The 57671-nt window shown below is 69.6% G+C and carries 50 protein-coding genes and 1 pseudogene (2 of these 51 only partly in view); 20 read left to right on the top strand and 31 right to left on the bottom strand.

The window, feature by feature from the left end:
• The 3 genes from AB0F17_RS41130 to AB0F17_RS41140 form a co-directional block, all read right to left on the bottom strand.
• Positions 1 to 1951, bottom strand: partial view of an amino acid adenylation domain-containing protein gene (locus tag AB0F17_RS41130; protein WP_358034636.1) — the 5' end (the start) only. 3410 nt of this gene lie to the left of the window's left edge; only the first 1951 of its 5361 coding nucleotides appear in the window; it begins with the start codon at positions 1949 to 1951; its stop codon lies off the left edge, out of view.
• Complete coding sequence (locus AB0F17_RS41135) at positions 1948 to 6831, bottom strand: amino acid adenylation domain-containing protein (protein WP_358034639.1); 4884 nt, start codon at positions 6829 to 6831, stop codon at positions 1948 to 1950. Before AB0F17_RS41135 ends, AB0F17_RS41130 begins: the two co-directional genes overlap by 4 nt.
• Positions 6832 to 6902: 71 nt before the next feature.
• Positions 6903 to 7298: a hypothetical protein gene (locus tag AB0F17_RS41140; protein ID WP_358034642.1), complete on the bottom strand. Its 396-nt coding sequence runs from the start codon at positions 7296 to 7298 to the stop codon at positions 6903 to 6905.
• A 748-nt stretch (positions 7299 to 8046) separates the two neighbouring features.
• On the opposite strand from AB0F17_RS41140, the gene AB0F17_RS41145 reads away from it, so the two are divergent.
• From AB0F17_RS41145 to holA, 3 genes are all read left to right on the top strand, one after another.
• The gene (locus tag AB0F17_RS41145) at positions 8047 to 9246 is read left to right on the top strand and encodes a cytochrome P450 (RefSeq protein WP_358034645.1); all 1200 of its coding nucleotides are present in this window, start codon (positions 8047 to 8049) and stop codon (positions 9244 to 9246) included.
• Positions 9247 to 9436: 190 nt separating this feature from the next.
• Positions 9437 to 10216 (top strand): class I SAM-dependent methyltransferase, encoded by a 780-nt coding sequence (locus AB0F17_RS41150; protein ID WP_358034647.1) that lies wholly within the window; start codon positions 9437 to 9439, stop codon positions 10214 to 10216.
• Between the two features lie 79 nt (positions 10217 to 10295).
• Positions 10296 to 11279: a DNA polymerase III subunit delta gene (gene holA, locus AB0F17_RS41155; RefSeq protein WP_358034843.1), complete on the top strand. Its 984-nt coding sequence runs from the start codon at positions 10296 to 10298 to the stop codon at positions 11277 to 11279.
• A 44-nt stretch (positions 11280 to 11323) separates the two neighbouring features.
• Here holA and AB0F17_RS41160 read toward each other — a convergent pair.
• Positions 11324 to 11524 (bottom strand): annotated as a pseudogene (locus AB0F17_RS41160) (TetR-like C-terminal domain-containing protein); the annotation flags it as partial.
• Between the two features lie 42 nt (positions 11525 to 11566).
• Positions 11567 to 12076: a MarR family transcriptional regulator gene (locus AB0F17_RS41165; RefSeq protein WP_358034650.1), complete on the bottom strand. Its 510-nt coding sequence runs from the start codon at positions 12074 to 12076 to the stop codon at positions 11567 to 11569.
• Between the two features lie 67 nt (positions 12077 to 12143).
• Here AB0F17_RS41165 and AB0F17_RS41170 point away from each other — a divergent pair, with 67 nt between their 5' ends.
• The gene (locus AB0F17_RS41170) at positions 12144 to 13349 is read left to right on the top strand and encodes an MFS transporter (protein ID WP_358034652.1); all 1206 of its coding nucleotides are present in this window, start codon (positions 12144 to 12146) and stop codon (positions 13347 to 13349) included.
• Here AB0F17_RS41170 and AB0F17_RS41175 read toward each other — a convergent pair.
• From AB0F17_RS41175 to AB0F17_RS41200, 6 genes are all read right to left on the bottom strand, one after another.
• The gene (locus AB0F17_RS41175; protein ID WP_358034654.1) at positions 13270 to 14004 is read right to left on the bottom strand and encodes an ABC transporter ATP-binding protein; all 735 of its coding nucleotides are present in this window, start codon (positions 14002 to 14004) and stop codon (positions 13270 to 13272) included. The two genes, AB0F17_RS41170 and AB0F17_RS41175, sit on opposite strands and share 80 nt — an antisense overlap.
• Entirely contained in the window at positions 13994 to 14902 is a 909-nt protein-coding gene (locus AB0F17_RS41180; RefSeq protein WP_358034656.1) for an ABC transporter ATP-binding protein, read from the bottom strand. The genes AB0F17_RS41175 and AB0F17_RS41180 overlap by 11 nt, the downstream gene beginning before the upstream one ends.
• A complete protein-coding gene (locus AB0F17_RS41185; protein ID WP_358034659.1) occupies positions 14899 to 17499 on the bottom strand; it encodes an FtsX-like permease family protein in 2601 nt (866 codons plus the stop codon). Before AB0F17_RS41185 ends, AB0F17_RS41180 begins: the two co-directional genes overlap by 4 nt.
• Entirely contained in the window at positions 17496 to 20570 is a 3075-nt protein-coding gene (locus AB0F17_RS41190) for an ABC transporter permease (protein ID WP_358034661.1), read from the bottom strand. Before AB0F17_RS41190 ends, AB0F17_RS41185 begins: the two co-directional genes overlap by 4 nt.
• A 171-nt stretch (positions 20571 to 20741) precedes the next feature.
• Positions 20742 to 21011, bottom strand: a complete 270-nt coding sequence (gene rpsT, locus AB0F17_RS41195) for a 30S ribosomal protein S20 (protein ID WP_358034663.1) — start codon at positions 21009 to 21011, stop codon at positions 20742 to 20744.
• A 149-nt stretch (positions 21012 to 21160) separates the two neighbouring features.
• Positions 21161 to 22150 (bottom strand): glycoside hydrolase family 18 protein, encoded by a 990-nt coding sequence (locus AB0F17_RS41200; RefSeq protein WP_358034666.1) that lies wholly within the window; start codon positions 22148 to 22150, stop codon positions 21161 to 21163.
• Between the two features lie 55 nt (positions 22151 to 22205).
• On the opposite strand from AB0F17_RS41200, the gene lepA reads away from it, so the two are divergent.
• The 3 genes from lepA to AB0F17_RS41215 all read left to right on the top strand — a co-directional run bounded on the left by lepA (position 22206) and on the right by AB0F17_RS41215 (position 25776).
• Complete coding sequence (gene lepA, locus AB0F17_RS41205) at positions 22206 to 24035, top strand: translation elongation factor 4 (RefSeq protein WP_358034669.1); 1830 nt, start codon at positions 22206 to 22208, stop codon at positions 24033 to 24035.
• A gap of 743 nt (positions 24036 to 24778) precedes the next feature.
• Positions 24779 to 25453 (top strand): DUF6461 domain-containing protein, encoded by a 675-nt coding sequence (locus tag AB0F17_RS41210; protein ID WP_358034671.1) that lies wholly within the window; start codon positions 24779 to 24781, stop codon positions 25451 to 25453.
• A gap of 44 nt (positions 25454 to 25497) precedes the next feature.
• Positions 25498 to 25776: a hypothetical protein gene (locus AB0F17_RS41215; RefSeq protein WP_358034674.1), complete on the top strand. Its 279-nt coding sequence runs from the start codon at positions 25498 to 25500 to the stop codon at positions 25774 to 25776.
• A 304-nt stretch (positions 25777 to 26080) separates the two neighbouring features.
• Here the strand turns inward: AB0F17_RS41215 and AB0F17_RS41220 are convergent, their stop codons facing one another.
• On the bottom strand, positions 26081 to 26875 hold the full coding sequence (locus AB0F17_RS41220; protein ID WP_358034677.1) for a methyltransferase domain-containing protein: 795 nt from the start codon (positions 26873 to 26875) through the stop codon (positions 26081 to 26083).
• A 471-nt stretch (positions 26876 to 27346) separates the two neighbouring features.
• On the opposite strand from AB0F17_RS41220, the gene AB0F17_RS41225 reads away from it, so the two are divergent.
• Positions 27347 to 27691, top strand: coding sequence for a hypothetical protein (locus AB0F17_RS41225; RefSeq protein ID WP_358034680.1), 345 nt, complete (start codon positions 27347 to 27349; stop codon positions 27689 to 27691).
• 53 nt (positions 27692 to 27744) lie between these two features.
• On the opposite strand, the gene AB0F17_RS41230 is transcribed toward AB0F17_RS41225, so the two are convergent.
• On the bottom strand, positions 27745 to 28482 hold the full coding sequence (locus tag AB0F17_RS41230; RefSeq protein ID WP_358034683.1) for an ATP-binding protein: 738 nt from the start codon (positions 28480 to 28482) through the stop codon (positions 27745 to 27747).
• A gap of 306 nt (positions 28483 to 28788) precedes the next feature.
• On the opposite strand from AB0F17_RS41230, the gene AB0F17_RS41235 reads away from it, so the two are divergent.
• Positions 28789 to 29601, top strand: a complete 813-nt coding sequence (locus AB0F17_RS41235; RefSeq protein ID WP_358034686.1) for a helix-turn-helix transcriptional regulator — start codon at positions 28789 to 28791, stop codon at positions 29599 to 29601.
• The gene (locus tag AB0F17_RS41240) at positions 29601 to 29831 is read left to right on the top strand and encodes a DUF397 domain-containing protein (protein WP_358034689.1); all 231 of its coding nucleotides are present in this window, start codon (positions 29601 to 29603) and stop codon (positions 29829 to 29831) included. The genes AB0F17_RS41235 and AB0F17_RS41240 overlap by 1 nt, the downstream gene beginning before the upstream one ends.
• Before the next feature lie 208 nt (positions 29832 to 30039).
• Here AB0F17_RS41240 and AB0F17_RS41245 read toward each other — a convergent pair whose 3' ends face one another.
• The 8 genes from AB0F17_RS41245 to ccmA form a co-directional block, all read right to left on the bottom strand.
• Positions 30040 to 30456 (bottom strand): acyl-CoA thioesterase, encoded by a 417-nt coding sequence (locus AB0F17_RS41245; protein WP_358034692.1) that lies wholly within the window; start codon positions 30454 to 30456, stop codon positions 30040 to 30042.
• Positions 30453 to 30746: a hypothetical protein gene (locus tag AB0F17_RS41250; protein ID WP_358034694.1), complete on the bottom strand. Its 294-nt coding sequence runs from the start codon at positions 30744 to 30746 to the stop codon at positions 30453 to 30455. The genes AB0F17_RS41245 and AB0F17_RS41250 overlap by 4 nt, the downstream gene beginning before the upstream one ends.
• Before the next feature lie 653 nt (positions 30747 to 31399).
• Positions 31400 to 31747: a hypothetical protein gene (locus tag AB0F17_RS41255; protein WP_358034696.1), complete on the bottom strand. Its 348-nt coding sequence runs from the start codon at positions 31745 to 31747 to the stop codon at positions 31400 to 31402.
• Positions 31748 to 32022: 275 nt separating this feature from the next.
• A complete protein-coding gene (locus tag AB0F17_RS41260) occupies positions 32023 to 33591 on the bottom strand; it encodes an SMI1/KNR4 family protein (protein ID WP_358034699.1) in 1569 nt (522 codons plus the stop codon).
• A 301-nt stretch (positions 33592 to 33892) separates the two neighbouring features.
• Positions 33893 to 34306, bottom strand: a complete 414-nt coding sequence (locus tag AB0F17_RS41265) for a DUF4259 domain-containing protein (protein ID WP_358034701.1) — start codon at positions 34304 to 34306, stop codon at positions 33893 to 33895.
• A 546-nt stretch (positions 34307 to 34852) separates the two neighbouring features.
• On the bottom strand, positions 34853 to 36577 hold the full coding sequence (locus tag AB0F17_RS41270) for a hypothetical protein (protein ID WP_358034703.1): 1725 nt from the start codon (positions 36575 to 36577) through the stop codon (positions 34853 to 34855).
• A 351-nt stretch (positions 36578 to 36928) separates the two neighbouring features.
• Positions 36929 to 38482, bottom strand: coding sequence for a DUF6297 family protein (locus tag AB0F17_RS41275; RefSeq protein ID WP_358034705.1), 1554 nt, complete (start codon positions 38480 to 38482; stop codon positions 36929 to 36931).
• A gap of 37 nt (positions 38483 to 38519) precedes the next feature.
• Positions 38520 to 39149, bottom strand: a complete 630-nt coding sequence (gene ccmA, locus AB0F17_RS41280) for a heme ABC exporter ATP-binding protein CcmA (RefSeq protein WP_358034708.1) — start codon at positions 39147 to 39149, stop codon at positions 38520 to 38522.
• A 134-nt stretch (positions 39150 to 39283) separates the two neighbouring features.
• Here ccmA and AB0F17_RS41285 point away from each other — a divergent pair, with 134 nt between their 5' ends.
• Complete coding sequence (locus tag AB0F17_RS41285; RefSeq protein ID WP_358034710.1) at positions 39284 to 39619, top strand: hypothetical protein; 336 nt, start codon at positions 39284 to 39286, stop codon at positions 39617 to 39619.
• Here AB0F17_RS41285 and AB0F17_RS41290 read toward each other — a convergent pair.
• The 4 genes from AB0F17_RS41290 to AB0F17_RS41305 all read right to left on the bottom strand — a co-directional run bounded on the left by AB0F17_RS41290 (position 39576) and on the right by AB0F17_RS41305 (position 43796).
• Positions 39576 to 40442: a response regulator transcription factor gene (locus AB0F17_RS41290; protein WP_358034713.1), complete on the bottom strand. Its 867-nt coding sequence runs from the start codon at positions 40440 to 40442 to the stop codon at positions 39576 to 39578. The two genes, AB0F17_RS41285 and AB0F17_RS41290, sit on opposite strands and share 44 nt — an antisense overlap.
• Before the next feature lie 100 nt (positions 40443 to 40542).
• Positions 40543 to 41793 carry a histidine kinase gene (locus AB0F17_RS41295; protein ID WP_358034715.1) on the bottom strand — a complete coding sequence of 417 codons (1251 nt, stop codon included), beginning with the start codon at positions 41791 to 41793 and terminating at the stop codon, positions 40543 to 40545.
• On the bottom strand, positions 41793 to 42281 hold the full coding sequence (locus AB0F17_RS41300) for a hypothetical protein (protein ID WP_358034717.1): 489 nt from the start codon (positions 42279 to 42281) through the stop codon (positions 41793 to 41795). Before AB0F17_RS41300 ends, AB0F17_RS41295 begins: the two co-directional genes overlap by 1 nt.
• A gap of 267 nt (positions 42282 to 42548) precedes the next feature.
• Positions 42549 to 43796: a glycoside hydrolase family 18 protein gene (locus AB0F17_RS41305; RefSeq protein WP_358034721.1), complete on the bottom strand. Its 1248-nt coding sequence runs from the start codon at positions 43794 to 43796 to the stop codon at positions 42549 to 42551.
• 92 nt (positions 43797 to 43888) lie between these two features.
• Between AB0F17_RS41305 and hemW the strand changes: the two genes are divergently transcribed.
• Positions 43889 to 45109, top strand: coding sequence for a radical SAM family heme chaperone HemW (gene hemW, locus AB0F17_RS41310; RefSeq protein ID WP_358034724.1), 1221 nt, complete (start codon positions 43889 to 43891; stop codon positions 45107 to 45109).
• A 9-nt stretch (positions 45110 to 45118) separates the two neighbouring features.
• Here the strand turns inward: hemW and AB0F17_RS41315 are convergent, their stop codons facing one another.
• The 3 genes from AB0F17_RS41315 to AB0F17_RS41325 are packed head-to-tail and all read right to left on the bottom strand — an operon-like array spanning position 45119 to position 47498.
• Positions 45119 to 45859, bottom strand: coding sequence for a DUF4870 domain-containing protein (locus tag AB0F17_RS41315; protein ID WP_358034726.1), 741 nt, complete (start codon positions 45857 to 45859; stop codon positions 45119 to 45121).
• A complete protein-coding gene (locus tag AB0F17_RS41320) occupies positions 45856 to 46665 on the bottom strand; it encodes a DUF3097 domain-containing protein (protein ID WP_358034729.1) in 810 nt (269 codons plus the stop codon). Before AB0F17_RS41320 ends, AB0F17_RS41315 begins: the two co-directional genes overlap by 4 nt.
• Before the next feature lie 17 nt (positions 46666 to 46682).
• Complete coding sequence (locus AB0F17_RS41325; protein WP_358034732.1) at positions 46683 to 47498, bottom strand: hypothetical protein; 816 nt, start codon at positions 47496 to 47498, stop codon at positions 46683 to 46685.
• 144 nt (positions 47499 to 47642) lie between these two features.
• On the opposite strand from AB0F17_RS41325, the gene hrcA reads away from it, so the two are divergent.
• Both hrcA and dnaJ read left to right on the top strand, forming a co-directional pair.
• Positions 47643 to 48656: a heat-inducible transcriptional repressor HrcA gene (hrcA, locus tag AB0F17_RS41330; RefSeq protein WP_214638424.1), complete on the top strand. Its 1014-nt coding sequence runs from the start codon at positions 47643 to 47645 to the stop codon at positions 48654 to 48656.
• 11 nt (positions 48657 to 48667) lie between these two features.
• The gene (gene dnaJ, locus AB0F17_RS41335; protein ID WP_358034735.1) at positions 48668 to 49807 is read left to right on the top strand and encodes a molecular chaperone DnaJ; all 1140 of its coding nucleotides are present in this window, start codon (positions 48668 to 48670) and stop codon (positions 49805 to 49807) included.
• Here dnaJ and AB0F17_RS41340 read toward each other — a convergent pair.
• Positions 49794 to 50447 (bottom strand): ATP-binding protein, encoded by a 654-nt coding sequence (locus tag AB0F17_RS41340; protein ID WP_358034737.1) that lies wholly within the window; start codon positions 50445 to 50447, stop codon positions 49794 to 49796. The two genes, dnaJ and AB0F17_RS41340, sit on opposite strands and share 14 nt — an antisense overlap.
• Positions 50448 to 50556: 109 nt before the next feature.
• On the opposite strand from AB0F17_RS41340, the gene AB0F17_RS41345 reads away from it, so the two are divergent.
• Complete coding sequence (locus AB0F17_RS41345; RefSeq protein ID WP_358034739.1) at positions 50557 to 51291, top strand: 16S rRNA (uracil(1498)-N(3))-methyltransferase; 735 nt, start codon at positions 50557 to 50559, stop codon at positions 51289 to 51291.
• 91 nt (positions 51292 to 51382) lie between these two features.
• Here AB0F17_RS41345 and AB0F17_RS41350 read toward each other — a convergent pair whose 3' ends face one another.
• Positions 51383 to 52033, bottom strand: a complete 651-nt coding sequence (locus AB0F17_RS41350; RefSeq protein ID WP_358034742.1) for a hypothetical protein — start codon at positions 52031 to 52033, stop codon at positions 51383 to 51385.
• Positions 52030 to 52509, bottom strand: coding sequence for a SigE family RNA polymerase sigma factor (locus AB0F17_RS41355; protein ID WP_214638568.1), 480 nt, complete (start codon positions 52507 to 52509; stop codon positions 52030 to 52032). Before AB0F17_RS41355 ends, AB0F17_RS41350 begins: the two co-directional genes overlap by 4 nt.
• Positions 52510 to 52803: 294 nt before the next feature.
• On the opposite strand from AB0F17_RS41355, the gene AB0F17_RS41360 reads away from it, so the two are divergent.
• From AB0F17_RS41360 to ybeY, 5 genes are all read left to right on the top strand, one after another.
• Positions 52804 to 54876, top strand: coding sequence for a vWA domain-containing protein (locus tag AB0F17_RS41360; RefSeq protein ID WP_358034744.1), 2073 nt, complete (start codon positions 52804 to 52806; stop codon positions 54874 to 54876).
• Positions 54858 to 56177: an extracellular solute-binding protein gene (locus AB0F17_RS41365; RefSeq protein WP_358034747.1), complete on the top strand. Its 1320-nt coding sequence runs from the start codon at positions 54858 to 54860 to the stop codon at positions 56175 to 56177. Before AB0F17_RS41360 ends, AB0F17_RS41365 begins: the two co-directional genes overlap by 19 nt.
• A 4-nt stretch (positions 56178 to 56181) precedes the next feature.
• The gene (locus AB0F17_RS41370) at positions 56182 to 56532 is read left to right on the top strand and encodes a histidine triad nucleotide-binding protein (RefSeq protein ID WP_358034846.1); all 351 of its coding nucleotides are present in this window, start codon (positions 56182 to 56184) and stop codon (positions 56530 to 56532) included.
• Between the two features lie 104 nt (positions 56533 to 56636).
• Positions 56637 to 57665, top strand: a complete 1029-nt coding sequence (locus AB0F17_RS41375; RefSeq protein ID WP_358034750.1) for a PhoH family protein — start codon at positions 56637 to 56639, stop codon at positions 57663 to 57665.
• On the top strand, positions 57662 to 57671 hold the 5' end (the start) of the coding sequence (gene ybeY, locus AB0F17_RS41380; RefSeq protein ID WP_214638416.1) for an rRNA maturation RNase YbeY. Its footprint extends 467 nt past the window's final position; the window shows 10 of its 477 coding nt (coding positions 1-10); it begins with the start codon at positions 57662 to 57664; its stop codon lies beyond the right edge, outside the window. Before AB0F17_RS41375 ends, ybeY begins: the two co-directional genes overlap by 4 nt.

The raw sequence follows: 57671 nt of genomic DNA on the forward strand, positions 1-57671 counted from the left end.
CGATCCGCTCAGCCACCGCCCTCAGGTAGTGCAGGACCGCCCGGTGCTCCACCGCCGCGCCCTTTGGCCGCCCGGTCGAGCCCGACGTGAACAGTACGTGGGCCAGGTACTCCGGCAGGACCGGCACGTCAGGAGAGGTCTCCGGCAGGTCCCCGGCCAGCACGTCCTCCAGGACCAGAGCGCCGGGCAACCGCGCGGCCAGCGCCCGCTCGGCCAGCACCAGCCGGGCTCCACAGGACACCATGTAGGCCAACCGGTCGTCCGGGTAGGCCGGTTCGAGCGGCATGTAGGCGGCGCCCGCCTTGAGCACGCCCAGAATCGCCGGGACGAGCGGTCCGTGCCTCTCGGCGAGGACGCCGACCACGTCGTCGGCCCCGACGCCGGCCGCGAGCAGCCGGTGCGCGATCCGGTTGGCCCGGCGGTCGACCTCGGCGTAGGTCAGCGTGCCCGCCGGGTCGGTGACGGCGACGGCCTCAGGCGTACGCGCCGCCCAGTCCTCGAACCACGCGTGCAGCGGTCTGGACAGGTCGTAGTCCCGGCGCGGTCCCGCGATCAGAGGCCCGGTCACCGGCTCCAGGGGCACTGCGGCGGTAGGGGAGTCGAGATCATCGAGCATCCCCTCCAGCAGCGTCTCGTACCAGCTGGCGACCCGTTGTGCCGTGCCCGCGTCGAAGAGGTCGGCGCGGTAGGCCAGCGAGCCCTCGTAGCCGTCGCCGGCGTTGGCCAGCGCCAGGTTGAGGTCGTACTTGGCGATCCGCAGCGGCGGCTCGAAGACCTTGGCCTCCAGCCCGGCGAAGCGCGGCGGCTCCGGCGAGGTGTCCACGACGTTCAGCACCGCCTGGAAGATCGGCGTGGTGGCCAGGTTCCGATCCGGGTGCAGTACCTCCACCACACGCTCGAACTGCGTCTCCCGGTGCCCGAACGCGTCCAGTGCCGTGTCGCGGACCCGAGCGAGCAGCTCGCGGCCCGTCGGCTCGCCTGACCGGTCACCCCGCATGACCAGCGTATTGACGAAGCAGCCCAGCATCCTCTCGGTGTCGGGGTGCAGGCGGCCCGCTTCCAGGACGCCTACCGGCACGTCGTCCGTGGCCGACACCCGGCCGAGCAGTTCCTGCCAGGCCGCCAGCAGCACCATGAACGGCGTGCCCCCGATCTCGGCGGCCGCCGCCCGCACCCTCGCGGCCAGCTCCGGGCCGAGCCGGACGGGCACCTCGTCGCCCGCCCAGTCCGCGATCGACGGGCGCGGGCGGTCAGTGGGCAGGTCGAGCACTGGTTCGAGGCCCACTAGCCGGTCGGTCCACCAGCTCACGTCGCTCTCTGGCTGCCCGGCGAGCCACTGCGCGTAGTCGCCGTATTGCACCCGCGGCTGCGCCGGGCGCTCGCCCAGGCCGAGCCCGGCGGTGTAGAGCGCCGCCAGTTCGGCCATCGCCACGTCCCTCGACCAGGCGTCGAAGGCGATGTGGTGCACGGTCAGCAGGAGCACGTGCTCGTCGCCGTCCATGCGGTACAGCACCGCCCTGGTCGGGGGCTCGGCACCCAGCGCGAACGGCCGGTACGCCTCCCGCTCCAGCCGTCCCGCCAGCAGTTCCCGGTCGGCCACGTCCTCGACCGTGATCGGCACCAGGTCGGCGCCGACCACGGTGGTGTGGTCCTGGTCGACCAGCGTGCGCAGCACCTCGTGACGCTCGGCCAGCTCGCGCACGGCGGTCAGCATCGCGGCGGTGTCCAGCGGGCCGCGCAGCCGGACGGCCGTCGGGACGTTGTAGGCGCCCCCGTTGCCGGGCTCGGCGAGCTGATCCAGGAACCACAGCCGGGCCTGCGCGGGTGACGGCGGAGTGGGCGATTCCCCGGTTCTGGTGGGGATGCCGGGCACGGTACGGGCCGCGGCACGGCGGGCGGCGGCCAGCCGTACCGCCAGCCGGTCTTGCAGGCTCTGCTGCGCCTCGGTCATCTGCCTGCCTCCAGCTCCGCCAACAGCAGCGTCTCGACGGCCGAGGCGAGCGCGGCGAGCACCGGCCGCTCGAACAGCAGCCGCACCGGCACCTCTATGGCCAGCGCCTCCGTGAGACGTCCGGTGACCAGCAGGGCTGCCAGCGAATGGCCGCCGAGCCGGAAGAAGTCGTCGTCCACGCCGACCGTCTCCAGCTTGAGCACCGCCTGCCAGACCTCGGCGACCAGCAGTTCGGCGTCGCTGCTCGGCGGGATCAGGGTCCGGGTGGTGGCGTGGTCCGGCTTGGGCAGCGCGCTCCTGTCGACCTTGCCCGACGAGGTGGTGGGCAGAGTGTCGAGCGCCATCCACCGGCGCGGGATCATGTAGTCGGGCAGCCGCTCGCCCAGCGCGGCCTCCAGCGCCCCGGTGTCCGCCACCGTGTCGTCTGTCACGCCGACCAGGTAGCCGACGAGGTGCTCCTCGTGCACGGTGACCACCGCGTCGGGCACGCTCTCGCGCAGCGCGGCCTCTATCTCGCCCAGCTCGATCCGGTGACCGCGGACCTTCACCTGATGGTCGCGGCGGCCGAGGAAGTGCAGTGTGCCGTCAGGGCGCCAGCACGCCAGGTCACCGGTGCGGTAACGGCGCTCACCCGGCGCGAGCGGATCGTCGGCGAACGCGGTCGCCGAGACGCCGCGGTAGCCCCTGGCCACGCCCGCGCCGCCGATCCACAGCTCACCGGGCACGCCCGGCGGGACGAGCCGGCCCACCTGGTCGAGCACGCAGGCCCGCTCGCCGGGCAGCGGCCCGCCGATGGGCACGCTGTCGCCGACGGGGGCGGTGATCCTGGTCATGGTGGAGTAGATGGTCGTCTCGGTCGGGCCGTAGGAGTTCCACAGCTCACCCACGCGGGCCAGCAGGTCGCCGGCCAGCGCCGGGTCGAGGACCTCGCCGATGCTGACCACGCGGACCCGGTCGCCGCCCGGCCAGCCGGCGGCGACCAGCATGCGCAATGTGGTGGGAGTGGCGGTGAGCAGCGTGACGCCGGAGCCGTCGATGCGCCGGGCCACGGCGCGGCCGTCGACGGCCGAATCGCGGTCGAGCAGTTCCAGGCGGAGCCCGTTGCACAGGCTGACCCACAGGTCGAAGCCGAAGACGTCGAAGGAGAACGGGGTCAGGCCGAGCATGACGTCGTCGTCGCGGATGCCGGGCGTGACCCGCATGGCCGCCACGAACGCCGCCAGGTTGGCGTGGGTGACCTCGACGCCCTTGGGCCGACCGGTCGAGCCGGACGTGTAGAGCACGTAGGCCAGCCCGTCAGACGTGGTGGCGGGGGCCGCGTCGCCGTCCGGCAGGGTAGCGAGGTCGGTCAGGTCCAGCAGGGTCGCCCCGGTGGACTCCGCCAGCCCGCGCGCGACCGGGACGGTGTCCCCGGCCGCGAGCACGACGCGGGCGCCCGAGTCGGCGAGCTGGTGTCGCAGCCGCTCGGCCGGGTGGCCCGGTTCGAGCGGCACGTAGGCCGCGCCCGCTCTGCCCACGCCGACCAGCGCCGCGGGCAGATGCCGGTCACGCGGCAGGCACACGGCCACGACGTGGCCGCCTTCGGGGACGGGAGCGACGGCGAGTGGCTCGCGCAGGGCGGCGGCGACGCGGGCCGACGCCTCCGCCAGCTCGGCGTACGTCAGCTCGCCCGCCGCGTCCGCCACCGCGACCCGCCCGGGGTGGCGGGCGGCCTGCTCCAACACCTCGTGCACGACGGTGGCCGAGCCGGCCGCAGCCAGGGGCGCGCCGGTGCCCCAGGCCAGCAACGTGGCCCGCTCTTCGGGGGTGACCAGCTCGAACGCCGACAGCGGCAGTTCAGGACCGGTTACCGCGGCCTCCAGCAGCCGCATGAACCGGTCGGCGAAGGACTCGGCCTCCTCCCGGGTGAAGTGGTCGATGTCGTACTCGACCTGGACCTCGACGCCCTCGACCGTGGTGTTCACGAACAGCGTGAGCGGCGCTTGAGCCCCGCCGCCGCTCAGCTCGCCGAGCAGCTCCACGGCTAGCCCGTCGCGCTCCAGCCGCACCGGTACGGCGGGCGGCTGGTAGGAGAGTACGACCGGGGTGAGCATCGTGCCGCGAGGACGCTCGATGCCGGAGACGGCCAGACGTTGCCCGGGGGGCAGGCCGACGTGATCGAGCGAGCGGGCCGTGGCGGCCGCCGCCTGGGTGACGGCTTGCCGTACGGACAGGTCGCCGTCGATGCGAAGGCGTACGGGAAGCACGTCGACCAGCGGGCCGACGAGCCCCTCCAGTTCGGGATGGGCGCGGTCGGCGACGGCCGCGCCGAGCAGCACGTCAGGCCGGTCGGTCTGCGCCGCCACCAGCAGGCCGAGCACGGTGAAGTAGATCGCGAACGGGGTGGCGCCGGTCGCCGCGGCCAGCTCACCCACCCTGGCCGCCATCCGCGGCGGCACTCCGCGCACCAGCCGGGTCCCGCGGAAGCGGCTGGGGCCGCTCTGCGCGCGGGCCGACAGGTCGTACGGAGGCGCCGCCCCGGCCAGCTCTTCGGCCCAGAACGCGCGCAGGCGCTCCGTCCTGGCCGGGTCGGCGGTCAGCTCCTGCTCCAGCAGCGCCACGTCTCCGACCTGGACGGGCTGCTCGGCGACAGTGCCGGTCAGCGCCGCCATGAGCGTGGCGTTGGACCAGCCGTCGTAGGCGGTGTGGTCGGTGACGATGATCAGCTCGGCGGTCCGCTCGTCGTGCCAGAGCAGGCCCGCGCGCAGCAGCGGGACGTCCGTGGACAGGTCGAAGCCGTGGACGGAGAGCTGCTCGGCCAGGCCGGGGGAGTAGCGGTGCTCCTCCAGCGGAACCGGCGCGGGCGACCGTACCTCGGCCACCGGCTCGCCGTCCTCGCCGACCACCGTGACGGTGCGCAGCACCTCGTGTTCACGGACCAGCGCGTCCAGTGCGGCCCTGACGGGCTCGGCCGAGCCGAGTCCCGTCAGGCGCAGGCGGAAGGCGAGCGTTGTGGCGTTCCTGGTGCGGCTGACCTCGCGCAGCAGCCACATGCCGTACTGCGCGGAGGTGAGCGGGTAGCGGTCCCTGCCCGGGTGGCGGGCCAGCCGGGGTGCGCCGGATCCGGATGGCGTGGCCTCGGCGGCATCCACGAGCGGGGACAGCTCGGCGATCGTGGGCCGGCCGAGGAACGTGGTGAGCGCCACCCGCGCGCCCAGTTCCCGCTCGATGACCGCGCAGATCCGGGCCGCGGCCAGGGAGTGACCGCCCAGGTCGATGAAGTGGTGGTGGATGCCCACCCGCTCGACGCCGAGCACCGCACCGATGATCTCAGCGAGCCGCCGCTCGATGTCGTTCCGCGGCGCGACGTAGGCGCCCAGCTCGGGAGCGAACTCCAGTACGGGCAGAGCGGCGCGGTCGATCTTCCCTGTTGGCCCGAGCGGGATACGGTCCAGGATCGCGATTCTGGACGGCACCATGTAGTCGGGCAGCCGCTCGCGCATCCACTCGCGTAGCCCCGCCTCGCTCAGTCCCGCCTCGGTGGGCCCGGCCTCATCTCGTGCGACCGGCTGCACGTAGGAGACCAGGCGCCGTACGTCGCGTGCGTCAACCTGGGTCAGCACGACCGCGTGGTTCACGCCTGGATGCCGGGTCAGGGTGCCCTGCACCTCGCCCAGCTCCACCCGGAACCCGGCCACCTTGACCTGGTCGTCGTTGCGGCCCGCGTAGTGGTAGATCCCGTTCTCGCGGCGGACGAGGTCGCCGGTGCGGTAGTGCCGCACGCCATCGTCGTCGGTCACGAACCGCTCGGCGGTCAGCTCGGACCGGTTCAGATAGCCTCTGCCGACCAATGGCCCTGCCACCCACAGCTCCCCGATCTCGCCGTCGGGCAGCGGCCGCCCATCGGCGTCGCGTGCGCTGAGCACGGAACCGGCATAGGCGGAGCCGATCGGCGGCTCGCCCTGTCCGTCGCGGAGCACCTCGGAGGAAGTGCAGGTCACCGTGCATTCGGTCGGCCCGTATACGTTTACCACGCGGCGCACGCCAGGGTTGGCGTAGATGCGATCGGCCAGAGCCCTGGTGAACGGCTCACCTCCGGCGATCACCATGCGCACACTGGCGGGGAGCGGCTCGCTCAGCAGCGCTACCAGTGCGGAGGGCGCGCCGTACACGGCCGTCACCTCGTCGCGGGCAGGGAGCGCGGACAGCGCCAGCAGGTTGTCGGCCACGATCACGGTCCCGCCGCAGAGCAGCGGCAGGAACATCTGCGTCACAGAGGGGTCGAAACACACCGACGTGGCGAACAACATGCCGCCCAGCTCGTCGGGGTACCGCACTGCCTCGTAACGCAGCAGCGCCATGGCGTTGCGATGCTCGATGACCACACCTTTGGGGCGACCGGTCGAGCCGGAGGTGTAGATCACGTAGGCGGCGTCCGTCGGCTTGCCGGGGACCGAAGGCGCGGTCTGGCTCGTGGATCCGGCGCCGTCGTCCACGGACTCGATCAGCAGGGCTTCGGCGCCAGAGGCCCGCAGCACCGCCTCCTGCCTCCGGGCCACCGGCTCCGAGGTGATGAGGTGGGCCATCCCGGCGTCGGCGGCGATGAACTCCAGCCGGTCGGCGGGATAGGCCGGGTCGAGCGGCACGTAGGCGGCGCCCGCCTTCCACACTCCCAGCAGCGCCGCGATCAGCGAGTCGTCTCTGTCCAGGCAAACGCCCACCGAGTCACCGGGGCCCACGCCCCGGGCACGTAATTCGCCGGCGATCCGCTCAGCGCGTGAGTCGAGATCGGCATACGTCACGCGGGTCGTGCCCGCCACCACAGCGATGCGGTCAGGGGTGCGCCGCACCTGCTCTGCAAGGGCCTCATGAACCCGATCGGTCTTGAGGATGGTACCCACCACGCTTCTCCCAGCCAGGGGCGAATTGATCGCGGCAAGACTGGCAGATCGTGAGGTAGGGAGGGCTTTTGTCAGGTTCCGTTACCATAACAATGATCATGACATTGGGTGAGGGTATATGCCCGGATGGTGATGCCCGGCTCGGCAGATGGTTGACGACACTCCTGCGCGGGCGTCCAGCAGAGCGGCCCACCTCCCACATTGGCAAGGGGAGGTCCGCATGGCGGCGTCAACCGTGGTTTCGTTCGCCCGGCGAACAGCATCAGCACGCTCATGTGGGCGGCCTCCGGCCGGGACAGCTCACCGGCCGCGACCCGCTCGACCAGCCCCGAGAGCAGATCGTCGCCCGGGTGGGCGAGCTTCTCGCCGAGCAGTCCGTCCAGGTACTCGGCATCGTCGGACTCGGGGCGGAATTCGAGCGCTCCCGTTCGGATCCTCGGCGCCCTCGGAACAAGGCGGAAGCGCATGACGGTAAACCTAGTCATGGTCTCGACCTCCTTCCTCTCACAGAGAACGCCGGAGCGGCCAGCAGGACTCGCGATGGCGATACAAAGTCGCACTAAAGGTTTCTCGGTGTGCGACCACCATGGCGACCAGCGAGGGGTCAATATGCGGGATCGCCAGGATTTCCTGGTTCTGTTGGCGGGAGTTCCCATATCTTCGGAACGATCGCGTTCTCCGGTTTCCCGTTCGCCATGTCGGTCCACGTATTAGGGACGCCTTCGAAGCGTGAGATGCGCCGTCAGATCGCGCCTGATCTGCGATTTCATCTGCCCTGTAGAACGCAGTCGGAAACGGAGGCAGCAGGGATGCGCGCCCTGCAGGTTTCGAACCCGCAGTCGGGCGTCACTTACACAGACGCTCCACTGGTGAAGCGACTGCTCGGCTTCATTAAGCGTGTGCTCACAATCACGCTTCGAAGTTCAGAGAGCCACAGGTCGAACAGAGAGGCAATTTCGGCACTCACATAATTCCCGAAATGCACTCGCCGTGGCATTCCGCAAATCCTGTCAGAACAGTATTGACACTCCCCTTTGTTCACTTGATAATCGGCAATGGCAGTCAATGGCGATAAACTATCGCCATTCTTGCCGCCGCTACCGCGCACAGGCAGGCCTGGAGGGGCGGCGGGTGACGCCGCTCTCCTGACGGGACGCGCGAACGGCACCATCTGCGCGTACACCCGCGATCACGGATGGCATTGGGCAGGTGGGGATGACGACGGTTGGAGAACCGGATCGGGCCGCTCCCGGCGGGAGCCGGCCGTGGGCGGGCGTCGGCGGCGGGGCGGCGCGGTGGTACCGCCGGGACCCGCTGGGGTTCGTCGAACAGGCGGCCCGCGAGCGGGGCCCAGTGTTCCGGCTGCCCGACGACGGGTCGTTGTGCGTGGCCGATCCGGTGGAGGCCCTGCGGGTGCTGCACGACGAGGAGGGCAACTACGACCAGGTGTCCGACTTCTTCCACGTCCGCGGCGGCCGGTTGGGACCGCGGGCGACGCAGGTCGCGATCGGGCGGGCGGCCCGCGCGACGTTGCGCGCCCACCTGGCCGCGCACCGCGATCGGCTGCCCGCCGTCGTGGCGGAGCTGGGGGAGGTCACCGAGTGGCCCTCGGCCGGACGCACCGCCGTGCACCGGTTTCTGGCAGAGGCGCTGCTGCGCCCGGACAGCCCGCCAGCCCTGCGGGAGTTGATGACGCAGGTGATGCGGCACGATGTCCTGATCCGTCCCAGCGGCCGGCTGGCGCGCGCGGCGCGGTGGGCGCTGGGGGCGCGCGTGGTGCGGGCGGTCGCAGGCGAGGTGCTCGTCCGGCGGGCCCGGGCACAACCCAGCGGGCCCGGCGACCTGCTGGACGCCATGCTCAGGGTAACTCCGCCCGATACGGCTGCCACGCAGGTCGCCCAGGTATACCTGCTGCTGTTCCGAACCTCGGTGGCGCCGGTAGGCCACGTGGTCGCCTGGGCGCTGCTGGCGGCCGCGACCCACGGCGTCGACCTGGCGGCCGTGCCCGCAGAGTCAGCCGTACGGGAGTCGCTGCGGCTGTGGCCGGTGGCGTGGCTGCTGGGCCGTCCGGTACGTCGCGCCCATCAAGTCGGCGGCGTGCGGCTCGAGCCCGGGGAAAGCGTGTCGGTCTGCGCCTACCTGTTACATCGCGACGAGCGGCACTGGCCGCAGGCCACCAGGTTTCGGCCCGACCGGTGGGACGGCCCCGGTCCTCGCGGGCCCTACCTTCCGTTCGGTGGCGGCCCGTTCACCTGCGCCGGCGCCGCCGTCGCCCACGCCCTGGCCACCGAGCTGCTCGCCGCCGTGACCGACGGCGCCCGTCTGGAGGTGCGGGGCGGCCACGGATACCCCCACGTGGCGGGCATCATCACCCCTCCGCCGTTCCAGTTGCGCCGGATCCCACACCAGGCCTGACCACCATCGGTCACCAAGAGAGGAGGTGAGCCACGTGAGGAAGCTGCTGCGCCGCGTTACCAGCCGCCGGATCAACCGGCAGGCATGGTTCATCTGGTAAGCCGTATCCCGTCGGCCGTGCCGGGCCAACAGCCCGGCGCGGCTCCCGACGTGGCGCGGCCGACGGGATACGTGAGCACAGGAGGCGCGCATGGCGCATGTGGATGAGACGCTGGCGGCGTACGAGAGCATCGCGGTCCGGTACGACGAGCTGAACGCGCGGATGGACACCGCCGGGCTGGTAGACCGCTTCGTGGAGGCGGTGGATCGGTACGGGCCGGGCGGGCGGCGGCTGCTGGACGCCGGGTGCGGTACCGGCCGCAGCAGCGTGGCCTTTCGCGAGCGGGAGTTCGAGGTGACCGGCTACGACCTGTCCCCGGCGATGGTGGCGATGGCCCGGCGCCGGCCGGGCGCTGAGGGGATCCGGTTCCTGGTGGGACGGCTGCAGCAGCCCCCGCCCGGGCTGACGGGCTTCGACGTGGTCGCTTGCGTGGATGTGCCAGTGACGTACCTGACCACTACAGACCAGCTGCGGCGGTCGCTGGCGGCCGCGCGCGATCAGCTCGCTGAGGACGGGGTGCTGGTCTTCGACCTGAACACCATCGGCTACTACCGGCGTACGTTCGGCGTCCCCGCGGTCGTCGACCAGGGAGACCGGTACGTGGCCTGGTTCGCGGTATCTCCGCGGATCGAGGCCGACACGGTCGTGGTCACTCAGTTCGACCTGTTCGAACGGGCTGGCGCGGGCTGGGAGCGGGTGTCGATGCGGCACGTGCAGCGGCACCACTCCGACCGGACGGTGCGCCGGGTGGCCGAGCGGGCCGGGTTGTGCATCGTGGCTGCTTACGGGCTGGTGGGGACGTCGGCGCGGGAGCCGGCCGATGAGGACGACCACGACCGGATTCTGTACGTCGCCCGCCGGGCCGGCTGAAGCCGGCCATCTATCGCACTCAGACTCGAACGTGCGGGCGTGTGGATCATCGAGTACCGGCTTGTCGGTGGCGCATGGCATGCTGCTCGACATGGCGGGAACCCATCCAGCACTCGTGACCTTGGTCGTCGGTGACGAAGAGCTGCTGGCCGAGCGGGCGGTCAGCGGCGTGATCGCGGCGGCGCGAGCGGCCGACGGCGGCGCGGACGTGCACGACCTCATCGGCGGGAAGGTGACGCCGGGGGAGCTGACCCAGCTCACCTCGCCGTCCCTCTTCGGCGATCGTTCCGTGGTGGTGATCCGGTCCGCGCAGGATCTCGTCAAGGACGTCATCGCGGAGGTCGTGAAGTACGCGGCGCGCCCCTCCGACGACATCGTGCTCGTCCTGGTCCACCCAGGTGGGGTGAAGGGCAAGGCGCTGGTCGACGGGGTCAAGAAGGCGGGGGCGAGCGTCGTCACCGTCAGCAAGGTCACCAAGGCCGGCGAACGGCTCGACTTCCTCAAGAGCGAGATCAAGCGGGCGGGGCGCGGCATCTCGGCCGACGCCGCGCAGGCGCTGCTCGAGGCGGTGGGCAACGATCTGCGGGAGCTGGCCGCGGCGTGCAACCAGCTGGTGTTCGACACGGAAGACAAGACGATCAACGCGGCGGCCGTGGCCCGCTATCACAAGGGGCGGGCGGAGGTCACCGGGTTCAACGTGGCCGATTCGGCGGTCGAGGGGCGGCTGGCCGAGGCGCTGGAGCAGCTCCGCTGGGCGCTCGGCACCGGAGTGGCCCCCGTGCTGCTGGTGAGCGCGATGGCGGGAGGGCTGCGGGGCCTGGCCAAGGTCGGCGGCGCGCCGCGCAACCTCAGGGGCGGGCAACTGGCGAGCCACCTCGGCATGCCGCCGTGGAAGATCGACCGCGTCAAGCGGCAGTTGAACGGCTGGGGTCCGGAAGGCCTGTCACGGGCCATCCAGGCGGTGGCCGACGCTGATGAGCAGGTCAAGGGCGGCGGAGCCGACCCGGCGTACGCGCTCGAACACACGGTGCAGGTGATCGTCGCCAGCCGCACCGGCCGGTAGCCGGCGGCTCCCACGGGCGGGCGGGGGTCCGCCGAAGACCATGGTCAGGAGCTCAGCCTCGCTGAGGCGTCGAAGACCAGCCGGACCAGGCGTTCGGCGAGCTCGTCATCCAGTGGCGAGCCGCTCAGCAGCCGGCGGTACAGGATGGTCCCCGCCCACAGGTCCTGAACCAGCCCGGTGTCGAGGGTGGCGGGCAGGTCACCACGGTCGATGCCGCGGCGCAGGGTTCGTGCACGCGAGACTCGCCGCCTTGGCCGCCGGCGGCGCGGCCCGGGCCATTCATGAGGTCAACGGCTGGATTCGACATGTACCAGGAGCCGTTTGAGCAGGCCGTCCAGGACCGCCTGTTCCGCCGGATCCAGGGCGTACACCATCTCGGTCTCCACCTCCCCCCGGATCCGCATGGCCTCCAACCACAGCTCGTGCCCCTTGTCGGTCAGCTCCACGTCGACCCGGCGCCGGTCGTCCGTGCTGCGCAGACGTCGGATCAGGCCCGACTTCTCCAGCGTGTCGAGGCGGCCGGTCATCCCCGCGGGCGACAGCATCAGCTCGCTGGCCAGCTCCGAAGGCGTCGCCGAACCGGCCCCGGCCACCAGCCGATGCAGCGTCTCGAACTCGAAGTCCTGCATCCCCACCTGCGCCAGCGCCGTCTCCTTCGTCTGACGCAGGTGCTTGACGAGAAACTGCATGCGCGTCACGAGGGCTTCCACCCGCTCGTCGTACGGCGCCTTGCCCCGCCACCGCGCCAGGTGCCGATCAACAGAGTCTTCGGCGTCAGCCGCGTTCCTCGAGTCCACGCGCCAATCGTACGCCAGCAAGTATTTTGTTGACGAAACATTAGCCAGCGAATTAATCTCACCCTCCATGAGACTGCTGATCGGCCGAGCCATCTCCGCTCTGGCCACCGCCTTGATCCCCACCACCCTCACGCTCGCCGTCCTCCGCTCCACCGGCTCGGCCGAGGCCCTCGGCACCGTGCTGGCCTGCGAGATGATCCCCCTCCTCCTGCTCCTCCCGGTCGGCGGAGTGCTGGCCGACAGGTTCCGGCCCGAGCGGGTGGCCTTGGTGGCCGACCTGGTCCGTGGCCTCTCCCAGGCCGCCATCGGGATCGAGCTGCTGATGGGCGCCGGCCGCGTGCTCGACCTGGCCGTGCTGTCGGCCGTGGCCGGGGTGGCGATCGCGTTCGGCATGCCGGCCGTACCGAGGCTGGTCGTGGCCGTGGTGCCGGGCCCGGAGCGGCTGCGGGTGAACGCCCGCATCGGCGTGGCCACGAGCGCGTCCAGCGTCCTCGCCCCCGCCTTGTCGGGTGGTGTGGTGCTGGTGGCGGGCCCGGGATGGGCGGCGCTGCTCACCGCCGCGTTGTTCGCCTGCTCGGCGCTCACCCTGGGCGGAGTCCGTACGGCCAAGCAGCCCGCGAGACCCCGGGCCACGTTCGCCAAGGACCTGGCCGAGGGGTGGCGCGAGGTCAGGACGCGGCCGTGGTTCCTGAAGTCGGTGCTCGGTCACGGCGTATGGCACTTCATGGCCGGGTTGTTCCTCACGCTCGGCCCGCTGACCGCGGTCACGCGGCTCGGCGGCGAGGCGAGCTGGGTGCTGATCGTGCAGTGCGGCACGGTCGGCCTGGTGACGGGGGTGTTCGTCGTGCCGAGGCTGCCCATCCGCAGGCCGCTGGTCGCCGTCCAGGTGGCCGCCGCGCTGTACCTGCTGCCGCTGGTGGCCCTGGCGGTGACGGCGAACGTGGTGCTGATCGCGGCGGCCTACTTCGTGGCGATGTTCGGGCTCGGGCTGCTCAGCCCGCTGTGGGAGACGGTCGTCGCCGAGGAGATCCCCGAGGGCGCGCTGGGGCGGGTGCGGGCCTTCGATCAGCTCATCTCGTTCGCGTCGCGGCCGTTCGGGCTGGCCGTCGCGGCGCCGCTCGCGGGGTTCGTGGGCATGACCGGGCTGCTGCTGGCGGGAGCGGCCGCCGTGGCCGTGGCGAACCTGGCCGCGATCATCGGCCTCCCGGCCTCGACTCGGCCTCCAGAAGAGCCCCGGCCGGCGGCGGATTCTCCCGGAGAACTCCGTCGCTGATCTCCAGCACCCGGTCGGCCAGCGTGATGAGGCTCGGGTCGTGGGTGGCGACGAGCGCGGTGACGCCTTCGCTGCGTACCAGGGCGCGCAGCAGCTCCATGATCTGCCGCCCCGTCTGCGAGTCGAGCTGCCCGGTGGGCTCGTCGGCGACCAGCAGCCGGGGCCGGTTGGCCAGCGACCTGGCGATCGCCACGCGCTGCCGCTGCCCGCCCGACAGCTCGTACGGCCGCTGGTTGGCGTGCTGTTCCAGCCCCACGAGGGAGAGCAGCATGCGCACCCGCGCCTCCCGCTCCGCGACCGGCGTGCGGGCCAGCCGCATCGGCACGCCGACGTTCTCGGCCGCCGACAGCACCGGGATCAGCCCGAACGACTGGAACACGAACCCGACCACGTCGCGGCGCAGCGCCAGCAGGTCGTCCTCGGACATCGAGGTGACCTCGGCCCCGGCCACGAGGACCCGCCCGGCGTCGGGCCGGTCGAGCCCGCCGATCTGGTTCAGCAGGGTCGTCTTGCCGGACCCCGACCGGCCGCGGACGGCGATCAGCTCGCCGGGGTAGGCCGAGAACGACACCTCCCGCAGCGCCACGACCTCCTTCGGCCCGCTCCGATAGACCCGGCGCACCCCCTCGACGACGACCAAGGGCTCACTGCTCATCGGAGGGCTCCTCTCGGGCCGGCCACACGCCGATGTGGTCGGATTCGAGTTCGAGGCGCACCCGGCGCTCCATGTCCAGGGCGTTCATGAAGTCGCGGGGCAGTTGCAGTCGCCCCACGCGGTCGAGCACGGCGTACTCCTCGGCGACGCCCTCGCGGCGGAGCGTCTCGCTGCTGGTACGCCCGTCGCGGATGCCGATCGTCCGGTCGACCCGCTCGGACACCAGCGGGTCGTGGGTCACGATCACCACGGTCACACCCAGCTCGCCGTTGGCCTTGCGCAGCGCCCCGAACACCTCCTCCGACGTCTCGCTGTCCAGCTCACCGGTGGGTTCGTCGGCCAGGACGAGCTGCGGGGAGTTGGCCAGGGCGACGGCGACGGCCACCCGCTGCTGCTCGCCGCCGGACATCTCGGGCACCTTCCGGCCGGCGCAGGAGCCGACGCCCATCAGATCCAGCAGCTCGGCCGCGCGGCCCCGGCGGGCCTTGCCCGCCAGCTTCATCGGCAGCTCGACGTTCTCGCGCGCGGTCAGGTACGGGAGCAGGTTGCGCGCGGTCTGCTGCCAGACGAACCCGACGACGTCGCGCCGGTAACGCAGCCGGTCCTTCGCGGTCATCGACAGCAGGTCCGTGCCCGCCACCCGGGCCACGCCCGCCGTCGGCACGTCCAGGCCGGACAGGACGTTCAGCAGCGTCGACTTGCCCGACCCGGAGGCCCCGACGACGGCGACCAGTTCGCCCTGCTGGATGAGCAGGTCGAGGCCCTGCAGGGCGACCACCTCGACGCCCTCGGTCTTGTAGATGCGGACCAGGTTGTCGCACACGATGTGCGCGTCGCCGCCGAAGGCCGCCTTCCCCTCGACGGCCCTGGCCTCCAGTTCGGACAACGTAGGACTCATGTGAGGTCACCCACTCGGAGTACGGCGCCGAGGTTGCGGCGGCGGCTGATGGCGGTGTGCGCGTAGACGCCGAGCACGGCGACGGCGGACAGCCCGGCCGCCAGGACGGCGGGCATGAGCGGATCGGCGGAGTAGCCGCCGACGGCCAGGTCGCCGGTGTAGGCGGACAGGTCGATGGCGGGCCCGAGCGCCACGGGCAGAGCCAGGCCGAGCGCGAGCCCGGCGAGCGAGGTGATGAGGATGAGCGGCAGGATCTCCAGCACGGTCAGACCCCGCGCCTGCCGGTCGGACAGCCCCAGCGTGCGCAGGAACGACAGCGCCCTGGCCCGGTCGGCCGCGCCGATCACCAGCGTCACGACCACGGCGATGAGCGCGTAGACCGCCAGCGCGACGGTGGCGATGAGCAGGACGTCCTGGACGGTACCGGTCAGCGGGTCGTCCTCGATCGCGGCCAGGGCCCGCTCCTGCGTGACCACCTGGGCCGCGGGCTGTCCGGTGGCCGCCAGCAGGGCCGCCGGGTCGGCGTCGCCCCGGATCAGCAGGGTGTTGACGCCGGGCCGCTTGTTGGTCTCGAACGGCAGCACGATGAACTTGCCGCGCGGGTAGAAGCCGGGCAGAGCGGCGATCTCGCCGGCCGTGGTGACCTTCGTCCGCTCGTACCAGCCGATCTCGAACGTGCCGCGCCCGCGCATCTCATGGGAGACCAGCACCGGGATCCCGGAGGTTCCGGAGGCGAGGGCGGGCACGCTGATCGGCGCGCCGTCCAGCAGCCGCCGCCATTGGGCCAGGTCGACGGCGATGACCTGGGCCCGCTCGCCGCTGTAGCCGATCTGCGCGGTGGAGGTCTGCGCGGGCACGAGCAGCCGCACGCCGGGCACCTCGCGCACCCGCTCGATGGCGTCGGGGGGCAGCTCCACGGGCGAGGTCAGCTTGATCGGCGCGCCGACGCTCTGCCAGGACGCCAGGCGCTGCGTGGCCGACAGCCCGCCGGAGATCACCGCCCCGAACACCGACACGGCCAGCGCGGGCAGCAGGATCAGCACCGGCAGCGCGCTGGCGGATCGCGCCCTGGCCGCCCTGGTCAGACCCAGGAAGGGCACGGCGAGCCGGCCGCGGGCGGCCAGTCGTACGAGGAGCTTGAGGGGGAGGGGATAGCAGCGGATGGTGATCAGCGCGGCGGCGACCGTCAGCGCGACCGGTACGAGGAGCAGGAACGGGTCCTGCCCGCCGGTCGTCAGGCCACGGGTGCGCAGCAGGTACGCGCCGGCCAGCGCGAGGCCGACGACCAGCACCTCCAGCGTGATCCGCCGGGCCGACGGGCGGGCGGCGGCCACGTCGTCGCGCCGCTCGTGCAGCGGCGTCCGGTGCGTCACGGCCAGCCGCGCGGCCGCGTAGCCGACCGCGGTGAGCGGCACGAGAGCGGGTCCCGCGTGGGCGAGCCACGGCACCGGCCCCGGCACCAGGAAGGCCAGCGCCCACCCGGCCAGCGCCGCGGGCACCACCGCGATCGCGACGAGCGCCGCGCCGGCCCCCGCCACCTGCCGCAGCGACCCGCCGCGCGCCCGCGCCAGGGCGAGCGGGTGATCGATCCGCTCGATCAGCAGTTGTACGGCCAGCACGAGCACCCCGAGCGCCACGGCCAGCAGCCCGCCGAGCACCAGGAACATCACGGTCTGCGCGGTGCCCAGCGCGGTTCCGAACGCGTCGAGCAGCCCCGGCAGACCCGTCTCCAGCCGGTACGGGCCCCCGTTGCCCGCCATCTGCACCGGGATCAACCGCCTGTAGTCCTCGACGGCGGCACGCAGCTCGGGCACGTCGAGAGAGGACGGCGCGGCGGGATCGACCGGCAGGATCCAGCTGTAGACCAGGTTGCGGCTGGAGCTGTTCAGGACGGCTAGGCCGCTCGTCGGGATCAGCGCGGTCGTGCGCCGCTCCATCTCCAGCTTGCCGGGCGGCTGAATCTGCGTGACGTGCAGGACATCGGCGTCGTGGCTCCAGTAGCGGGCGCCGGGGTCCTTCGCCCTGAACACACCGACGACCTTGGCGGCGATCTGGCCGCTCTCGCCGAGGATCCGCACGTCGCCGACCTTCAGCCCCATCGTGACGCGGGCCTCGTCGACGATGCCCACCTCGAACAGCGTGATCTCCGACCCGTTCCAGCGAAGGACGCCCGGCTTGCCCGGTGCCCGGCCGTCGATCCACTCGACCCGCCGATCGCCGTCCGACAGCCAGGCGAGGTTGATGTAGGTGAGCCCGTTCGACGCGTTGACCGGAACGTCGTACGTCTTCGCGCTCATCTGGCCGGTGGCCGAGACCAGCGGCCGCAGTCGCGGCGGGACGAGCGAGCGGAGGCGGGCGTCGTTGGTGGCGAACTGGCCGGGCTCGTGCAGGTCCGCCAGCGCCCCGCGCGACTCGGTCCGTACGGTCAGGTCGGCCTGCTGCGCGGGCGCCTCCTGGAGGGCCCGGTGGAGCGCGTCGTCGTACGAGCCCTGCAGCACCCGCGGCAGCCCCGCCACGAGCAGGCAGGCGCTCAACGTCAGCAGGGACAGCACGGCGACCACGCCGAGCCGCACCCGGGCGAGCAGCAGGATCCTCACAGGTCCTCCCCACCCTGCCCGCGCAGGTTGCGGGCCAGCGCCGCGACGATGCCGAGCAGCAGCGCGGCCACCAGCGCCAGCATGGCCGCGGTCGCCGCCCATGGGATGTCGAGCAGCACATCGGGCGTGACCGCCGCGGCCTGCCCGGTGAGCACGATGTGCGGCACGACCAGGACGCCCACCACGATCGCCAGCGCCGTGCCCGCCACCAGCGACAGCCCGATGACGAACGCCTGCTCGATCGCCAGCATCCCGAACACCTGCCGGAAGCTCACCCCGAGCGCCCGCAGGATCGTGAACTCCGCCATCCGCTCCCGCGCCGCGACGGTGGCGTTCACCAGGAAGCCCAGCACCGCGAACGCCAGCGCGGCCACAAAGCCCAGGATCAGCGCCCCCTGCAGCCCGCTGGCCAGCGGGTCGTCCCGCAGCCGCCCGGCGAGTTCACGCTGGTCGACGGCGGTGACGTTCCACTCCGGCCGCTTCTTCAGCGCCGCGAGCGCGGGCTCGGTGTCGCCGCCCTCGGCGGCCAGCCACCATTCGGTGGCCGCTCTGGGTATCTGTCCCGCCGCCAGGCCGTACGCCTGGAGGGTGCCCCAGTCGGCCAGTACGGCCGGCTGGTCCGCGGCGGTCGTCGGCATGCGATCGACCAGGCCGGCGACCTTGACCTCGATGACCCGCCGATCCAGGCTGACCCGGCTCACCTGGCCCGGCGAGAGCTTGAGCGCGGCGGCCAGGTCGGTGGTGAGCACCACCGGCAGGGGGCCGGCCGGCTCGTCGAAGGCGACGGCGGCCGGCCGCGGTCCGGTCACCTTCAGCGAAATCGCGCTGCCGGGACTCAGACCGGTCACCGTGACCTGCGCGTCGCCGCTCTCGGGCGGATTGGCGACCAGGCCGCGGACGGACAGCGGGTAGGCGATCTTCCCGGTCCGCCCGGCCAGCGCCCCGAGGTCCAGGTCGATCTGGTTGTCGCCCCGATGGAGCAGGCCCAGGGACAGCTCGCGCCAGACGCCGAGCGCGTCCGAGACCATGATCCGCAGCAGCACCTCGGCGTCGGCGCGGGCCCGTACCGTGAGCGTCGTGGGCCTGCCCGGCAGCTCCAGCGGGGCACCCCGCGGCCGGCCCTCGCGCAGCGCCAGCGCCATGTCCCCGACCGATCGCGCCGACAGGTCGGGCCGCAGCTGGAAGAGCCGGTCGAGCTTGCCGGCGTCGAGGCCGAGCAGGACCGCGTCCGCACCGCTGAGCTCGATCTGACCGCGGAAGGCGGGCGAGGCCGCTGTGACGCCCGGCAGCGCGGCGAACGCGCTGCCGCGCCCGAACGTGCCCAGCTCGGGCCCATCCGGCGGCCCGGAGATCCGCAGGTCGGCCCCGGCCTGGTGGCGGGCCTGGTCCTGCTGGGAGCCGCGCCAGGTGGCGGCCGTGGCCATGGACACGATGCCGATCGCGATGGCCATGGTCAGCAGCAGCGCGGGCCCCGCGTACCTGAGCGGCCGCCGGCTGACCTGCCAGACGCCGAGCGCCGGAGCCAGCGTGGGCCGCCTGGCGGTGAGCCGCTCGGCCAGTTTCGAGACGCGGGGCACCAGGCGCAGGCCCAGCATGCCGCCGGTGAGCAGCGCCAGCGCCGGCCCCGAGACGATGAGCGGGTCGATGCCGAGGTCGCCGGCGGCGGTCGCGGTGACGGGCGCGCCATAGCGCCGTAGCTGCCAGATGGCCAGCGCCGCGACCAGCAGCAGCGCCACGTCCGCCCCGGCCCGCTCGATCAGCCCGCGCCCGCCGCTCCGCCCGCGCGTCGACTGCTCCTCCACGTAGGTACGCCGGGCGCCCGTGAGGGCCGGGAGCATGAGGAGTACGGCCGAGGCCAGGGCCACGCCGATCGAGACCGCGAACGTGCCGAGGTCGGCCGAGGGCGCCAGCCGTACACCGGAGGCCTTGATCCAGGGCAGCGCGTTGACCAGGGCCAGCAGTGGCGGGCCCTGGTCAACCAGGGCCAGCAGTGGCGGGCCGAGGAACGGCGCGACGATCGCGCACGGGACGGCCACCAGCAGCGCCTCACCGCCCGCCAGCGCGGCCAGCCGCAGCGTGCCCGCGCCGCGCGAGCGCAGCAGCGCCACCTCCATGCGGCGGTGGTCGGCGAGCAGGCGGGCGGTGAGCATGAGCGCGTACGCGGCCAGCAGCAGAAGCTGGAGCACCGGGATGAGCATGGTGGAGCGGGCCACCAGGGCGGCGGTGCCGAGCTGAGTGAGGATCTCCGGCAGGCGGCTGGTGGCGGTGCAGTTCGCGCAGCCGTTCGCCCGCAGCCGGTCGCGTAACTCGCTCACCCGGCCGGCGAACGGCCGTAGCTGCTCCGGCGACAGCGTGCGCAGGTCGGGGACGGCGGTCCAGGTGGCGTTGACGTTCGTGGCGAAGCGGCTCAGGAACGTCTGGCGGGCGACCATCAACGGGCCGTAGGTGGTGTACTCGCCCGTCTCGACGCCCCTGGTGAGCAGTTGCTCGCCGGTCCAGCGGTCGCCGAACGGGTCGTTGAGCTGGAAGACGCCGGTGATGCGGACTTTGACCGCCTTGTGATCGAGGCGGCCCTCGGTGGTGATCTCCTGGCCGGGCTTGAGGCCGCTCGCCGAGGCCGCCGACAGCGAGATCGCGGCCTCGACGACGTCGGCTCCGGCTCCTGGCCAGGCGCCGGAGATCAGCTTGGCGTGGGTGTCGAGGCCGTCATAGCTGCCGAACCTGAGCAGTTCGGGGGTCTTGCGGCTCTCCTGGCCCGGCAGGACGTACGAGTCGGAGCGGAAGGCGGTCGTGATGGCGGCGGGCCCGCCCGCGTAGGCCCTGGCGAGCTCGGCGCGGATCGCCCGGTCGAGCGCCGGGAACGTCTCGGTGTTGACGGGCGTGGCGATGGTCGCGGCCACCTGGCCCAGCGACGCGGTCTCCATCGTGCGGCGCACGCCCACCTCGGCGATGGTGGAGGCGTACATCGTCAGCGCTACCAGGGTCGTGGTGGCCAGCAGGATCGACCCGAACGCGGCCAGTAACAGCAGCGGCTCGCTGAACGCCCGTTTGACGACCAACGGCCCCCGCATACGCCCCCCTTGCCCCGTTTAGTGAACCCTTGGGCATGCAAGCGGGGGAGGCAAGGTGATCTTCAGAACGGTGACGGACCCGGAACGCCAGTGTGATATCGAAATCGTGCGACAAAAAACGCCGCACCCCTTGACGGCGGTGCGGCGCTGTGGTGCCTTGCCTCTGGCGTCCTACTTGGCTGCCAGGCCGGCGGCCTGCTTGGCGATCGCCGACTTGCGGTTGGCGGCCTGGTTCTTGTGGATGACACCCTTGCTGACAGCCTTGTCGAGCTGACGGGCGGCAGCCCGCTGCAGCTCGGCGGCCTGCTGGGCGTCGCCCTGCTCGGCGGCCTCGCGGAACTTGCGCACAGCCGTCTTCAGTGAAGACTTGACAGCCTTGTTGCGCAGGCGAGCCTTCTCGTTCTGCTTGTTGCGCTTGATCTGGGACTTGATGTTCGCCACGAAGAAGCCTCGGTGAAAGTCTGGTGATGGATGGGGCGCGCGGGCTCGAGAGAGGGCGCGCCACACGCAGTTGAACAGGTTACCAAGAATCCAGACGGCAGCTCAAATCAACGCGCCTGGATATTGGAGTCTCGGTTCAGTGTACGTCCTCAGGAGAACCACTCGGTGGTGTATTCGCGCCAATCCTCCTCGGTTGCCGCGAAATCGACGTACAGCGCCAGGCCGAACCGCTCCCGCCTGCCATGGTTCGTCAGAGCCAGCTTGGCGCCCTGGGCGGCCATGGCGACGCTCTCGGCGGAGTCGCCCCAGCCGATGCCATGGTCGTGGTAGGCGGGGGCGCCGATGAGGACCAGCTTCGTCTCGGGGACCAGGTCGAGGGCGAGTGTGGCCTGGCGGGCGACATAGCCCCCGTAAAGGGACGGCGCGGGAGTGAAGGAGTCGTACGTCATGATGGCGACCTGGTCGACGCGGTCGGCGGCCTGCTTGAAGTAGCCGCTCGACCAGTACTTGTCGTGGCCGATGACGGCCCGGGCGGGCAGGCGCATCAGGGGGTACGGCTCGATCTGGGGCGTCGAGATGGACAGGAGCCCGGTGTGCCGGCGGGTTTTCTCGAGGAGGTCGAGGAAGTTGCGGTCGCCGTCACCGATCGGCTCGAAGTCGTAGTGGATGCCGTCGAAGCCGGTCCGCATGATGGCGGCGGCTCCGGCCAGGACGTTCTCGCGGGATGTGGCGTTGTCGAGGTCGAGGAGGCCGTCGACCTTCTGGCCGAGCCAAGCGGAGACGCGGAGGCCGGGGAGGTGTTGCCGAACCCATTGGACGAAATTTCGTGCGTTGGGGTATTTGGCGGGATCTAAGCGGCCGTCCTTCTCGAACGGCCCTGAATGGACGTACAGATCCTTGATGCCCGTGGCGCGCAGGCGTACCGCGAGCCGCTCCACATCCGCCTCCGTACGGCGGCCGTCGACCCACGCGTGGCCGAGCCAGAGGGCGTCGTTGCCCGTGCTCTTCGCCCAGGCCGCTGGGGCACCGGTAAACTGAAGGCGGAGCGCGCCGGCCAGGAGGCCGATCAGCGCGACGACGATGGCCAAGGCCAGCGCGACAAGGCGCAGGCCACGGCGAATGACGGTTCGGGCAATCACCCGGGCATGTCACCATGAAAGACGCTTGACCTCAACCCTGTCGAAACGGACTTCGGTGCGCACTCAGCCTGGCCAGACCGACCCCGCGTTGATCCGCAACTTCTGCATCATCGCGCATATCGACCACGGCAAGTCGACCCTTGCCGATCGGATGCTGCAGATCACCGGCGTGGTCGACGACCGGTCCATGCGCGCCCAATACCTCGACAGGATGGACATCGAGCGGGAGCGCGGCATCACGATCAAGTCGCAGGCCGTGCGGCTGCCGTGGGACGGCCACGTGCTCAACATGATCGACACGCCGGGCCACGTCGACTTCACCTACGAGGTCTCCCGGTCGCTGCAGGCGTGCGAGGGCGCGGTCCTGCTGGTCGACGCCGCCCAGGGCATCGAGGCGCAGACGCTGGCCAACCTCTACCTGGCCATGAACAACGACCTGCACATCATCCCGGTGCTCAACAAGATCGACTTGCCCGCCGCGCAGCCGGAGAAGTTCGCCGAGGAGCTCGCGGGCCTGATCGGCTGCGACCCGTCGGATGTGCTCAGGGTCTCGGGCAAGACCGGCGTAGGTGTGAGCGAACTGCTCGACCACGTGGTGCAGACCGTTCCCGCGCCGGTGGGCGATTCCGACGCGGCCGCCCGTGCGCTGATCTTCGACTCGGTCTACGACACCTACCGGGGTGTCGTCACCTATGTCCGGGTCTTCGACGGCCACCTGGGCAAGCGCGAGCGCATCCTGATGATGTCCACCCAAGCCGCCCACGAGACGCTGGAGATCGGCGTCATCTCGCCCGAGCCCAAGGTGTCGGAGCTGGGGCTGGGTGTCGGAGAGGTGGGCTACCTGATCACCGGCGTCAAGGACGTGCGCCAGTCGCGCGTCGGTGACACCGTCACCTCGGCCGCCAAGGGCGCCACCGAGATGCTGGCCGGCTACGACCATCCCAAGCCGATGGTGTTCTCCGGCCTTTATCCGATCGACGGCGACCAATACCCCGAGCTGCGCGAAGCCCTCGACAAGCTCCAGCTCAACGACGCCGCGCTGGTCTACGAGCCGGAGACCTCGGCCGCGCTCGGCTTCGGCTTCCGCGTCGGCTTCCTCGGCCTGCTGCACATGGAGATCGTCCGCGAACGTCTCGAGCGCGAGTTCGGCCTGTCGCTGATCTCCACGGCGCCCAACGTCGTCTACCGCGTGGTCCTGGAGGACGGCAGCGAGCTGACCGTCACCAACCCGTCGGAGTTCCCCACCGGCGGCAAGATCGCGCAGATCTTCGAGCCGGTGACCAAGTCGACCATCCTGGCCCCTGCCGAGTTCATCGGCGTGATCATGGAGATCTGCCAGGGGCGGCGCGGTCAGCTCCGCGGCATGGACTACCTGTCGGAAGACCGGGTCGAGATCCGCTACACGCTGCCGCTCGGCGAGATCATCTTCGACTTCTTCGACCAGCTCAAGTCGCGCACCCGCGGCTACGCCTCGCTCGACTACGAGCCCGACGGGGAGTTGGAGTCCGAGCTGGTCAAGGTCGACATCCTGCTCCAGGGCGAGCCGGTCGACGCCTTCAGCGCCATCGTCCACAAGGACAAGGCTTATGCGTACGGCGTGGACATGGCCAAGAAGCTGCGCGAGCTCATCCCCAGGCAGCAGTTCGAGGTACCGATCCAGGCGGCCATCGGCGCCCGCGTCATCGCCCGCGAGAACATCCGCGCCATCCGCAAGGACGTCCTGGCCAAGTGCTATGGCGGCGACATCACGCGTAAGCGCAAGCTGCTGGAGAAGCAGAAGGAAGGCAAGAAGCGGATGAAGATGGTCGGCCGGGTCGAGGTGCCTCAGGAGGCGTTCGTCGCGGCACTGTCGACCGATTCAAGCGCCGACAAGACCAAGAAGTAGCTGGCTGCTCGCCGCAAAGGACCTTCGCTACGCTCCGGACGACCTTTTCAGCCCACCCCTTGCCCGATTCGGTGGTTGGCTGTTTGATGCCCGCCCGCCCACAACGGCCCTCCGCTTCGCTCCGGACGTCCTTCCAGGCGGGCTGACGCCCGCCCCCTGAAGGGCCTCGCTACGCTCGGACCGCCTTCCCAGGAACGCTTCGCCGGGTCGGCTGATTAGGTGGACTGACCCTTGGCGGCAACCTCATCGAGACCGGCACCGACTCCTACCGTCTGGCCCAGACCTAAGCCGGTGCGTCGCGGGGATCTTGGGTGCGGACCCTGGTTGCAGCCAAGGAGATGAGCTCAACTCGCACGCTCAACCCCCTACCAAGGGACCTCCGCTTCGCTCCGGACGTCCTTTTCAGCCCACCCCTTGCCCGATTCGGTGGTTGGCCGTCTGATGCCCGCCCGCCCACAAAGGCCCTCCGCTTCGCTCCAGATCTCCTCCCAGGCGGGCTGACGCCCGCCCCCTGAAGGGCCTCGCTGCGCTCGGGCGCCTTTCCAAGAGCGCTTCGCCGGGTCGGCTGATCGGAGTGGACCGCCCGCATCCGAACGCGAAGTCGCCTTCGGAGAGTGAACAATGGCGTACACAACATGTCTTTTTCGGACTAAGAAGTTGGCCTGAAGGTGGGCCGGTATGGCATTTGAGCAGGTCGCCTTGCTGGTGATCGTTTTGTCGGTCAGGGCTGTCAGCATGTGAAGGTGATCGCAACAGCAGCTGACTACGTCTGGTTCTATGACCGATTTCCAAGCTTGGTGGAGGGATACTGCTTCACCTTGATCGAGGGCGTGCGTCCCGAGGACGTTGTGGCGCGACTTGGTGCGCGGACCGAGGACGTCGTAGCGCGACTCGGCGCGTGGATTGAGAACGTTCCTTCTGGCATGAGCTTCGACGATGTGATCGGCGCTACTTGTTCTGGCCCGGGTCAGTACGGTGCCTGGGATGGCCACTTCTTCGGGGCCGTTGCGGTCGAAGACTGGTGCCTCATCGTCGAGCCCAACGGCGGTATGGGGATCACGCGGGAGATCATGGAACCGTTGTCGGCGGGCACGCGGCTCGTGTCTCACTACCGCAACGTCAACGCGGTCAGCTACTTCTTCTGGGTGGAAGACGGCGAGATCCGCCTCAGCTTCGAGCCCGCCATCCCCGACTATCGGTATGGCAGTGATCCAGACGGGTTGGTCGAAGTCATGCGGCAGGTGGGCTTCGACCTGCAGGACGGCGACCAGCCGGACGGGATCGACCCAGTTGACGACTTTGCGGCGCGTATTGGGACCGTCTTTGCGCTGGCGGAGCACCTGACCGGGGTCAAGCTCACAGCACAACTCCTGGAGGAATCGACCTATCTGTGCGCGGTCGCACCAAGCACGAACTGAGCGGATCACGATGCGGCCGTTTTCAGGACGCGGGGCAGGTGGGCGTGGAGGTGTTCGACCTCGACGTCGCGGCCGCAGGCACGAACGCGTCCGGCGGTGAGTTCCACCAGGCCAGCAGCACGGTGTTTTCCGCCTGCGCAACCGAGAGCGATCACTTTCGGGCTGGCGGGCAGGAGCGCGTAGGCGACGAGGTTGTCGATGAGCTCTGGAGCTCCGGGAGTGTTGAGGACGATGTCCTGCACGCGGGGATGCAGGCCGTCCAGGTCGAGGATCTCCTTGGCGGCCGCGGGATCGCGCAGGCTTTAACACTTTGGCTCAGGTAGCGCGACAGGATTATCTGGGGAGTCCAGCCACATATATTGGCCAATGGGAGTGACGCACATTCCGAACCTGCTCAGCTCGGGTCTTTCCCATTCCGTCCACCGCGAAAAAGCCCGCTCTACCTCATCCCACAGGTTGCGGGACCCGACCTGCGCCACCTCAAGGCCCGATAAGTAAGCTTTGGAATCACCGGCCCACAGCCAAGTTTGGAAGTCGTTCTCCCTGTCCACGCGTGCGGCGATGTCGGGAAACATTCCAGCAATGGCCACATCCGCTCCGTACCCAGCGCGAAACACTGTCACAGGATCAATCTGCAGACCTGTACCGGAAATCGTCCTCAAAAAGCGGTGGAGAAGCAGCACGCTGGCTTCTCAGCAGCATGTACCCGGCGTACTCCGTGAAATTCCCGGACGCCGTGCCATGCGGGCCGACCGACAACCGTAGCTGATACCCAGGCTCATAGCGGGGCATCCACGGCAGCACAATCACTCCGCCAGGCCGCGTCTGCCGCACCCACTCATAGGGGACCTCGAACACGCCACAAGTGACATGCACACGGTCGTAGGGAGCGCCCCGGGGCCATCCTCGTTCGCCATCGCCTCGAACCAGGTGCGGCCGGTGGCCGACCTCCCTGAGATTGCCAACTGCTGTCGAGAACACCTCCTCATCGATCTCTATGCTTGTCACACACCCCTCACCGACCCGATGTGACAGCAGACCAGCCGTCCACCCTGGCCCCGCGCCCACCTCCAGCACCCGATCGTTCGTGTCGGATCCGAGAAGTTCAAGGAAGTCCAGCACGACTCCCGGAGCCGACAGGGACGAGGTATAGCGCCCCGGCCCTTTGCTGATTTCCGTAGCCCCGTCATCGAACTGCGTGATGATCGCATGATCGGCGTAGGCGGCTTTCAGCCATGCGTCCGGATTGCTCTCCCGATCGATCAGGTAGCCGGGGGCGTCGTCTGGTTCGGCCCAGGCCACCGCCGGCACGAAAAGGTGACGGGGCACGGCGAGCAATGCTGTCCGCCATGCCTCATCCGTCAACTCGCCGTTGGAGGCCAAAGCGTTGACCATCGCAACATTGAGTTCTTCGGGATTCACTAGTGCCTTCCGCCGCCTGACTGGGGCTTCGGTTCTGAGCTCTGATGCCCACCCGCCCACAACGGCCCTCCGCTTCGCTCCAGACGTTCTCCCAGGCGGGCTGACGCCCGCCCCCTGAAGGACCTCGCTTCGCTCGGATCGCCTTCCCAGGAACGCTTCGCTGGGCCGGCTGATTGGAGCGGACTAACCTTGGCGGCAACATTCTCGAGACCGGCACCGACTTTTGCCACCTGGCCCAGACCCAAGCCCACGCACCGCCGATCGGAGACCTGGGGTGCGGACCCTTGTTTCAGCCGTGGAGGTGAGCCCGTCTATCGAATCGCAGCCCCGGGCCCGCGCGGCCGGGACGTTGCGCTCGGCGGCTACGGGCATCCATGTTGCTCCGGGCGGACTCAACGGCTTCTGCGAGGACGCCGCCGATATGGCCCAAGGCACATACAAGTGCGCTCAGTACCGCGCGACCTCCGCACCTTGGCGTTCTTCAAGCTCGCCGACACCTACATGTGCTTCTGCGGCATGCGCAACGCCAACATCGGGTCCGCCCATGTCAGCGCCGGCTGTACTTCATCTGACATGACCGAAAAGCAGGGCGCTCCACGTGGCATCTGCCACATGGAAGGACCAGCGATCACTCTCATGAATGACGGTCTTCCCGGCCCGGAGGGCCGTCCGGCGAATGAACCGCAACCCGCCGAGCGTGATCAGTTCGTAGAAGACGTCTTCGCAGTCGCAGGTCCACCGCATGACCCGGCCGTCCGGCTCGCCTCCGCGTGGAGCGTTCCAGACCAGTTGGTCGTAGTGCGTCTGCACGGCTGATACGTGCGGTGCCGTGCAATGAGGGGGAAACCGCCATTGACTCATCACCCAGCTCATCTCCTCAGCTGACGCCCGCTGTGCGCGGCCTGGGCCGTCACGTCTTCTCCGGCGCAGACGGGCGCGGCCTGACCCGTGAACGTCTCCGCCCAGACCGCGCGCTGTCCCGCACCCAACAGGCGCACGCCCCACTTGAGCGAGATCTGCTCGACCAGCCACAGACCCCGCCCGTGACAGTCGTCACCGCTGGACACTCGCGCTCGAGGGACCGTGTCCGCCCCGTCATCGGTCACCTCAACGCGAACGATCTCGGCATCAACGGCGACAACATCCACCGTCACCACCCCGCCATACAGCCCCGAAGCGGTATGGATCAGCGCGTTGGTGATCAACTCGCTGATGATCAGCTGCACATTCTCCACGTCCCGGTGCCCTGCCGCCGCCAGCATCTCCCCGACGCAGTGACGAGCCACCGCCACCGAATACGCCACCCCCGGCAACACGACTTCACCAAGAAACCGCTCCTTCACCGCGCCACCTCCCAGACCCGCGTAGCCGCATCCACGTCGTACACACCCACCCACCGACCACGACCGTGACCCCATGTGAAGACCCATTCCTCGCTTCTCAGCGCGGCCCGCACCCGCAAAGCCCTCCGCACCCGAGAAATAGAAATGAACGACTTTGTCCCTTCGATGCAACTGCACCGCCAGCGCCACCCCGAGCTGAGCCAGATCCCATGTCAATCGCATTAAGTGAACGAAACGCTCCTTATTGTGATCGAAATATCGCATGCCTGGACCTCCCTCATATATCGGGCAGGAGACTCTTCTCGGGGCCTCATCCGATCGCCTGTCTTTACTGCCTCGGCCGGAACGGGCAAGTAGCGGCCGGCGTCCACCCCTGAGCGACAAGCTACGGCCATGATGCATCCAGTCGCATGCAACTGGCAATATCCAAAATGGATATAGCTGTTTGCTTCTTCCTTGCGGGTGCGCGACCCTCATAGGACCCGCGACCTTGAGGCCGACATCTCTACATCTTGAGGTGGACTAATGACCGGTGAGAGTGGAAGTAGCCCCACTGTGAGGCGACGCCGATTGGCGGCCGAACTGAAGCGGCTGCGCAAGGAATCCGGCCTTACCGCCGAGCAGGTTGCTCAACAACTTGAAGTGGCACAATCATCTGTCAGTCGCATCGAAAGTGGCCGCCGAGGCATCAAAGCGTCCGATCTCCGGCTACTTCTAGATATATACGGCGTTGACGGCGAAAAGGTAGAGGAGCTTCTTACTCTCGCGCGCCAGTCCCGCCAGCGGGGATGGTGGCATACCTACGGAGATGTCGTTCCGGAGTGGTTCCAAGTCTTGATCGGCTTAGAGGTCGAGGCCGAAGGGCGGCGATCTTACGACGTGGAGCTAATTCCCGGCCTACTTCAGACAGTCGACTACTACCGCGCATACCTCGCGACCCAGCCAACCAGTTTCGGCAATGACGAGATTGACCGAAAAATCGCCTTCCGGATGGCCCGACAAGAGCGGATACTCCAAGACGACGCCCGCAAGCTCTCCTTCGTCCTCAACGAAGCAAGTCTGCGGCGGGTCGCTGCTGCCAGCATGGGTCCGCAGGGCCAGTTCAAGCGCCTGACTGAGCTATCACAGCTTCCCCACGTGACCTTGCAAGTTCTCCCGTTCAGCGCCGCCATGCATGCTGGAATGGGTGGCGGCTTCGTCCTCCTGAGCTTCACGCCCCCTGATCCTGACGTGGTCTACATCGAGAACGAAGTCAGTGGTCTCTACCTTGAAGAGCAAGTCGAGGTAGACAGGTATAATCTGGTCTATGACTGTTTGATGGCAAAGGCTCTCAGCCCGGGGCAGAGCCGGAGCTTTATCGCGAAGCTAGGTAAGGAAGCCTAATGAGCGACACCCCCAGCATCGACAGTGACGACACGGCCCTCGTCTGGCGCAAGTCGAGGTTCAGCAACGTCAGCGGCGATTGTGTAGAGGTCGCCGCTTTACCCAGAGGCGGAGCTGCTGTGCGTGACAGCAAGGACCCTCAAGGGCTACAGCTCCAGTTCAGCGCGTCCGAGTGGGTCGCGTTCATCGATGGCGCCAAAGCAGGTGAATTCGACTTGCCGTCCGCCTGAACAAAGGCGTCAGCCGAAGAAGAACACCCGGTCACCTGCGTGGTGATCGGGAGTGTTTCATCTGCATGCAGTGATGGCTCCGCAGGGGTTTGATCATGCCTTCGGCGGGGAGACGCCGCTCCGGAATGATGGCCTCACGACCCAGGCGGTGCTGTGCGGCCTGATCATTCCTTTCTTGGCGGCCGAGCACGTCGGCGTGTCGGCGGTTTCAGAGGCCGAGCACGTCCGGTGTGGCGGCCAGGGAGCGCCAGCGGGCTGCCGGGTCGTCCACCAGGCGGCGGGCCTCCAGGTCGAGCAGCCCGCCCACACTGGTCATCTCGGCCGCCACCCGCCCGTCGGCGTGCCTGAACTCCTGCGAGATTCTGAACGTCTTCCCCTCGCCCCACAGGAACGCGCACGTCACCTCCACCTCGTCGCCGCCGCGCAGCTCGCCGAGGTAGCGGATGGTGTTCTCCAGGGTGACCGGGCCGACGCCCGAGCTCACCAGATCGTCGACTGAGATGCCCGCCGCACGCAGGCACTCCCAGCGAGCGTGGTCGCCGTACTGGTGGTAGACGGCGCTGTTGACGTGGCCCTGCGTGTCGAGCTCATAGCCGCGTACGGCGATGCGTACGGAAAAGGTCATGTCCGCTCCTCCAGCCAGGTGTGCGATTTCGCGGTGAGGTAGCGCAGGCCGTCGTCGCCGATCTCGATCCAGTCGCCCCTGGTCCACCCGCCGGTCGTCTGTGGGGCGAACCCGTGCCGCTGGAACAGCACCGACGCCTCCTTCTGCGTCAGCCCCCGCCGGCCCCACTCCTCGATGACCCGGGCGGTCCGCTCGTCCTCCCCAGCCTCCTCCTCGCCCAGGGCGGCGGCGAGCTCCTCGAACCCGCGGGCGATCAGCCGGAGCGCGGCCTGCGTACGTGCGACGTCCATCTCTCATCGCCTACCAATCGATTCCGATTGCCAACCGATCCTACCTCGTCAGCTCCACCGAGTGTCGCCACAAACGGGCCTTCGCCGGGCCGTTGACGCCCGGCTCCGAACGCCAACCAGCCTGCGGAGAGTGAACAATTGCGTACACGAAGTGTCTGGCACGGCCACCGTTCCAGACGACGGATCACCCGCCACCCATGGGGCCCCGCTGTGTGGACCGAACACGCCGCCGTCATCGCCACAGCCCTCACTCTGGCCACCACCCCAGCAGACTGCGGCAACCGCAGCACCACCCAGCCCGAAGGCCGCCATAGCTGCGAAAACTCTTGGGGACCACTCACCGCCGTCCAATTCGCATCAGCCGCGCCCCGAGTCAGAGTGAGCCTGCGCGTCACATGCGGCCAGGAAGTCCTGACCACGTTCCACGCCCGGATCGCCATCGACCACAAGGACGGCCTATTCGCCGACTGGTACGAGGTGGACCACGATTACTACGAACAGCTGCCTGGCCTGGCCAAGTCCTACACCCTCGTGTCCCCATGCCGGGATGCGGGCGCGTGTCTCCATCGTCGGCACGTTCACCAACGGCGAGCCCTACAAGGTGCAGGACGAGAGCTCCAGCAGCCACGTAGATTGCGACCACCCCGAACCGATCACCTGAGGGCCTGCCGGCTGCCGCTCACCACTCCCCACGGCGGGCACTCGATCACCGTACGGCCGAGCGGCGGCACCACCTCAAACGCCCAATGGGCCGCAACCTCAGGTTTGGCCTGGGAGATGTCCTCAGCGCTGTAGGCGGGCATTGTCGTGACGTCCGGCTTCCGGCCGGGCCACACGCCCCAGCCCTCACCCCACCAGGCAACCCGCCACACGTGCCGCCCCTCATCCAGCTCGGCTACGTTCGCGTGGCCCGCAGACGTGCCTCGGCGGCGAGACCACCAGCGCCGCCGCACGAACGCGTGACCGTCCTGCGGGGCGCGCTTGCGGCCAGGAAGGCGCATGCGTTCAGCGTCGCACATGGTGTCACGCTTGTCGCCGCCACCAGCACGCACCCCGTCCGCTGTCACCCTCAAGCGGCAGTCAGCTGTTCGTGGAACCACGCGCCTGCAGTTTGGTATTGGGGACGTCAGGCGAGCAGTGGTTGTGGGACTCCCTGTGCGGGCTGCTGAGTGTGGGGCAGTGGTCGATGTTGCGCTGAGGTGGGGCTCCTGTCAGCCATCGGAGCTGAGGCAGGTCAGATCAGCGGGCTTGGCGCCAACGGAACTGGTGTGCTGGGTCATCGATGGCCGTGGTGGATTTGCTGGGCGGTGGGCCGCCGGTCAACGATACGGACGTTGAGCTGGGCCGTCCAGTCGGCGACTTTGTCGTACGGGACCTTGCCAGCCAGGAACGCCGCCGCGAGCGCAGGCATCCGATCGGTGTACGCCCACAGCTCCTGCCACTGCTCATAGCGCAGCGCCAGGTACAGCAATCCCTTCAGCTCGGCGATCGCCCGGATGCCGTGGGTGGAGGCGCGGGACAGATCCAGTCCCTCAAGGCGGGGAAGGGTGCGAAGCGTGCCCAGGTCAACGGGGTGAGGCGTGGTCAAGGTCACGGCCCGCAGGGTCGGGTGGCCGGCCAGCGGGGCCAGGTCGATCGTCTTGAGATCGATGTCGAGCGTCTCGACCGGAGCTTCACGTAGCGCCGTGAGGTCGGCGGACCGGCAGCGGGACAGTTCCACCGCACGCAAGAACGGGGCCTGGCGTGCGAGCTGGAGGTTGGCTTCGTCGTCTTCGGTCACCCGCAAGGTCTGCAGGTGTGTGCCTGCACCCTTGTGCGGTTCCGGCACGTCGATCCACAGGTCGCCGTCCTCGCCGATCCTGTGGTCGCCGCGAGCGAGCGCGTCCACATAGCGGCGAAGCAGGGCCGTCACCGAGTCGGCGACATAGGTGGGTCCGTGGTAGTAGCCGGAGCCGATGCGGATGACCTGCCCGGGTCGGCCCCCACTGGCCGGATCCATGTCCACCGCGAGGTAGTTACCGTCGGTCCCGATCACGAACGGGATCCAACCGCGCCGATCCACCGACCGCCGCACCGTCCCGGGAGGGTCGGCGTCGTGGACGAAGGGCCTGAAAGGCGCGAAAGGCCGATCTCTCCAGTGGCGCGGTGCCCAATGGCGGTCACCGCCATGCACCGCGGCCACTCCGGACGTATCCATCCACCATGACATTCGCCCGAAGAGTCCGACTTGCCCATCGCCGTCGGCCACGCCGTACAACGCGCGCAGATCTGCAGGAAGCGCCACGTTCAGCCTGCTCTCCACCTCTTCCAGCCGCGAGGGCGGTAGCGGGGCGGGCAGTATGCCGGAGGGGTCGTCCAGCATGCCGCAAAGGAGCTCGGCTCGCCGCCCGAGGTACTCCCTCAGCAGGCGGACGGCCTCCTCTGGGTCGCCCGCCGGTGTGGGGTTCACGGGCTTCTCCTGCTCATCCCCGGGGTTGGGCGGGAGAGTTTCAGGTTTGAGCACGTACATAAAGCCACGTTTGGGATGGCTCAACCTGCTCACCCCAAGCCCGGTGACCGCCTCGAACCTTCCGGAGGCATCGACGGTCAGTTCGATGCTCAGGCCCTGTTCTGAGGCACCTGACACCCTGTACGCCTGGCGCAGGCCGCGCCGTAGATCCACTTCTACGGCATGTTCGTCGCTGGCGGCCAGCCTGTACGACACGCCAGCAAGCCCGACGTCCTGCTTGTCGGCAAAACCGTTCGCCGTCGCCCGCAGCCAGCCCTCCGGCGCCGCCTCGGCGATCTGTGTGCACATCTCACGCAGAATCTCGGAGAGCTCAGAGGCCTTCGGTACGTCCGTCATAGGAACGCGCACTCCGTCCGGAAAAGATCAACCAACGGGTAGTTCCTACCATCTCGACCAGACAACGGCCGGCGTGACATCGGCAGTGCGCGCGGCAATGATCGCTTCCACGTGGGTGATCGGCGGTCACGTCACGCTCGTACCCGGAACGAGGAACCTCTCGCCTTCCAAGATGGGCTCAACGCTCTCCGGCCGGCCAGCCTCGATCCCATCGGAACGCCCCGCCGACAAAGCCGCTGTGGGGAACCGTCACCGCAGAGCGGCAGGCGACCGTCGCATGCGGAAGGCATTCAGAGGCTGCTCACATGCTCCCCAGAGCACCGCGAATGCCTTCTATGACGGCCACGGCCTCCAGAGAGGAGCCGCTCTCCTCCCAGAGTTCCAGCCACTCCGAGTCTTCGCCCATCACCCGGTCCAGCGCCAGCACGGCCAGCGCCACGAGTTCGTCATCGACCTCCACCCTGCCGCCTTCCAGCAGGAAATCCGGCGCATAAGGCGAAGTGATCGGCACGCCGCTGCGTTGAGAGGCGACAATGGCCGCTGCCGCAATCGCCTCCACCGCCTCGTCGCTGTCCAGATATCTCGCACGACCCGCAGCGCCTTTGAGCGCCTTGCGGATCAGCGCCGGACGCCGCTTAGGGGCTGCGTTGTGCAGATCACCGCACCAGTCGGCGGCCGAGTCGTTGTCGAACGGTCCCATATCCCATGTGCCCATGACCGATTCATATCGGACCTCACCGACATTCAGCCCCCCACTATCACGACCGCTTCGGGTGCGACCTCCCCATGCACTCGCCGAAGGTATTCCACAGCGTGTTCTGTGGCCGGGTCATGGTTCAGCCGTTCCCGGTAGAAATGGAGCCGATCCTCGCAATCATCGATGATTTCGCTCCACGTACGGGCCCAGATACGAATCCCTCCCTCCCACTCGGCGATGCAGCCTGGCGGACGGTTCGGCGCGCTGGCATCACGTCTGACGATCTCCGCCATCTCGGTGGATACGACCCAGAAGTCCCAGGAAACGCGGGCATCCTGGAACTGTGGATCGCTGAGTGACGCCCCGAACCAAGATCTGCCCCTGGCGGGGACGGACTCCGGAGTGATCGAGTCCGCATGAGGCAAACATGCCGCCGTCGTCGATCACTTCTATCTGGACCACGGGCGGTGCGGCCTCCGACCTGACCGAGTGGGCCCAGTCCTGGTGGCCATCTCCGGCCGCCCGTGGAAGGGCGACGGAGGAGAGTGCGCGCCCCGCCACCGTTCACGGCTTCAGCTTGATCCTCTTCCTCGACGCGCCCGGGAACACGACGACCAGGTGCTCCTCCCCTGCATCGCCGACCCGCACGTACACACGGAGCCGGTAGCGGCCCTTCCCCGCGATCGCCAGGTCCGGCATCGGGGCACCCGCGCCCACTTCTCCGCCGCCCATCTCCGGCACGGTGAGCCGGCCGCTGCGGCTGACGATCGGCACCTCGTTGACCTGTTCCCACCCGGCCGTCCGCTGTGGCGGCGCGGTGCGGAAGGCCTTCACCGTAAGGCACAGATCACTGATGTCTTCGACGTGCCCGATGAGCACCGCGCTGCCGGCCACCCCGATGAGGGTGCTGTCGTCGTAGACCTTGTCCATCGCCTGCCCCGCCGCCTCGTCGGCCGCTTCGTCTCCGGGGTCGTGGACCAGATAGCCGGGATCGCCGTCGACGAACAGGAAGTATTTGGCCGTGGCCTGGGCGACACCCTTCGTCCGGGGCCACGGGTCGCGGCACTTCGCGTTCTCCTCGGCGATGTAGGCGGCGTTCGCCGCCTCCGTCTCCGTGGTCGACCGCAGCAGCTCGGGATGGGTTGCGCCGACGATCTCCGGGCACACGTAGACGAGGTCCCACGGGTCCGTACCCCAGGCGGGCCGCGCGCTCCCGGCCCGCGTCAGAATCGCCTCCTGCTCGTCGCGGTCCTTTGTACGGCACAGCGCTCGCCCGTACGCGAGGATCGCCTGATCCGACAGGCTGTCCGGGAACATGGGCGGGACTGCGCCGTCTGTGCTCCGCGCTCGGCACAGGAACGCGGCGTCGCGTTCCGCAGGTTTCAGGTCGCCGAAGCTGGGCCGGTCATAGCAGCCCATCGACCGGCCGGTGTAGGTGAGGTGCGCGGCCTGTTCCGGGTGGATCAGTGCGATGATCGGCAGTACGGTTACGGCCGCCACCGCGACGCGGATCACGCGCCGCCGCGCGGGCGGAGGGTCCGCCAGGCGGTCCTCAGTAGGCAGTTCACGGGCGGTCGCCGCGATCCACACGGCGCTGATGAGCCCCACCGCGTCCATCATGACCGGCATCGCCAGATTGCCGCTGGAAATCTCTCCGAAGAGAGCGTTGAGCGGGATCACCAGCGCGTAGACGCTCACCGACAACCACCCGGCGGCCTGCGTGCCGCGGCTCCACCGGCCGTCGCGCCGCTGCCCGACGACCGTGATGATGGTCGCCGCCACTCCGCTCAGCATCAAGCCCAGTTCGACGATGCCGCCCGAGCCAAGGTCTGGGAGGTCGAGTTCGTCGAGCAGTTCGTTGGCCATTCCGGCCAGCTCGACCGCGAACATCGCTCCGGCCGCCGCCCGCAGCATGCGGGACCGCCAGCGGATGACGAGCAGGTAGAGGACGTCGATCGCGGTCCACAGCGCGAGCTGGAATGCCGCGTTGACCCCGTCGGAGAGCAGTGCGATCGGGTACCACAGCACGAGGGTGTGCGCCACAGCCAGATACAGCAGTCGGCGCAGCGCCCTCGCCCGGCGGTCCAGCGGTCCCGGCGCGGGGGCACGCAGGATCAGCCACAGGAGTGCGGCCTTCACCAGGGCGGCCACGAGCAGCGCCACAGTCGTCGGGGTGCCAAACCCGCCGCGCGTGTAGAACTCCGCATAGGCCGGTGGCGACCAATCGACGGCCACCCAGAGCCAGGCGTCGCCGAGCACCAGGCCCGCGCCCGCCGCCGCAAGAACCAAGCCGACTAATAAAATCCTTATAATCCGCCAGAAACTATCCGAAAGCACGGGACGCGATCTTAGCGCGGCACCGCCGTACGGGCGGACACAGCGGAACGAGCGCTCCCGCCCCGCCGATCAGACTCCATGATCTTCGACACGGTGCGGTTTCGAAGAGCCGCTAATTCCTGGCCTCTTTCAGACGGCCGACCACTACCGCGCATACCTCGCGACCCAGCCAATCAGTTTCGGCAATGACGAGTTGCTCGAAAAATCGCTTTCCGGATGGCCCGACAGGAACGGATACTCCAAGACGACGCTTGCGGAGTACGGCCTGCGTACGTGCCACGTCCATCTCTCGTCGCCTATCAATCAATTGCGATTGTCAACCGAGCGCACCCGTACCAGGTAGCCCGCGAGCACGGCCACCCCCAGCACCGCCTGCGCCCCGAGGAACTCCGCCAGGCCGGCGGGCCGGGTCGTCAGCGCTGCGATCAGGGGCAGGCAGCCGATCAACGCGAGGTCGGGCCCCGTCAACGCCCAGATGAGCGGACCCGTCGGGATCGCACCGCCTGGGGTGTCGATGACCGGCATCGAATGGTCGACCGGTCTCCGCCGAGCCATCCGCAGCCCCGCCGCCGCCACAGCCGGCGAGATCAGCGGCCCGAACAGCCACCAAGCCCCAGCGGGCAGTCCGCCCACCATGGCCAGACCCGCCAGCGCCGCCGCCGTCCACGCGCCGCACAGGAGCGCGGGCAGTAGCGCCCGTGCGGCCATCGCCGCACGCGGGCCGACGCCCATCAGCCTCATGAGGCTCGGGTTGTCGCCGTCCCTGCGCGCGCCGGACGTGTTCGCCGCGGCCACCCAGAGCGCTCCGGCCAGTACGCTCACCTCCGCCGCCCCGGTGTTTCCCGCCTGAGCGAGTACGGCCGGCAGCGCCGTGGCCGCGAACACTGCGGCCAGCCGCCCGGGGCGGCGGGCGGCGCGACGCCAGTCCTGCCAGGCCAGCGCGAACGGCGCCGGGAGGGACGGCCACGCCCTCGATCGCAGCTTCCTGGCTCGCCAGTGGTTGTCCTCGGCGATCCAGGTCAGCGCGCCGGGATCCACCACCACGGCCGCTGCGGCCACGTGTCCGGCCCGGGTGGATGTGGCGAGGATGGACCTGGCGGGTATCCGGTCGAGCGTGGTCCATGCCCGCCGTACGAGGAGAGTGGCGACCGTCGCGGAGCCGACGGCGACGGCGGACACGGCACTCAGCGGCGCCCCGGCCACGGCGGCAAGAACGCTCCGCGCCGTCCCGCTCGCCGCCAAGACCGCCATCGCCAGGAGCACGACCAGCGCCGCGCTCAGCCAGGCGTTCCATGTCTGCGACAGCTGGGCGAGCACCGCCATCGCCATCGCGCCCACGCTCGCCGACACACCCAGCACCATCGCACCGGCCAGCCGCCAGATCAGCTGGTCCGGGGCGCCTAGCACGGCCAGCAACCCCAGCCCGAGCGCCACGCCCGCCACGATCGCGACGAGCAGCAGGACGCGTGCCGTACGGCCCAGTACGCCGCGCCGGTCCAGCGGGGACAGGAGCAGCCACGCGGCGTCGGCGGCGGACAGCACCACCGGACCGCCGGCCCGGGCGGCGGCGACCACGCCGGCGAAGGCGAGCACGATGAGCGCCATCCCGGCGCCTACGTGCGCGGCCCCTGCTTGCCCGGCCATGCCCGCGATGGCGGAGGAGACGGGCCTTCCGGCGACCGCGGCCACCATGGCCAGCCCGAACATGGCCACATAGCGGTCCAGAAGGGTGGACGGGCCCCGGGTACGGGATCTGACGAACGCGCGCACGGACCGGGCGGACGGTTCACCGGGGGCGTCGGTCGCACGGGTGGCGGCGGGTCTCGCCGTTGTACCGCGCTTTGGCTGCGGGCTCACTGGTGCACCATCCTGTTGCCGGTCGTCATGAGAGTGCTCATGCCGTGACCTCGGCCGCGGTCGGTGAGATGTGGCGCGCCCGTTTCGCGAGTTCAGGATCGTGCGTGGCCATGACCACGGTCCCGCCCTCGGCCGCGTACTCGGTCAGGAGCCCCGCCAGTCGCTCGCGAAAGCCCGCGTCCAGCCCGCGCTCGGGTTCGTCGAACAGCAGCAACCGGCTCGGCCTGAGCAGCGACGCGGCGAGGGAGAGCCGTTGACGCTGCCCCGTGGAGAGGTTCAGCGGTGGGGCGTCAGCGCGTTCTCGCAGTTCGAACAGGTCGAGCGCGGTGTCCACGGTCATGCGGGGCCGGGCGTGGACGGTCCGTACGAGCTCCAGGTGCTCGCGCCCGGTGAGCCCCGGGTACCACGCGGGCTCGTCACCCATCAGCACCACTCGCCGCCAGAACGCGGCGTCGTCGGCGGGCGGCGCCCCGAACACCTTCACTTCACCACCGCTGACAGCCTGCAGCCCGGCCAGGCAGCGCAGCAGGGTGGACTTCCCCGCCCCGTTCGGCCCCACTATGGCGACGATCTCGCCGGGGGCCACCGTCAAGGACATTCCGTTCAGGACTTCGTTGCCGCCGAGCTCAACTCTGAGGTCGCGGACGATCACCAGCGATTCGGGCACCGTTCGAATGTAGCCACCCATAGCCCAAGGCGCCGCGACCCGTCCGCGGCTTCCGGATCCCCGTGTACGCCGGGGATTCTGTCGGTGGCGCCCGCTACTTTCATGTCCGAACACCTGTGCGATAGGAGGGTGACATGATTGCCGCTGAGCAATTCGAGCGTGCTGCTGTGCTGGGGGTCGCCGTGGCGGAGGAGATGCGGCGGTTGCTGAGACTCCACGCGGTGCCGGCCGAGGAAGCGGGTGACGGGACCGTCCTGGTCGACGTGCCTTATCCCGATGCGGCCGTGGTGGTGGCCGTGCTCGATGTGGCTGCCGACTGTTTCGGCGAACGCGGCGGCTCGGTCGAGGAGACCCGGCAGGCCGCCCTGGAGACGGTCTTACAGCTGGCGGGCTTCGATGACGACTCCCAGCTCAACCTCGCCGAGGTCAGGGGTCCGGGCGGACGAGACCGTGGCGGTACGCGTACGTGACGGCCTGCGCACGGTCTCTCAGGCGGGCCTTGGCGAAGAGGTTGTTGATGTGGGTCTTGACGGTGGCCTCGCTGATGAAAAGCCGGGTGGCGATCTCGGTGTTCGACAGGCCATCGGCGATGAGCCGCAGCACCTCGACCTCGCGCGGCGTCAAGCCGTCGCGTGCGCCGGCGAGCGCTTCGTCGCCGGTGCTCGTTGCGGTGTCCGCGCTGCCGGGAGCGCGCCGTTCGATTGTCGCGTCCGGCTTGCCAAAGAGCGGTAGGGGAGGCTGTCGGAGAGCGGTGGGGCCATTGGCGAGGTCAGGCTGTTCGTGCGGGTCGGGATCAGGTCGCTCACCCGGGGGGCGGTCGCCATCTGGAGTGGTCCGGTTCGGCTGTCTGCCCCAGGGTCGGCCGTCGTCGGGAGCCGTCATGGCGTCGAGGAGGCGGCGTTGGACGGTGGGGTCGAGCTGGGCGTTACCGCGTACAACGGTGGCGATGGCCTTGGCGATCTCGTCCGAGTCAGCGCTCTTGGTGAGGAAACCGCGTGCCCCCGCCCTGAGCGCGGCGAACACCGACTCGTCGTCCGAATACGTCGTGAGCACCACCACCTGGGTGCCCGGGTGTTCGGCGCGGATGCGGCGGGTGGCCTCGACGCCGTCCATGCGCGGCATCCGGAGATCCATCAGCGCCACATCGGGCCGCCGCTCCGCGACCAGGCGGAGCGCCGCCTCGCCATCCCCTGCCGAACCGACCACCTCGATCCCCGGCAGGAGCCCGAGCAGCAGGACCAGCCCCTCGCGGACGGCGGCCTGGTCATCGACGACCACCACCGTGACGCTCATGATCCGGTCACCGTGGCGGGGCTGCCGGAGATGAGGTAAGCCATGCGGGAACCCCGTAGGTGGACGCGGAAGCCGCCGTTCGTCTCATCCGCACACAGGCTCATGCTGGGACCCACAAATGGACTTGGAAACCGTCGGTCGTCTCGCCCGCTGACAGGGTGCCGCCGAGAAGCTCGGCTCGTTCGCGCATGCCCACGAGGCCATATCCTCCCCCAGGTGTGCCCGGCTCCGCGCTGGCCGGGTTGGTGATGCGCAGGTCGCATGAGCCGGGCTCGTACACCAGCCTGACCGTGGCCGGAGAGCCGGGCGCGTGCCGCCGTACGTTCGTCAGAGCCTCCTGGGCCGTGCGCAGCAGGGCGAGCTCCGTCTCCGGGGGTAGACGGTGTTCCACGCCCGAGATGTGCAGCGAGCACGCCCGATCGGTGGTCGCCTGGAAATCGTCCGCCAGCGTTCGCAGCGCCTGTGGAAGGGCGGGGGAGTCTTCGCGCAGGGCCGACACCGCCCGCCGGGCCTCCTCCAGCCCGGATTTGGCCAGGTCGCGGGCGCGGACCACACGGTCGAGTGCTTCGTTGGTCTTGTCCGCGCGGAGCAGCAGCTTGGCGCCCTCCAGGTGCACGAGCTGCGCCGACAGCGAGTGGGCGAGGATGTCGTGGATCTCTCTGGCGATCCGCGCCCTCTCCGCGAGTATGTCCTCACGGGCCTCGGCGGCTCTGGCCGCGCGGCGTTCCTTGATCGAGTACGCCACCAGGAACACCAGGCAGACGCTGAGAATGAGGCTCAGATCGCGATCCAGCCGCCCGTAGATCGCCCCCTCCACAAGCAGACTGCCGATGGCCAGGACTCCGATCGGCACCGAGTGACGCAGTGGCAACCGGGCCGCCGCCGTACCGAGGCAGTAGAGCAGTACGGCGAGCGCCGGGCCGCCGTCGACCACGGCGTCGAGGGTGATCGCGAGAGCGACCGACAATCCGAGAGCGACCGCCATGACAGGCACCCGAGACCTGGCCGCTGCGGTGGACGCTTGGGACGCGATCGCTCTGACGGACCGGCGGGACGTGATCGCGATGCGGGACACGCGGGACGTGATCGCTCGGTCCAGCCGGGGTCGGGGCGGTGGTTGGGCCGGCGAGGGCCCTGGGGCCTTGCGGTCCTGTTGGAGTGCGGACGCCTTGCGGGCCAGGGGGAACTGGACGACGAGCAGCGTGATCACTATGGCCGAGGTCAGTGCGGTGACCGTCAGGCTGGTGCCGGTCAATCCGAGCGTGGGCTTGGCCCGCACTTGTGCCCACACGAACACCACGATCACCCCCAATCGCAGCGCGAAGGGGGCGATCTTTGACGGGTCGGGCATCACTCCACGAAGCTATCCGCCCGCACGGTCGTACCGGAAAGGGCGCGGCCACGACGGGCGACGAGGAGGGCCTGAGTGCCGATGGTCAAGCCGATGAAGAACAGGAGGCCGGAGGTCGAGACGGGCAGGCCGAGGGCGGCGCCGGCGAAGTAGAGGCCCACGCGGCTCGCGAGCGAGGCCAGCCAGGCCAGAAGGGTCAAGGGGGTGGCTTTCGACCAGGTCACTCCGGCCTCGTCCATCCAGACGCGTACGGTCGCGGCACGGATGGCGCCGAAGACCACGGCGGCGACGGCCTCCACGACCCCCAGGGCCAGGCTGAGAGCCAGGTGGTCGCCGTCGATGAGGCCGCCGGTGAATACGCCGAGCACGATCATGGCGGCGGAAACGTAGACGATGCCGTTCCTGGCCGTGGGGCGGGTCATCATCTGCCGGTAAACGATGAAGACGGCGGCGGCGAGGATGAGCAGGGCGCTCTGTGTGGGCTCCATGGGCTTGACGGTAGGGAGGGAGGATGTGGCTGCGGATCGGACTGGGGGTTGAGTCGTGGATCTCCACCCTGGGGTGGAGGCACCTCCGCCGGATGGGTGGTGTGCGGGCGCTGCAGGAAACACGCCCGCACACCACGATCATCCGGCCCCGGATCACTCGGCCCAGAATCGGGCTGGTGACTGCGATAGGGCGGCCCGGATCGGGCGGCTCCGCATCACGTGGTCACCTGGTTCCGTGGTCACCTGGTTCCGTGAGCAGTGTCGTGATCATCGCAGTATCGAGTACAGCGCCGACGTGAGCGAGGCCCGGGAGTCGTCCTCGTCGATTGACCACATCATCGACCCGCCCAGCCCCTTGAGCCGGATGTAGGCCGCCTTCTGCAGCATCACCTTCGGATCGTCGTACGACCAGAACTCGTTCCCGTCGTACAGCCACAACGTCCCCGTGCGCAGGTCCCGATACCGCTTGCCGGGCTTGGTCACCAGGTCCTTGTAGTCCTCCGTCCCCGCCCCCCACTTGCCGGGTGCCGGGCCGGTGGCGGGCTTGTAGAGGCCGTCGCCGCCGGCCGTCACCCCGGTCCAGCCCTGGCCGTACGCGGGAACGCCGACCACGATCTTGTTCGCGGGCGCGCCGCGTGACAGGTAGTCGCTCACGGTCTGGTCGACGCTGTACCGGGTCGGGTTCGGGTCACGCCGGTCCGTCAGCAGGTTGCCGTTGTGGCCGGTCTGGAGCTCCCAGCTGCCTCGCAGGTCGTATCCCTGGACGGTGGCGAAGTCGAGCTGCCTGAACACCTGCCGCACCTCGAACCCGGCGTCGATCTTGGCAGTCGCAGCCGGCAGGAAGGCCGTCAGCTGCGATGACGCGGAGAACGCCCGCAGTCGCGACCGCAGTTCCGTCACGAAGAGGGTGAAGTTTCGCTTGTCCTCGGGCCGGATGACGTTCCCGTCGGCGCCGGACGAAGCGGGCCATTCCCAGTCGATGTCGATGCCATCGAACACCCCGGCCCCGGAGCCCGCCGCCAGCCCCGGCAGGTCGCCGCGCAGCCACAGGTCGACGCACGACTGCGCCAGTTTGGCGCGGGACTCGGGGGTGAGTACGGCGTCGGAGAAGTAGCGGGAGCCGGTCCAGCCGCCCAGCGAGATCAGCACCTTCAACTCCGGGTGCTTGGCTTTGAGCTTGCGTAGCTGGTTGAGGTTGCCGTTCAGGGCCTGCCCGGGCGCGTCGGCCACGCCGTCCACGCTCTGCTCGGCGGGCACCGGGCGCTGCCAGTCCGCCCAGGGGTCGGCCGAGTAGCAGGTTCCCTCAGCGTTGACGAAGCCGAAGGCGTAGTTGAGGTGCGTCAGCTTGGCGGCGGCGCCGCTGGCCTCGACGTCCTTGACGTGGTAGTTGCGGCCGTAGACGCCCCACTGGACGAAGTAGGCGACGCGCTTGAAGCCGGTATGCGCTTCGGCCGGCACCGCGATCGCCGAGAGGCCGAGGAGGAGTGAGAGCGAGATCAGGAGCTTTTTCTTCACCAGCTGTCCCCAGATAGGAAACTTTCCTAATAATTTCTCGGATCGTAGGGCCGCTGGACCTGGCAGTCAATGGCAGCGGGCACACTGGAGGCGTGCCATCCACTCTGCCCGACGGCGACGCCGCGCCCCCGTCCGGCGACCTGCCCGAGAGCGCGCTACGCGGCCTCGGCGAGCGTCCGTTCGGCTTCTACGTGCACGTCCCGTTCTGCGTGACCCGCTGCGGCTACTGCGACTTCAACACCTACACCGCCGCCGAGCTGGGCCCCGGTGCGTCGCATCGCGACTACGCCGACACGGCCATCGAGGAGGTACGGCTGGCGCGACGCGTCCTCGGTGACGTGGAGCTCCCGGTCGAGACGGTGTTCTTCGGCGGCGGCACGCCCACCCTGCTGCCCGCGGAAGACCTGGGCCGGATCCTCGGCGCGATCGACGCGGAGTTCGGGCTCATGGCGGGCGCCGAGGTGACCACGGAGGCCAACCCCGAGTCGGTCGACCCGGCCTACCTCGGCAGGCTGCTGGACGGCGGCTTCAACCGGGTCAGCTTCGGCATGCAGAGCGCCAGGGAGCACGTGCTCAAGGTTCTCGACCGGCAGCACACGCCGGGCCGGGCGGCGCAGGCCGTACAAGAAGCCAGGAAGGCGGGCTTCGAGCACGTCAACCTGGATCTGATCTACAGCACGCCCGGAGAGTCGGACGACGACTGGCGGGCGTCGCTGGAGGCGGCGATCGCCGCCGAGCCCGACCACGTCTCCGCCTACTCGCTGATCGTGGAGGAGGGCACGCGGCTGGCCGCCCGGATCAGGCGCGGCGAGCTGCCGATGCCCGACGACGACGTGGCCGCCGACCGCTACCAGATCGCCGACACGCTGCTGGCGCAGGCCGGGTTCCGCTGGTACGAGGTGTCCAACTGGGCCACCGACGACGACGCGCGGTGCCGGCACAACCTGCTCTACTGGACCGGCGGCGACTGGTGGGCGGCCGGCCCCGGCGCGCACAGCCACGTGGGCGGCACCCGCTGGTGGAACGTCAAGCACCCAGCCGCCTACGCGCAGCGCCTGGCCGCGGGCGCCTCACCCGCGCACGCGCGCGAAGTGCTCGCGGACGACGACCGCGACGCCGAGCGCCTGATGCTGGAGCTCCGGCTGTCGTCCGGCTATCCGCTCGCCGACGTCGTTCCGGGCGCGCGTACGGCCGTCGCGGCGGCGCTGGGCGGCGGGCTGCTGGAGCCGGAGCCGTTCAAGGCGGGCCGGCTGGTCCTCACCCTGCGCGGGCGGCTTCTGGCCGACGCTCTCGTACGCGATCTGCTGGGCTGAGACCGATGCTCAACTGACCATGCGGATGGAGATCGGGTAGCGGTAGTTCTCGCCCTTGTTGGCGGCGAGGGCGGCCTGGATGTGGAAGATCAGCGACACGATCCAGATGATCGGGAACAGGAAGATCCCGATGATGATGATGGTGAGCGCGCCCGCGATGATGTAGCCGATGAACATCGTGATCTGGAAGTTCAGCGCCTCGGCCGACTGGTCGCGGACATAGGGCGACTCGTCCCGCTTCATCAGGTAGATGATCAGCGGACCGATCCACGAGACGAGCAGGCCGAGCAGGTGGGCCAGCATGGCCATCGTGGTGTCGTCGCTGCCCGGACGCGGACCGTAGACGCCGGGGACGTGCGGCGGACGCTGCTGTGGGCCCGCGTAGCCGTACCCGGGCTGCTGGTAGCCGGGCGGCGGCGTGGGCGGCTGTCCGTAGGCGTAACCGCCCTGTGGGCCGGAGCCATAACCGGGACCGGCACCAAAACCGGGCCCGGCACCGGTTCCAGGGCCGGGACCATAGCCGGGCCCGGCGCCAGATCCAGGTTCAGGACCGTAACCGGGCGCGGGACCAGACCCAGGCCCGGGACCATAACCGGGCTGAGCGCCATATCCGGGCTGTGACCCGTCCCCCGGCTGCGAGCCGGGCTGAGCGCCATACCCCGGTTGCGGGGGTTCGGGGTTGATGTCCGACTGCGAGATGCGCCGTGTGGCGTCGTCGTCCGACGGTTGCTGCGGGGGATCCTGGCTCATGACGCCTCCGTAACGAAGTCGATCAGTTCCTCGACCCGGCCGAGCAGCTCGGGCTCCAAGTCTGTGTAAGCCGACACGGCGCCGAGGATCCGCCGCCACGCGTCGGCCGGCTCCACCCGCCAGCCCAGGGCGGTGATCACGCCTTCCTTCCACGGCACCCCGCGCGGTACGTCCGGCCAGGCCGGGATCCGCACCACGGAGGGCTTGACCGCCTGCCAGATGTCCACGTACGGATGTCCCACGACGAGCACGTGGGGCGAGGTCACCTGAGCGGCGATCCGGCTCTCCTTGGAGCCCGGGACGAGATGGTCGACCAGCACACCCAGCCTACGTCCCGGCGAAGGGCCGAACTCGGCCACGATCGCGGGCAGGTCGTCGACGCCCTCCAGGTACTCGACCACGACGCCCTCCACCCGGAGGTCGTGGCCCCAGATCTTCTCGACGAGGGCGGCGTCGTGCACGCCTTCCACGTAGATGCGGCTCTCCTTGGCCACCCTGGCCCGCAGCCCCTCCACGGCTATCGAGCCGGACGCGGTACGCCTGGGCCCGGCGGCGTCCGTGGCGGCCGGCCGTACGAGCGTCACGACCTTGCCGTCCAGCAGGAACGCGGCGGGCGCGAACGGGAACAGGCGGCGTTTGCCGAAGCGGTCCTCCAGCGTGACGGCCTCCTTGTCGCAGGCCACCACGGCACCGCAGAAGCCGCTCTCGGCGTCCTCCACGACCAGATCGAGTTCGGCGGGCACTTGAGGGATCTTGCCCTTGCCCGGCCGCCGCCAATTCCCCGCGAGAACATCACCCTCGTACACACGGGGACCGTAGCAAATCACCCGCCCGACGCAAGGCGCTTGCGGTGAGAGCTCCGGCGGGTCACGACCATGATCGTCGTGATGATGGCGGCCAGCACGCCCAGCCCCGGGATGACCACCAGCGCCGCCACGCCGCCCACCAGGCCGCCCGCGGAGGCCAAGAGGTCGCGGCCGACGCCGAAGCGCGCGTTCGCCTGCTCCTGGGTCGCGCAGGTGAGCTGGTAGTCGCCCTTGGCCGGCGCGTTGACCACGAGGATGAGCTGCCACTTGGTGGCGCCCTCGGAGACGCTCTCGGTGCCGGAGACCTTGGCGAGTTTGGCCTGGCCGGAGCCGCCGTCGATCCGGCACGTGTAATGGACCGGGCTCGTACTGGACAGGTACACCACCGGCTTGTCCGCCGGGTCCAGGGGCACGGTGACGCTCTCGCCCGCCGCGAACGTCTTGGACGGAGCCGCCGCGCTCACCGTGTTGAAGACGCCGCCCACGAACAATCCCACCCCGGCCAGCACGCTGAGCAGGGCCACCCCCCAGACGACCGCGATCCACCGCATCCGCGGCCTGATCTGCTTCGGGTCCACCTGCGGGCCGAACCGCTGCGGCTGCCCGTAGGGTCCCGGCTGGTACGGCTGCCCGTAGGGGCCGGTCTGGTAGGGCTGCTGGCCGTACTGAGGCTGGCCGTACTGAGGTTGACCGTATTGCGGCTGACCGTATGGGGGCGGTGGCGGAGGGCCGTACTGGGGAGGCTGGCCCTGGTCGTACTGGGGAGGCTGACCCTGGTAAGGACCCTGGCCCGGCGGCGGACCGTAGGAGGGGGGCTGGGAATCGTCGGTCATATCGGCCAGTGTGGGCCCTATGGGCGGCCACTCGCTAGCACCGGCGTTATCGCACCTTGTGGGCGAGAGCCGTACACTTGGCACTCGGGAACACAGAGTGCTAGACCTGTCGTTTCTTGAAAGGCACAGGTAGGAGGTGAGCGCGTGCTCGACGATAGAAAGCTGGCGGTGCTCCGCGCCATTGTCGAAGACTACGTGTCCACCAACGAGCCGGTGGGCTCCAGAGCCCTCGCCGAACGCCACAACCTGAAGGTCTCCCCGGCGACGGTCAGGAACGACATGGCCGCGCTGGAGGAGGAGGGCTACATCACCCAGCCGCACACCAGCGCGGGCCGGGTGCCGACGGACAAGGGCTATCGCCTGTTCGTCGACCGGCTCTCGCAGGTCAAGCCGCTCTCCGGGGCGGAGCGACGGGCGATCGAGACGTTCCTCGCGGGCGCGGTCGACCTCGACGACGTGGTCACCCGCACGGTGCGGCTGCTCGCGCAGCTCACCAGGCAGGTCGCGGTCGTGCAATACCCGACGCTGACCCGCTCGACGGTCCGGCACGTCGAGCTCGTGCCGTTGCACGACCGGCGGATCATGCTCGTGCTGATCACCAACACGGGCCGCGTCGAGCAGCGCGTGGTCGAGCTGCCCGAGGTGGTGGAGGACACCCGCATCGCGCACCTGCGTGCGGTGCTCAACGCCTGCCTCGACGGCTGCGGCCTGGTCAACGTGCCCGAGTTGGTCGCCGACCTGCCGGAGCGACTGCCTGTCGAGGACCGCCCGGTGGTGGCCACGATCCTGTCGGTGCTGCTCGAGACGCTCGTCGAGCGCCACGACGAGAAGATCGTGTTCGCCGGTGCGGCCAACCTCGCCGGGGCCGACTTCTCGACCGGGCTGCGCGACGTGCTCGAAGCACTGGAGGAGCAGGTCGTGCTCATGCGACTGCTCGGCGAGACTTCCACAGACACCCCGTCCACGCTCACCGTGCGCATCGGTTCGGAGAACCCGTTCCTCCGTGGCACGTCGATCGTCGCAACCGGATACGGTTCTGGTGACAACGAACTGGCCCGGCTCGGCGTGCTGGGTCCCACGAGGATGGACTACCCCGTGACGATGGGCGCCGTGCGCGCGGTGGCACGCTACGTCAGCCAAATCCTGGCTGCATCATAAGAGGTCGATAAGTGGCAAACAGCGACTACTACGCCACCCTCGGGGTGCGCCGTGACGCTAGTCAGGAAGAGATCAAGAAGGCCTACCGCAGGCTGGCCCGCGAGCTCCACCCCGACGTGAATCCGGACCCCACGACCCAGGAGCGGTTCAAGGAGATCACGCAGGCCTACGAGGTCCTGTCCGACGCCAACAAGCGTCAGATGTACGACCTGGGTGGCGACCCCTTCGGTGGCGCGGCGGCGGGCCAGGGCGCGGCCGGCTTCGGCGCGGGCTTCCCGTTCAGCGACATCATGGACGCCTTCTTCGGCACTGCCGGCGGCGCCCGCGGGCCCCGCTCGCGGGCCAGGAGAGGGCGCAACGCGACCATCCGCGTCGAGCTCGACCTGAGCGAGACCGCGTTCGGCACCACCCGCGAGCTGGTCGTCGACACGGCCGTGCTCTGCGAGGTCTGCCAGGGCGCGGGCGCCGCGGCGGGCACCCACCCCGACACTTGTGACATGTGCAACGGGCGGGGCGAGATCTCCCAGGTCACCCGGTCGTTCCTGGGCCAGGTCATGACCTCCAGGCCGTGCCCCCAGTGTGGCGGCTTCGGGACGATCATCCGGCACCCGTGCCAGGAGTGCTCGGGTGACGGTCGCGTGCGCACCCGCCGTACGATCAAGGTCCGCATCCCCGCGGGCGTCGAGGACGGCACGCACATCCAGCTCGCCGGCGAGGGTGAGATCGGCCCCGGCGGCGGCCCGCCCGGAGACCTCTTCCTGGAGATCGTCGAGCGCCCGCACGAGATCTTCGAGCGGCGTGGCGACGACCTGCACTGCACGGTCCAGATCCCGATGACGGCCGCCGCGCTCGGCACCAACCTCGCCGTGGAGACGCTCGACGGCTCCGAGGAGGTCGACGTGCGGCCGGGCACGCAGTCGGGCCAGGTCATCACGATGTACGGCAGGGGCGTGCAGCGGCTCAACGAGACGGGCCGCGGTGACCTGCTCATCCACGTCAACGTGGAGACCCCCCTGCGGCTCGACGAGGCGCAGGAGGAGCTGCTGCGCGAGCTGGCCAAGCAACGCGGAGAGGAGCGGCCGCCCGGTAAGTTCGCCCCGGGGACACAGGGGTTCTTCTCGCGGCTGAGAGACGCGTTCAACGGCCGCTGACCCGTCGTGGCACCAGTAGCTTGCGCGGGAGGGCCACCCGGGCGGTGATGCCGTGTGGCGGCGATGCGTCGAGCCACACGCGCGCGCCGAGCCGCTCGGCGAGCCTGCCGACCACGTAGTGGCCGAGATAGCGGGTGGGAGCGGCGAAGAAGCGCCGCTCGCCGCGTAGCCGGGCGTTGGCGGCGGCGCGCTCTCCCTCGGTCATGCCCACACCCTGGTCGACGATCGCGATGTGACACTCGCCCTCCCGGGTGCTGGCCCGGATCTCCACCTCGGTGTCGGGGGCCGAGCAGGTCAGCGCGTTGTCGACCAGCTCGGTCACCAGGTGCGCGATCTCCGCGACGGCCGTGCCCCTGACCAGCGCGTCGTCGACCTCGCCCAGCACCGCGCGGCCCGACCCGGCCGCGGTCAGCGCCGAGCGGAGCACATCGCGTACGGCGACGGGATCGGGCGGGCGGCCGGCGGCGAGACGATGGGGCCCCTCCGATCCGGGACCTGCCGGGTCGGGGGCTTTGCCGGCGAGCCGGCGCGGCGCCGAGCGGGCGATCGTGGCAGGGACGGTGAGCAGGACGGTCAGCCGGGCCTTCAGCGCGCACGGCCAGCGCCGCGCGCGACGGGTGTTCCTGGACGGAACGGTCATCGCTACTGACCCCTCGTAGAGTGACGTCAGGAAGGTGCGATCTCGGCCAACCTTAATCGTTTCGTGATCGCTTGACTACTCAACGTGAAAAACTTTGGGGTGATCGCCGGTGACCGTGCCGGTTTTCCTGGTCCTCGGCCTCGCCGACCTCGGCGGGCCGGAGCTGGTCCTCGACGGCTCCGAGGGGCGCCACGCGGCCTCCGTCCGGCGCCTGCGCGTGGGCGAGCGGCTCGACCTGACGGACGGAGCCGGTGCGGTCGCCGAGTGCGTGGTGCGTGAGGCGCTGAAGGACGCGCTCAGGCTCGACGTGCTCGGCCGCTACGAGGTGCCGCCCCCTGAGCCCAGGCTGGTCGTCGTCCAAGGGCTGCCCAAGGGCGACAGGGGCGAGCTGGCCGTCGAGATGATGACCGAGGCGGGCGTCGACGTGATCGTGCCCTGGGCGGCGGCTCGCAGCGTCACCCAGTGGAAGGGCGACAGGGCGGCCAAGTCGCTGGCCAAGTGGCGTTCGACGGCCCGCGAGGCGGGCAAGCAGGCGCGCAGGTTCCACCTGCCGGAAGTGGCCGAGCCGGTGTCCACGGCCGGGGTCGAGGCGCTGCTCGGCGGGGCGGCGCTCGGGCTGGTGCTGCACGAGGAGGCGGCCGAGCCGCTGTCGGGCGTGGCGTTGCCCGCCGGGGGCGACATCGTCGTCGTGGTGGGGCCCGAGGGGGGTGTCTCGGACGAGGAGCTGGCCGGGTTCAGGGCGGCGAAGGCGGTGCCGGTGCTGCTCGGCCCGACGGTGCTGCGTACCTCGACGGCGGGGGTGGCGGCGGCGGCCGTACTCCTGGCCCGGACCGGTCGCTGGTGAGGTCGCGCGCACGGGCCGAACGAGAGTGAATCCGCCGAAACGGACCGGTCGCTGGTGAGGGGGATCGTCCCGCCGGCGTGCTCTCAGTCGCTCACGGGGTGGAGACAGGGGTGTCGCCGAGTGGGCTGGCGAAGGTGTTCGGGGTCGTGTCGAGGTCGTCGGGCGGGCACTCCTCGGCCGGGCAGGTCGCGGCGGGCGTGCTCGTCTCCGACGCGGACGGCGTCGGGGTGGGTGTCGCCTCGTCCGTGGGGCAGTCCTCCGGCGGCTGCTCCTCGGTAGGGGTCGGGCACTTGGTCGGCGTGGGCGTCGGTGTCGGCGTCGCCTTGGGCGTCGGCTTGCTGGTGGACCTGGCGGTCTCCGAGGCGGGCAAGGGCGCGGAGGTGACGGGGCCGGGCACCACGGCAGGGGGATCGTCCGGCGGCCGGGTCGGCTTGGGTGAGGCCGGCCGGCTGGTCGAGGAGTTGGCCGGCGGCTTGGACGTGGAGTTGCCCAAGGGCTCGATGGTGTCCTGCTGCATGACCTTGTGCCGCAGGTCGGGGACGACCATCACGATCGTGCCCGCCACCAGCACCGCGCTGGCGGCGGCGGCGCCTGCTCGCCACCAGAACAGGTTGCGCACCCCGCGCCGCTCGATGCGGGCGCGGATGATCTCCAGTCCTTCCGGCGAGGGCACGACCGTGTCCGCCTCCGCGCGGAGCACACGGCGCAGGACGTCGCCGTACTCGTCGGGGGACTGGGTCATGACATTTTCTCCAGGACGGATCGCAAGGCGGCCATGCCACGAGCTGTGTGGCTCTTGACCGCACCCTTGCTGATGCCCATGGCGTGGGCGATCTCAGCCTCGGACAGATCACCGTAGTAGCGAAGGACGAGTGCCTCTCTCTGACGTGTTGGCAGGGACCTTAGCGCTTCGATGACGGCGGTGCGTTCGAGCTCGCCGATCGCGCCGTTCTCGGCGCTCGGAGCATCGGGCAGGCCCTTGGGCGCGTACTTCTCGACGACCGCGCGGTGACGCAGCACGGAACGGGACCGGTTGACGACGGATTGCCGCAGGTAGGCAAGTGCTTTGTCGGGATCGCGCAGTCTACGCCAGGCGCCATGGATGGCGACGAACGTGTCCTGCACGACTTCTTCCGCGGTTGCCATGTCTCGCACCAGCAACACGGCGAGACGAACTAATGACCGAAAATGCGCGCTGTAAAGCGCGGTCACGGCCATGTCGGCGTCCCACCCGACCGGCACCGCCCCCAGCGACCTGTCGGCCAAGAGGGTTTCGGTGGTCACATCATTGGGACGCGCGGCCTTCCCAGAGGGTTTACGCTCTTGCGGTTCCTTAGGGGGCATTACCCAGTCGTGTCCTCGCCAGGTGGCCTCGCCCGACCCTGAATCGTCTTATTTTTCGGCAGTCTTGCACACTAACCCTAACCGCGTGGATCTTCAGAAGCACGGCACGGAGGATTACCGATTCGCAACGGAGACAGGGGATTCCGTCCGATCTAGGATCAGGGCAGGATGTCGGACTCCGAGTCGGACCACGAGGCTGCCTCTGAGGGCACCTCTGAGGCCGCCCCTGACAAAGGACGGGGGGAGCGGCTCAAGCTCGTTGCCGCCATCGTGACGCCGCTCTGGGCCTTTCTGGGGGCTGTCGCGGCGCCGCTGCTGGGCGTGGGTGCGATCGGGTTAGGGGTGTTCACCGCGGTCGCCGTGGTGATCGTGATCCTGACCGCTGTCGTGGCGGTGGTCCTGCTCCCTGCCCCGACCGGCCAAATCAAGGAGCCCGTGGCCCCGCGCAGCAGCAAGCTCAGGGCGTTTTCCGACCGGGTGCGGCAGTTGATCGTGTCCCCCGGCAAGCACATCCCGAAGGGGGTCAGGGAGCGGGTGGGCTCCCTGACGACGGGGGCGTTCGGATTCGTCGCCGGGGTGCTCGCGGTCGTGCTCGTGCTGGCCGGTACGTCGGCGGTGCGGCTCGGGGTGGGCTGGGTGACCTCCAGCCCCTGCGACCAGCCGTTGGAGCTGCGCGTGCTCACCTCGGCCGAGAACGTGGAGGCGCTGCTGCAGGCGGGCCGCCGCTACGCCCGCGAGAGCGCCGACCTGCGCGGCTGCCCGTACGTGCGGTTCTCCGTGACAGCCCAGCCGCCGCTCGCCACCATGGCCCGGGCGGCCAACAGGGACTGGAACGACTCCGCCTCCTGGAACGGCAAGGACTACCGCGCGCTGATCGCGCTTCACCCCGACATCTGGATCGCCTCCAGCGCGGCCACCGCGGACTACCTCGGCCGGGCCTTCGCCAACCTCGGGCAGGTCAGGTTCGACAGGATGTCCCCGGTGGCCACCTCCGCACTGGTGGTCGCGTTCACGCCCACGCTGGAGCGGCTGAGGGGCACGCGGTCCCTGCCCACGAGCCTGCCCGGCCTGCGGAAATGGCTGAAGAACGTCAGGGCGCCCCTAGCCAGGCCGCGCGCCGACCTGTCGGAGATCGGGCTCATGGCGAGCAGCGGGCTCTACGGCCCCGACACCTCGCAGGACGTCGCCGACGAGATCGCCTACACTCCGCCCGACCTGCCGCTCTCCGACGCCGCCGGCCTCCTCTGCCACGCTCGCGACCGCTTCGACGTCAAGAAGGAGCCGCTCGCCATGATCGTGCCCGAGCACCTCGTCTACGCGGTCAACAAGCGTCAGGGCCTGGGCGCCTGTGGCCCGGGTCCCCAGGGCCCGAACCTGTCCTGGTACCCGCTCACCGAACTGCCTGCCCTCAGCTACCCGTTCGTCCGGCTGAAGTGGGCCAACCAGTGGAACGAACGGCGTGAGCGGGCGGCGATCGACTTCCATGACTGGCTCGCCCAGGACAAGCTCTCCGAGTACGGCTACCGCGACTCGGCGGGTGTGTTCCACCGCAACGAGCCCATGCCGCTCGGCAGGACGCTGCCGTCACGGAAGGCGGACAGCGGCGCATCGGCCAAGGACGAGCCGGGCGACCCGATCGCCAGCCTGATCGACCGCCTCGGCAAGGCGCATCCGCAGACTTCGCTGCTCCTGCTGGTCGACGAGTCGGGCTCGATGGACAACCCGATCACGGGCGGCACCGCGCTGCAGACGGCCAGTTCCGGGGCCAAGACCCTGCTCAGACGGCTGCGTGACGGCCCCGACACGGTCCAGCTGGCCACTTTCTCCTCTCCTGGCGGGGTCGGCCAGACCGTGGTGACGGGCATGGACCAGGTGACCAGGCGGCTGGGGACGCTGGCCGTACACGGGAGTGACGCTCCGCTCGGGGATGTGCTGGCGCTGGCGGCGCCCCTGCTCGCGGAAGCCCCGAACCCGGTGATCGTCATGCTGACCGACGGCGGCAGCCAGTCGGGCGACCTCGGCAAGACGGTGGCCGCGCTGGCGAAGGTGCAGGGGCTCAGGATCCGGCTGCTGCTCACCGGCGAGCAGGAGTGCGGCGCGCCGCACATCAAGCGGCTGCTCGCGGCGGTCGGCGAGCTCATCCGATGCGCGCGCATCGGGTCCGACGCCGCGACGCCATACCAGGATCAGGTCGGCGAGGTCGACAAGGAGCTGACGAAGCTGTGGCGGGAGAGCTCGTAACGGCGCCGCGATGGCGGGCCGCTGCCGCAGGCGTGGTGGCGGGGGCACTGTTCACGTTGGGGGCGGTGGTCGTCGCGGACCGGGCGACGCCCGCGGAGGAGTGCGTGGACGATGGCGTGATCAGGGTCGCCACCGGCGACGACGTGAGCGTCGGTGGCGCGCGCAGGGAGCTGATCAGCGGCTGGCAGGACGCGCGCGTCCTGCTGATCGAGATCTCCAGGGTGGCCGATCTCAAGCACGACGAGATGATGGCCGCCGCCCAGGCCGACCCTTGCCAGACCTATGACCTGCTGATCATCGACAGCGCCTCGACGCCCGAGTTCGCCGCCGCCGGCCTGCTCAGCGAGATCAGCCCCGAGGACGTACCGTCCGGTCTGGTGCGGCAGGCGAGCGAGAGCGGTCAGTGGGACGGCAGGCAGTACGCGTTGCCGTTCGCGTTGGACGTGGGCCTGCTGTACCGCAGGGACGAGCGGGTGCCGGAGAGCTGGGACGAGCTCTGGCAGGCGGCGCGCGCCGCCAGGGCCGATTTCCCTAGCGGCGGGTACCTGGCGCAGCTCGACGACTACGAGGGTCAGACTGTGGGCCTGCTCGAACTGCTGAGGGCCGACGGCGCCGCCGTGGTGGACGACGACGGTGAGATCGTGCTCGGTCGGCCGCCCAACAACCGGCTGGCGCTCACCGCGCTGCTGCGGATGCGGCAGGGGCAGCGCGACCAGACACTGGGGGATTCCTGGCAGGACAAGGAGGCGGAGAGTCTGGCCGCCTTCGCCGACGGGGACGCCGGGTACCTGCGGCACTGGCCGTACGCGGATCTGCAGTTGATCTCTGGTGGCAGGGTGCCCTTCCATGTGTCGAAGCTGCCGGGCCCGGCGACGCTCGGCGGCTCGAACCTCGCCATAACCGCCAGATCCAACAAGTACGACAGCGTCCTCAAGTTCGTGAAATTCCTCCTTCGGCCGGACAACCAGCGGTTGCTGTTCGCGTGTGGCGGCTACGCCCCGGTCGTCGAGGCCGCCTACGAGGACGTGCCTGTCTGTCCCAGGGAGGCCGAGGACGGGACGGCCGCCGTACCGTCGGAGAAGGACCTGCGGGAACTGGCGACCGCGATCAAGGACTCGCTGCCGGCGGCCGCGCGGCCCAAACTGGAGCACTACACCCAGTTCAGCGACGTGTTCCGGGCATGCGTGACGAAGTATGTCTCCTCCGTGGAGGATCCGACCCTGGACGACATCGAGCTGATCGCCGAGCGGCTGGAGGCGGCCAAGCTGGGAAGGACGGAGAAGAGCGAGCCCTGTGGGTAAGGTGCTGCCTGTGACCGACTGCCTCTTCTGCAAGATCGTGGCCAAGGAGATTCCGGCCGAGATCGTCCTTGAGAACGACAGGGCGCTGGCGTTCCGCGACATCAACCCGCAGGCTCCCACGCACGTGCTGGTCGTCCCGAAGGAGCACCACGCCGACGCGGCCGCCCTGGCCGGGGCCGACGACGGCCTGGCCGACGACGTGCTCAAGGCCGCGCACGCCGTGGCCGTGCAGGAGGGCGTGGCCGAGGGTGGCTACCGGGTGGTCTTCAACACCGGGCCGGGGGCCGGGCAGACGGTCTTCCACGTGCACGCCCACGTCCTCGGCGGGCGTCATTTGACGTGGCCGCCCGGCTGATCTGCCGCGGTGATATTGACGCGAGCAATCGGCCTGGTCCCGGCTACGATGGGCGGAGAAGTACATCCGAACAGACCGGGAGGCATCAGGCCGCTGGCCTGCCCATGTCCGAACTACATGAATCCCGAAGAACGGCACCTCCCTCGCGCACTCAAGCCAAGGTGCTGATACCGGACGAATACCCAATGGTCAGCCTCCTGGGCTCCCGTGACGAGCTGCTGCGCGTCATCGAGGGTGCGTTCAGGGCCGACATCCACGTGCGTGGCAACGAGATCACCGTCACCGGCAGCCCCGACGAGAGCGGCACCGTGGTGCGCCTCTTCGAGGAGCTGGTGGAGGTGCTGCGCAACGGCGGCGAGCTGACCCCCGACGCGGTCGAGCGGAGCATCGCCATGCTGCGCATGACCTCGGACCGCCCGGCCGAGGTGTTGTCGCTCGACATCGTGTCCTCACGCGGCCGGACGATCCGCCCCAAGACCGTCAACCAGAAGCGCTACGTCGACGCCATCGACCGGCACACGGTCGTGTTCGGCATCGGCCCCGCGGGCACCGGCAAGACCTACCTCGCGATGGCCAAGGCCGTCCGGGCGCTGCAGGAGAAGCGGGTCAACCGCATCATCCTGACGCGGCCCGCCGTCGAGGCGGGGGAGCGGCTCGGCTTCCTGCCCGGCACGCTCTACGAGAAGATCGACCCCTACCTGAGACCCCTGTACGACGCGCTGCACGACATGCTCGACCCCGAGTCGATCCCGAAGCTGATGGCGGCGGGCACGATCGAGGTGGCACCACTGGCGTACATGCGCGGTCGCACCCTCAATGACGCCTTCATCATCCTCGACGAGGCTCAAAACTCCTCGGCCGAGCAGATGAAGATGTTCCTGACCAGGCTCGGCTTCAATTCCAAGATCGTGGTGACCGGTGACGTCACGCAGGTCGACCTGCCCTCGGGCACGGTCAGCGGCCTGCGGGTGGTCCAGGAGATCCTCGACGGCATCAACGACATCCACTTCTCCCGGCTGACCAGCGCCGACGTGGTACGCCACAAGCTGGTGAGCGAGATCGTCGACGCCTACGGCCGCTACGACGCGCTTCAGGAGCCGAACCAGATCCAGCACCGGGGGAAGCGCCGATGAGCATCG

Origin of the sequence: Nonomuraea sp. NPDC026600, assembly GCF_040638335.1 — a bacterium.
Taxonomy (GTDB): Bacteria; Actinomycetota; Actinomycetes; order Streptosporangiales; family Streptosporangiaceae; genus Nonomuraea.

Coding starts and splice junctions, on each gene's coding strand:
- AB0F17_RS41325 (WP_358034732.1), bottom strand. CDS start 47,498: ATGACCGACGATTCCCAGCCCCCCTCCTACGGTCCGCCGCCGGGCCAG.
- AB0F17_RS41150 (WP_358034647.1), top strand. CDS start 9,437: ATGGCGCATGTGGATGAGACGCTGGCGGCGTACGAGAGCATCGCGGTC.
- AB0F17_RS41190 (WP_358034661.1), bottom strand. CDS start 20,570: ATGCGGGGGCCGTTGGTCGTCAAACGGGCGTTCAGCGAGCCGCTGCTG.
- AB0F17_RS41145 (WP_358034645.1), top strand. CDS start 8,047: ATGACGACGGTTGGAGAACCGGATCGGGCCGCTCCCGGCGGGAGCCGG.
- AB0F17_RS41265 (WP_358034701.1), bottom strand. CDS start 34,306: ATGGGCACATGGGATATGGGACCGTTCGACAACGACTCGGCCGCCGAC.
- AB0F17_RS41315 (WP_358034726.1), bottom strand. CDS start 45,859: ATGAGCCAGGATCCCCCGCAGCAACCGTCGGACGACGACGCCACACGG.
- AB0F17_RS41355 (WP_214638568.1), bottom strand. CDS start 52,509: ATGGCCGTGACCGCGCTTTACAGCGCGCATTTTCGGTCATTAGTTCGT.
- AB0F17_RS41240 (WP_358034689.1), top strand. CDS start 29,601: ATGAGCGACACCCCCAGCATCGACAGTGACGACACGGCCCTCGTCTGG.
- AB0F17_RS41340 (WP_358034737.1), bottom strand. CDS start 50,447: ATGACCGTTCCGTCCAGGAACACCCGTCGCGCGCGGCGCTGGCCGTGC.
- AB0F17_RS41295 (WP_358034715.1), bottom strand. CDS start 41,793: ATGCCCGACCCGTCAAAGATCGCCCCCTTCGCGCTGCGATTGGGGGTG.
- AB0F17_RS41300 (WP_358034717.1), bottom strand. CDS start 42,281: ATGGAGCCCACACAGAGCGCCCTGCTCATCCTCGCCGCCGCCGTCTTC.
- AB0F17_RS41290 (WP_358034713.1), bottom strand. CDS start 40,442: ATGAGCGTCACGGTGGTGGTCGTCGATGACCAGGCCGCCGTCCGCGAG.
- AB0F17_RS41360 (WP_358034744.1), top strand. CDS start 52,804: ATGTCGGACTCCGAGTCGGACCACGAGGCTGCCTCTGAGGGCACCTCT.
- AB0F17_RS41255 (WP_358034696.1), bottom strand. CDS start 31,747: ATGCGCCTTCCTGGCCGCAAGCGCGCCCCGCAGGACGGTCACGCGTTC.
- AB0F17_RS41260 (WP_358034699.1), bottom strand. CDS start 33,591: ATGACGGACGTACCGAAGGCCTCTGAGCTCTCCGAGATTCTGCGTGAG.
- AB0F17_RS41140 (WP_358034642.1), bottom strand. CDS start 7,298: ATGCGCTTCCGCCTTGTTCCGAGGGCGCCGAGGATCCGAACGGGAGCG.
- AB0F17_RS41245 (WP_358034692.1), bottom strand. CDS start 30,456: ATGACCTTTTCCGTACGCATCGCCGTACGCGGCTATGAGCTCGACACG.
- AB0F17_RS41350 (WP_358034742.1), bottom strand. CDS start 52,033: ATGACCCAGTCCCCCGACGAGTACGGCGACGTCCTGCGCCGTGTGCTC.
- AB0F17_RS41230 (WP_358034683.1), bottom strand. CDS start 28,482: ATGCGATATTTCGATCACAATAAGGAGCGTTTCGTTCACTTAATGCGA.
- holA (WP_358034843.1), top strand. CDS start 10,296: ATGCTGCTCGACATGGCGGGAACCCATCCAGCACTCGTGACCTTGGTC.
- AB0F17_RS41175 (WP_358034654.1), bottom strand. CDS start 14,004: ATGAGCAGTGAGCCCTTGGTCGTCGTCGAGGGGGTGCGCCGGGTCTAT.
- AB0F17_RS41180 (WP_358034656.1), bottom strand. CDS start 14,902: ATGAGTCCTACGTTGTCCGAACTGGAGGCCAGGGCCGTCGAGGGGAAG.
- AB0F17_RS41285 (WP_358034710.1), top strand. CDS start 39,284: ATGATTGCCGCTGAGCAATTCGAGCGTGCTGCTGTGCTGGGGGTCGCC.
- AB0F17_RS41170 (WP_358034652.1), top strand. CDS start 12,144: ATGAGACTGCTGATCGGCCGAGCCATCTCCGCTCTGGCCACCGCCTTG.
- AB0F17_RS41375 (WP_358034750.1), top strand. CDS start 56,637: ATGTCCGAACTACATGAATCCCGAAGAACGGCACCTCCCTCGCGCACT.
- AB0F17_RS41250 (WP_358034694.1), bottom strand. CDS start 30,746: ATGGACGTCGCACGTACGCAGGCCGCGCTCCGGCTGATCGCCCGCGGG.